49 protein-coding genes and 3 tRNA genes (1 of these 52 running past the window's edge) are annotated in these 57,671 nt (G+C 71.5%); 36 read left to right on the top strand and 16 right to left on the bottom strand.

The window, feature by feature from the left end; translation table 11 throughout:
* The 11 genes from dnaA to ACFVZH_RS23400 form a co-directional block, all read left to right on the top strand.
* On the top strand, positions 1 to 1,217 hold the 3' portion of the coding sequence (dnaA, locus tag ACFVZH_RS23450) for a chromosomal replication initiator protein DnaA (RefSeq protein ID WP_384899889.1). It extends 550 nt beyond the left edge of the window; the window shows 1,217 of its 1,767 coding nt (coding positions 551–1,767); the start codon falls outside the window, past its left edge; its stop codon occupies positions 1,215 to 1,217.
* 1,013 nt (positions 1,218 to 2,230) lie between these two features.
* Positions 2,231 to 3,361 (top strand): DNA polymerase III subunit beta, encoded by a 1,131-nt coding sequence (gene dnaN / locus ACFVZH_RS23445; RefSeq protein WP_384899887.1) that lies wholly within the window; start codon positions 2,231 to 2,233, stop codon positions 3,359 to 3,361.
* Between the two features lie 142 nt (positions 3,362 to 3,503).
* Positions 3,504 to 4,382, top strand: coding sequence for a phosphogluconate dehydrogenase (NAD(+)-dependent, decarboxylating) (gene gnd, locus ACFVZH_RS23440; RefSeq protein WP_026058396.1), 879 nt, complete (start codon positions 3,504 to 3,506; stop codon positions 4,380 to 4,382).
* 60 nt (positions 4,383 to 4,442) lie between these two features.
* On the top strand, positions 4,443 to 5,564 hold the full coding sequence (gene recF / locus ACFVZH_RS23435; RefSeq protein WP_384899884.1) for a DNA replication/repair protein RecF: 1,122 nt from the start codon (positions 4,443 to 4,445) through the stop codon (positions 5,562 to 5,564).
* Positions 5,561 to 6,139 (top strand): DUF721 domain-containing protein, encoded by a 579-nt coding sequence (locus tag ACFVZH_RS23430; RefSeq protein WP_384899882.1) that lies wholly within the window; start codon positions 5,561 to 5,563, stop codon positions 6,137 to 6,139. Before recF ends, ACFVZH_RS23430 begins: the two co-directional genes overlap by 4 nt.
* 483 nt (positions 6,140 to 6,622) lie before the next feature.
* On the top strand, positions 6,623 to 8,653 hold the full coding sequence (gyrB, locus tag ACFVZH_RS23425; RefSeq protein WP_384899880.1) for a DNA topoisomerase (ATP-hydrolyzing) subunit B: 2,031 nt from the start codon (positions 6,623 to 6,625) through the stop codon (positions 8,651 to 8,653).
* 41 nt (positions 8,654 to 8,694) lie between these two features.
* Positions 8,695 to 11,325 carry a DNA gyrase subunit A gene (gene gyrA, locus ACFVZH_RS23420; protein WP_384899878.1) on the top strand — a complete coding sequence of 877 codons (2,631 nt, stop codon included), beginning with the start codon at positions 8,695 to 8,697 and terminating at the stop codon, positions 11,323 to 11,325.
* Positions 11,326 to 11,431: 106 nt separating this feature from the next.
* Positions 11,432 to 12,001 carry a DUF3566 domain-containing protein gene (locus ACFVZH_RS23415; protein WP_384899876.1) on the top strand — a complete coding sequence of 190 codons (570 nt, stop codon included), beginning with the start codon at positions 11,432 to 11,434 and terminating at the stop codon, positions 11,999 to 12,001.
* A 99-nt stretch (positions 12,002 to 12,100) separates the two neighbouring features.
* Positions 12,101 to 12,174 (top strand) — tRNA-Ile (locus ACFVZH_RS23410).
* Between the two features lie 167 nt (positions 12,175 to 12,341).
* Positions 12,342 to 12,476, top strand: a complete 135-nt coding sequence (locus tag ACFVZH_RS23405; protein ID WP_003958712.1) for a DLW-39 family protein — start codon at positions 12,342 to 12,344, stop codon at positions 12,474 to 12,476.
* Between the two features lie 106 nt (positions 12,477 to 12,582).
* Positions 12,583 to 13,875, top strand: coding sequence for a hypothetical protein (locus tag ACFVZH_RS23400; RefSeq protein ID WP_384899875.1), 1,293 nt, complete (start codon positions 12,583 to 12,585; stop codon positions 13,873 to 13,875).
* Between the two features lie 51 nt (positions 13,876 to 13,926).
* Here ACFVZH_RS23400 and ACFVZH_RS23395 read toward each other — a convergent pair whose 3' ends face one another.
* Positions 13,927 to 15,348 (bottom strand): protein kinase, encoded by a 1,422-nt coding sequence (locus ACFVZH_RS23395; RefSeq protein ID WP_384899873.1) that lies wholly within the window; start codon positions 15,346 to 15,348, stop codon positions 13,927 to 13,929.
* Between the two features lie 64 nt (positions 15,349 to 15,412).
* Entirely contained in the window at positions 15,413 to 15,961 is a 549-nt protein-coding gene (locus ACFVZH_RS23390; RefSeq protein WP_384899871.1) for a helix-turn-helix domain-containing protein, read from the bottom strand.
* 129 nt (positions 15,962 to 16,090) lie between these two features.
* Here ACFVZH_RS23390 and ACFVZH_RS23385 point away from each other — a divergent pair.
* The 3 genes from ACFVZH_RS23385 (at position 16,091) to ACFVZH_RS23375 (ending at position 18,071) form a co-directional block, all read left to right on the top strand.
* A tRNA-Ala gene (locus ACFVZH_RS23385) sits at positions 16,091 to 16,163 on the top strand.
* Positions 16,164 to 16,376: 213 nt separating this feature from the next.
* Entirely contained in the window at positions 16,377 to 17,474 is a 1,098-nt protein-coding gene (locus ACFVZH_RS23380; RefSeq protein ID WP_384900068.1) for an acyltransferase family protein, read from the top strand.
* 213 nt (positions 17,475 to 17,687) lie between these two features.
* Positions 17,688 to 18,071, top strand: a complete 384-nt coding sequence (locus ACFVZH_RS23375; RefSeq protein WP_384899869.1) for a DUF6344 domain-containing protein — start codon at positions 17,688 to 17,690, stop codon at positions 18,069 to 18,071.
* A 130-nt stretch (positions 18,072 to 18,201) separates the two neighbouring features.
* On the opposite strand, the gene ACFVZH_RS23370 is transcribed toward ACFVZH_RS23375, so the two are convergent.
* Positions 18,202 to 18,915, bottom strand: coding sequence for a DUF5324 family protein (locus tag ACFVZH_RS23370; RefSeq protein WP_384899866.1), 714 nt, complete (start codon positions 18,913 to 18,915; stop codon positions 18,202 to 18,204).
* Positions 18,916 to 19,108: 193 nt separating this feature from the next.
* Between ACFVZH_RS23370 and ACFVZH_RS23365 the strand changes: the two genes are divergently transcribed.
* The gene (locus tag ACFVZH_RS23365) at positions 19,109 to 19,636 is read left to right on the top strand and encodes a peptidylprolyl isomerase (protein ID WP_384899864.1); all 528 of its coding nucleotides are present in this window, start codon (positions 19,109 to 19,111) and stop codon (positions 19,634 to 19,636) included.
* Positions 19,637 to 19,658: 22 nt separating this feature from the next.
* Entirely contained in the window at positions 19,659 to 20,543 is an 885-nt protein-coding gene (locus tag ACFVZH_RS23360; RefSeq protein WP_384899862.1) for a rhomboid family intramembrane serine protease, read from the top strand.
* 304 nt (positions 20,544 to 20,847) lie between these two features.
* On the opposite strand, the gene crgA is transcribed toward ACFVZH_RS23360, so the two are convergent.
* Positions 20,848 to 21,102, bottom strand: a complete 255-nt coding sequence (gene crgA, locus ACFVZH_RS23355) for a cell division protein CrgA (protein ID WP_367822183.1) — start codon at positions 21,100 to 21,102, stop codon at positions 20,848 to 20,850.
* Between the two features lie 140 nt (positions 21,103 to 21,242).
* Here crgA and ACFVZH_RS23350 point away from each other — a divergent pair, with 140 nt between their 5' ends.
* The 6 genes from ACFVZH_RS23350 (at position 21,243) to ACFVZH_RS23325 (ending at position 25,512) form a co-directional block, all read left to right on the top strand.
* Entirely contained in the window at positions 21,243 to 22,010 is a 768-nt protein-coding gene (locus ACFVZH_RS23350) for a DUF881 domain-containing protein (protein WP_384899859.1), read from the top strand.
* A gap of 22 nt (positions 22,011 to 22,032) precedes the next feature.
* Positions 22,033 to 22,716: a class E sortase gene (locus ACFVZH_RS23345; RefSeq protein ID WP_384899857.1), complete on the top strand. Its 684-nt coding sequence runs from the start codon at positions 22,033 to 22,035 to the stop codon at positions 22,714 to 22,716.
* A gap of 64 nt (positions 22,717 to 22,780) precedes the next feature.
* Positions 22,781 to 22,942, top strand: coding sequence for a hypothetical protein (locus ACFVZH_RS23340; RefSeq protein WP_017240377.1), 162 nt, complete (start codon positions 22,781 to 22,783; stop codon positions 22,940 to 22,942).
* Positions 22,939 to 23,577 carry an aminodeoxychorismate/anthranilate synthase component II gene (locus tag ACFVZH_RS23335; protein WP_384899855.1) on the top strand — a complete coding sequence of 213 codons (639 nt, stop codon included), beginning with the start codon at positions 22,939 to 22,941 and terminating at the stop codon, positions 23,575 to 23,577. The genes ACFVZH_RS23340 and ACFVZH_RS23335 overlap by 4 nt, the downstream gene beginning before the upstream one ends.
* Positions 23,574 to 24,797 (top strand): class E sortase, encoded by a 1,224-nt coding sequence (locus ACFVZH_RS23330; protein ID WP_384899852.1) that lies wholly within the window; start codon positions 23,574 to 23,576, stop codon positions 24,795 to 24,797. Before ACFVZH_RS23335 ends, ACFVZH_RS23330 begins: the two co-directional genes overlap by 4 nt.
* A 37-nt stretch (positions 24,798 to 24,834) precedes the next feature.
* Entirely contained in the window at positions 24,835 to 25,512 is a 678-nt protein-coding gene (locus tag ACFVZH_RS23325; protein WP_384899851.1) for a class E sortase, read from the top strand.
* 109 nt (positions 25,513 to 25,621) lie between these two features.
* On the opposite strand, the gene pknB is transcribed toward ACFVZH_RS23325, so the two are convergent.
* The 6 genes from pknB to ACFVZH_RS23295 form a co-directional block, all read right to left on the bottom strand.
* Entirely contained in the window at positions 25,622 to 27,631 is a 2,010-nt protein-coding gene (gene pknB / locus ACFVZH_RS23320) for a Stk1 family PASTA domain-containing Ser/Thr kinase (RefSeq protein ID WP_384899849.1), read from the bottom strand.
* Positions 27,632 to 27,786: 155 nt separating this feature from the next.
* Positions 27,787 to 29,253 carry a peptidoglycan D,D-transpeptidase FtsI family protein gene (locus ACFVZH_RS23315; RefSeq protein WP_384899847.1) on the bottom strand — a complete coding sequence of 489 codons (1,467 nt, stop codon included), beginning with the start codon at positions 29,251 to 29,253 and terminating at the stop codon, positions 27,787 to 27,789.
* Entirely contained in the window at positions 29,250 to 30,671 is a 1,422-nt protein-coding gene (locus ACFVZH_RS23310) for an FtsW/RodA/SpoVE family cell cycle protein (RefSeq protein WP_384899846.1), read from the bottom strand. Before ACFVZH_RS23310 ends, ACFVZH_RS23315 begins: the two co-directional genes overlap by 4 nt.
* Before the next feature lie 26 nt (positions 30,672 to 30,697).
* Positions 30,698 to 32,176, bottom strand: a complete 1,479-nt coding sequence (locus ACFVZH_RS23305; protein WP_384899844.1) for a Stp1/IreP family PP2C-type Ser/Thr phosphatase — start codon at positions 32,174 to 32,176, stop codon at positions 30,698 to 30,700.
* A 170-nt stretch (positions 32,177 to 32,346) separates the two neighbouring features.
* A complete protein-coding gene (locus tag ACFVZH_RS23300) occupies positions 32,347 to 32,865 on the bottom strand; it encodes an FHA domain-containing protein (protein WP_384899842.1) in 519 nt (172 codons plus the stop codon).
* A 10-nt stretch (positions 32,866 to 32,875) separates the two neighbouring features.
* Positions 32,876 to 33,745 carry an FhaA domain-containing protein gene (locus ACFVZH_RS23295; protein WP_384899840.1) on the bottom strand — a complete coding sequence of 290 codons (870 nt, stop codon included), beginning with the start codon at positions 33,743 to 33,745 and terminating at the stop codon, positions 32,876 to 32,878.
* Positions 33,746 to 34,188: 443 nt separating this feature from the next.
* On the opposite strand from ACFVZH_RS23295, the gene ACFVZH_RS23290 reads away from it, so the two are divergent.
* The 3 genes from ACFVZH_RS23290 to ACFVZH_RS23280 all read left to right on the top strand — a co-directional run bounded on the left by ACFVZH_RS23290 (position 34,189) and on the right by ACFVZH_RS23280 (position 35,839).
* Positions 34,189 to 34,275: transfer RNA gene (locus ACFVZH_RS23290), tRNA-Leu, on the top strand.
* Between the two features lie 262 nt (positions 34,276 to 34,537).
* Positions 34,538 to 35,098: a hypothetical protein gene (locus tag ACFVZH_RS23285; protein WP_384899838.1), complete on the top strand. Its 561-nt coding sequence runs from the start codon at positions 34,538 to 34,540 to the stop codon at positions 35,096 to 35,098.
* Between the two features lie 36 nt (positions 35,099 to 35,134).
* Positions 35,135 to 35,839: a 4'-phosphopantetheinyl transferase family protein gene (locus tag ACFVZH_RS23280; protein WP_384899836.1), complete on the top strand. Its 705-nt coding sequence runs from the start codon at positions 35,135 to 35,137 to the stop codon at positions 35,837 to 35,839.
* Here the strand turns inward: ACFVZH_RS23280 and ACFVZH_RS23275 are convergent.
* The 6 genes from ACFVZH_RS23275 to ACFVZH_RS23250 all read right to left on the bottom strand — a co-directional run bounded on the left by ACFVZH_RS23275 (position 35,805) and on the right by ACFVZH_RS23250 (position 39,271).
* Complete coding sequence (locus ACFVZH_RS23275) at positions 35,805 to 36,272, bottom strand: hypothetical protein (protein WP_384899834.1); 468 nt, start codon at positions 36,270 to 36,272, stop codon at positions 35,805 to 35,807. The two genes, ACFVZH_RS23280 and ACFVZH_RS23275, sit on opposite strands and share 35 nt — an antisense overlap.
* On the bottom strand, positions 36,265 to 36,720 hold the full coding sequence (locus ACFVZH_RS23270) for a GNAT family N-acetyltransferase (RefSeq protein WP_384899832.1): 456 nt from the start codon (positions 36,718 to 36,720) through the stop codon (positions 36,265 to 36,267). The genes ACFVZH_RS23275 and ACFVZH_RS23270 overlap by 8 nt, the downstream gene beginning before the upstream one ends.
* Positions 36,717 to 37,232, bottom strand: a complete 516-nt coding sequence (locus ACFVZH_RS23265; RefSeq protein ID WP_384899831.1) for a hypothetical protein — start codon at positions 37,230 to 37,232, stop codon at positions 36,717 to 36,719. The genes ACFVZH_RS23270 and ACFVZH_RS23265 overlap by 4 nt, the downstream gene beginning before the upstream one ends.
* A 49-nt stretch (positions 37,233 to 37,281) precedes the next feature.
* On the bottom strand, positions 37,282 to 38,400 hold the full coding sequence (locus ACFVZH_RS23260; protein WP_384899829.1) for an acyl-CoA dehydrogenase family protein: 1,119 nt from the start codon (positions 38,398 to 38,400) through the stop codon (positions 37,282 to 37,284).
* Positions 38,397 to 38,990 (bottom strand): acyl-CoA dehydrogenase family protein, encoded by a 594-nt coding sequence (locus tag ACFVZH_RS23255; RefSeq protein WP_384899827.1) that lies wholly within the window; start codon positions 38,988 to 38,990, stop codon positions 38,397 to 38,399. Before ACFVZH_RS23255 ends, ACFVZH_RS23260 begins: the two co-directional genes overlap by 4 nt.
* A 131-nt stretch (positions 38,991 to 39,121) precedes the next feature.
* Positions 39,122 to 39,271: a hypothetical protein gene (locus ACFVZH_RS23250; RefSeq protein ID WP_384899825.1), complete on the bottom strand. Its 150-nt coding sequence runs from the start codon at positions 39,269 to 39,271 to the stop codon at positions 39,122 to 39,124.
* A gap of 334 nt (positions 39,272 to 39,605) precedes the next feature.
* Between ACFVZH_RS23250 and ACFVZH_RS23245 the strand changes: the two genes are divergently transcribed.
* From ACFVZH_RS23245 to ACFVZH_RS23195, 11 genes are all read left to right on the top strand, one after another.
* Positions 39,606 to 41,240, top strand: coding sequence for a condensation domain-containing protein (locus ACFVZH_RS23245; protein ID WP_384899824.1), 1,635 nt, complete (start codon positions 39,606 to 39,608; stop codon positions 41,238 to 41,240).
* 309 nt (positions 41,241 to 41,549) lie between these two features.
* Positions 41,550 to 41,810, top strand: coding sequence for an acyl carrier protein (locus ACFVZH_RS23240; protein WP_384899822.1), 261 nt, complete (start codon positions 41,550 to 41,552; stop codon positions 41,808 to 41,810).
* 34 nt (positions 41,811 to 41,844) lie between these two features.
* A complete protein-coding gene (locus ACFVZH_RS23235) occupies positions 41,845 to 42,807 on the top strand; it encodes a 3-oxoacyl-[acyl-carrier-protein] synthase III C-terminal domain-containing protein (protein ID WP_384899819.1) in 963 nt (320 codons plus the stop codon).
* Positions 42,804 to 44,042: an acyl-CoA dehydrogenase family protein gene (locus tag ACFVZH_RS23230; protein WP_384899817.1), complete on the top strand. Its 1,239-nt coding sequence runs from the start codon at positions 42,804 to 42,806 to the stop codon at positions 44,040 to 44,042. The genes ACFVZH_RS23235 and ACFVZH_RS23230 overlap by 4 nt, the downstream gene beginning before the upstream one ends.
* Positions 44,039 to 44,824 carry a hypothetical protein gene (locus ACFVZH_RS23225; protein WP_384899815.1) on the top strand — a complete coding sequence of 262 codons (786 nt, stop codon included), beginning with the start codon at positions 44,039 to 44,041 and terminating at the stop codon, positions 44,822 to 44,824. The genes ACFVZH_RS23230 and ACFVZH_RS23225 overlap by 4 nt, the downstream gene beginning before the upstream one ends.
* Positions 44,824 to 45,408: a GNAT family N-acetyltransferase gene (locus tag ACFVZH_RS23220; RefSeq protein WP_384899813.1), complete on the top strand. Its 585-nt coding sequence runs from the start codon at positions 44,824 to 44,826 to the stop codon at positions 45,406 to 45,408. The genes ACFVZH_RS23225 and ACFVZH_RS23220 overlap by 1 nt, the downstream gene beginning before the upstream one ends.
* Positions 45,409 to 45,410: 2 nt before the next feature.
* Positions 45,411 to 45,812 carry a holo-ACP synthase gene (gene acpS / locus ACFVZH_RS23215; protein ID WP_384899811.1) on the top strand — a complete coding sequence of 134 codons (402 nt, stop codon included), beginning with the start codon at positions 45,411 to 45,413 and terminating at the stop codon, positions 45,810 to 45,812.
* A gap of 195 nt (positions 45,813 to 46,007) precedes the next feature.
* Positions 46,008 to 48,959 carry a BTAD domain-containing putative transcriptional regulator gene (locus ACFVZH_RS23210; RefSeq protein ID WP_384899809.1) on the top strand — a complete coding sequence of 984 codons (2,952 nt, stop codon included), beginning with the start codon at positions 46,008 to 46,010 and terminating at the stop codon, positions 48,957 to 48,959.
* Positions 48,960 to 49,074: 115 nt separating this feature from the next.
* Complete coding sequence (locus tag ACFVZH_RS23205) at positions 49,075 to 49,395, top strand: hydroxyisourate hydrolase (RefSeq protein WP_384899807.1); 321 nt, start codon at positions 49,075 to 49,077, stop codon at positions 49,393 to 49,395.
* 208 nt (positions 49,396 to 49,603) lie between these two features.
* On the top strand, positions 49,604 to 49,972 hold the full coding sequence (locus ACFVZH_RS23200; protein ID WP_384899806.1) for a hydroxyisourate hydrolase: 369 nt from the start codon (positions 49,604 to 49,606) through the stop codon (positions 49,970 to 49,972).
* Between the two features lie 152 nt (positions 49,973 to 50,124).
* Positions 50,125 to 57,671, top strand: a 7,547-nt coding sequence (locus ACFVZH_RS23195; protein ID WP_384899804.1) for a beta-ketoacyl synthase N-terminal-like domain-containing protein, incomplete at its 3' end; no start/stop codon positions are given.

Raw genomic sequence — 57,671 nt, 5'->3', positions numbered from 1 at the left:
GCCGCTACGACGAGCCCGTCCGCGGTTACGGGCAGCAGCGGCCCGAGCGCGCCGAGCTGCCCGACCCGCAGGGTCACGGCGCCCGCCCCGGCCCCCGGCCGGGCGGTGGCCCGGTCCCCGGGCCGCCCGGCGGTCACGGCTCGTCGTCCGGGCAGGGCGGCGGGGCCGGCGCTCCGGGCGAGCAGCACGCACGGCTCAACCCCAAGTACCTGTTCGACACCTTCGTCATCGGTTCCTCGAACCGCTTCGCGCACGCGGCCGCCGTCGCGGTGGCCGAGGCGCCGGCCAAGGCGTACAACCCGCTCTTCATCTACGGGGAGTCGGGACTCGGCAAGACCCACCTGCTGCACGCGATCGGGCACTACGCGCGGAGCCTCTACCCGGGCACGCGCGTGCGGTACGTGAGCTCCGAGGAGTTCACCAACGAGTTCATCAACTCGATCCGTGACGGCAAGGGCGACGCGTTCCGCAAGCGCTACCGCGATGTGGACATCCTGCTCGTCGACGACATCCAGTTCCTCGCGAGCAAGGAGTCGACGCAGGAGGAGTTCTTCCACACCTTCAACACCCTGCACAACGCGAACAAGCAGATCGTGCTCTCCTCGGACCGGCCGCCCAAGCAGCTGGTGACCCTGGAGGACCGGCTCCGCAACCGCTTCGAGTGGGGCCTCACCACCGATGTGCAGCCGCCCGAGCTGGAGACGCGCATCGCGATCCTCCGCAAGAAGGCGGTGCAGGAGCAGCTCAACGCCCCGCCGGAGGTGCTGGAGTTCATCGCCTCGCGGATCTCGCGGAACATCCGCGAGCTGGAGGGCGCGCTGATCCGGGTGACGGCCTTCGCGAGCCTCAACCGGCAGCCGGTGGACCTGGGACTCACCGAGATCGTCCTCAAGGACCTGATCCCCGGCGGCGAGGACAGCTCTCCGGAGATCACCGCGCCCGCGATCATGGCGGCCACGGCCGACTACTTCGGTCTGACGGTGGAGGACCTCTGCGGGTCCTCGCGCAGCCGCGTCCTGGTGACGGCCCGGCAGATCGCCATGTACCTGTGCCGCGAGCTCACGGACCTGTCGCTGCCGAAGATCGGCGCGCAGTTCGGCGGCCGCGACCATACGACGGTGATGCACGCGGACCGGAAGATCCGCGCTCTGATGGCGGAGCGCCGCTCCATCTACAACCAGGTCACCGAGCTCACCAACCGCATCAAGAACGGCTGACAGAGGGCCGGCACGGCCGGCGCGGCTCCACCGCGTCCACCGCGTCCACCGCCTTCGAAGGGCGCCCCCGGGACACCTCCCGGGGGCGCCCTTCGGCGTTCCCGAGGGCCCGCGAACGGGGCCCACAGGAGGGCCGCCGGGAGAGCCCGCAACGGGCCTCCGAAGGACCGGCGATGGGCCGCGGATGGGCCACGAGCGGGCCGCGAACGGGGGGCGGATGGGACGCGAACGGGGTGCGGACGGGGTGCGGACGGACCGGCCACAGGCTGGGGACGGGCCGGCGACGCGCGCCCGCTGTTCGATTACTCCGTTCCGGTGGCAGGTTCTCCACAGATTGGGGCATGATCTCCCGTCCACAGGGTGGGGACTGTCGAGTTATCCGGATCGTGTCCACAGGCCGACCTGTTGACAGATCATCACCCCAGGTCAGGCCCCTGTGGATTTGTTAGCAAACGATCTCCACAGCCTGTGGATGAATCTTTCGTCCACAGGGGGCCCGGAATGTTGTCCACCGGCTGCCCACAGGCAGGGGTCCGTTGCCCACAGCTTCTCCACACCTCTGTCCACTGTTCGGCAACGAAACAGCCCTCCTCACCACGTCGAGTGAAAGCGGTCACACCAAGGGAGGCGTTTGGGCTGTGGGGAACGTGGGGAAAGCTGGGGACAGCGCTGGGGAGAACTCCCCATGGCCTGTGTATGGGGTGTGCAGAACTTTCCTGTGTCCACAGATAGCCCTGGTTTTCCACGGGTGTCACCCACAGGGTCGGTGGACAAAAAACTGGGCCTGACCTGGGAAAACGACGTTATCCACCGTTTCCACAGGCCCTACTACTACTCCCACTTAGAGTTAGCTAGGAATCCGCTTCGAAGTGGGGCCTGTGCACAACTCGGCGCCGGAGCTCCGACGCGCTCTTGTCGCGACTTGACCCCGAGCAGCACCGAGTGTCGGCGGCGTACGTCAGACTGGTTCCCGCAGTCGACGAAGAGCCAGCAACAAGCAGGAGGCGGTTCCGGTGAAGATCCGGGTGGAGCGCGACGTACTTGCCGAGGCGGTGGCCTGGGTGGCCCGCAGCCTCCCGGCCCGTCCGCCGGCTCCGGTGCTCGCGGGCCTTCTGCTGAAGGCCGAGGACGGCGCGCTGAGCTTCTCGAGCTTCGACTACGAGGTCTCGGCCCGTGTCTCCGTCGAGGCGGAGGTCGAGGAGGACGGCACCGTCCTCGTCTCCGGCCGGCTGCTCGCCGACATCTGCCGCGCCCTCCCCAACCGTCCGGTGGAGATCTCCACAGACGGTGTACGGGCGACCGTGGTCTGCGGCTCCTCCCGCTTCACCCTCCACACCCTGCCTGTGGAGGAGTACCCGGCGCTGCCGGAGATGCCCACCGCGACCGGCACCGTCCCCGGTGAGGTCTTCGCCTCCGCCGCCGCCCAGGTGGCCATCGCCGCCGGCCGTGACGACACGCTGCCCGTCCTCACCGGTGTGCGCATCGAGATCGAGGGCGACACGGTCACCCTGGCCTCCACCGACCGCTACCGCTTCGCGGTCCGCGAGTTCCTGTGGAAGCCGGAGTCCCCCGACGCCTCCGCGGTCGCCCTGGTGCCCGCGAAGACCCTCCTGGACACCGCGAAGGCGCTCACCAGCGGCGACACGGTCACCCTGGCGCTCTCCGGCTCCGGCAAGGGCGAGGGCCTGATCGGCTTCGAGGGCGCCGGCCGCCGCACCACCACCCGGCTGCTCGAGGGCGACCTGCCGAAGTACCGGACGCTCTTCCCGACCGAGTTCAACTCCGTCGCGGTGATCGAGACCGCCCCCTTCGTCGAGGCCGTCAAGCGTGTGGCCCTGGTGGCCGAGCGCAACACCCCGGTCCGGCTGAGCTTCGAGCAGGGCGTGCTGATCCTGGAGGCCGGTTCCAGCGACGACGCACAGGCTGTGGAGCGTGTGGACGCGCAGCTGGAGGGCGACGACATCTCGATCGCCTTCAACCCGACCTTCCTGCTCGACGGCCTGAGCGCCATCGACTCCCCGGTCGCGCAGCTCTCCTTCACGACCTCCACCAAGCCGGCCCTCCTGAGCGGCAGGCCCGCCCTGGACGCCGAGGCGGACGAGGCGTACAAGTACCTGATCATGCCGGTGCGACTGTCCGGTTGATGCCGGCCGGGGTCCGGCCGGCGCCCCTTCGGGGAGGCGCGGCCGGGGCATCGCCTGAGCGGCTGACCCCACAGGTGTGCACCCGGGTCCGGGCGTAGGCTCGGACCCGGGTAAACCGCACACGACGCTTAAGGAATCTCTGATGGAGCTCGGTCTCGTCGGTCTCGGCAAGATGGGCGGCAACATGCGCGAGCGCATCCGCCGCGCAGGCCACACCGTCATCGGATACGACCGCAACCCGGACCTCGCCGATGTCCACAGCCTCGAAGAGCTTGTGGGCAAGCTCAAGGGTCCGCGCGTCGTGTGGGTGATGGTCCCGGCCGGTGCCGCGACCCAGTCCACCATCGACGAGCTGGCCGACCTGCTCTCCCCCGGCGACATCGTCGTGGACGGCGGGAACTCGCGCTGGACGGACGACGAGAAGCACGCCGAGGAGCTCGCCGCCAAGGGCATCGGGTTCGTCGACTGCGGCGTCTCCGGCGGCGTCTGGGGCCTGGAGAACGGCTACGCGCTGATGTACGGCGGCTCCGCCGAGGACGTGGCCAGGGTCCAGCCGATCTTCGACGCGCTCAAGCCCGAGGGCGAGTTCGGCTCGGTCCACGCCGGCAAGGTCGGCGCCGGCCACTTCGCGAAGATGGTCCACAACGGCATCGAGTACGCGATGATGCAGGCATACGCCGAGGGCTGGGAGCTCCTGGAGAAGGTCGACTCCGTCACCGACGTGCGCGAGGTCTTCCGCTCCTGGCAGGAGGGCACGGTCATCCGTTCCTGGCTGCTGGACCTCGCGGTGAACGCGCTGGACGAGGACGAGCACCTGGACAAGCTGCGCGGTTACGCGTCGGACTCCGGCGAGGGCCGGTGGACGGTCGAGGCCGCCATCGACAACGCCGTGCCGCTGCCGGCGATCACCGCCTCGCTGTTCGCGCGGTTCGCCTCCCGCCAGGACGACTCCCCGCAGATGAAGATGATCGCCGCGCTGCGCAACCAGTTCGGTGGCCACGCGGTCGAGACGAAGAAGTAATCCACAGGCTGTGCACCCCGCGGTGCACAGCCGCCGGGGGAAGAAGGTCGGCGCCCAACCATGCACGTCACGCATCTCTCGCTGGCCGACTTCCGCTCCTACGCCCGGGTCGAGGTCCCGCTCGACCCGGGCGTCACCGCTTTCGTGGGCGCCAACGGCCAGGGCAAGACCAACCTGGTCGAGGCCGTCGGCTATCTCGCCACCCTCGGCAGCCACCGCGTCGCCTCCGACGCCCCGCTCGTCAGGATGGGAGCCGAACGCGCGGTCATCCGCGCCGCCGTCACCCAGGGCGAGCGCTCCCAGCTGATCGAACTCGAGCTCAACCCGGGCCGGGCCAACCGCGCCCGCATCAACAGGTCCTCGCAGGTCAGACCGCGTGACGTGCTGGGCATCGTACGGACCGTGCTGTTCGCGCCCGAGGACCTCGCCCTGGTGAAGGGCGACCCCGGCGAGCGCCGGCGCTTCCTCGACGAGCTGATCACGGCCCGCACGCCGCGCATGGCGGGCGTGCGCTCCGACTACGAGCGCGTGCTCAAGCAGCGCAACACGCTCCTCAAGTCGGCGGCGATGGCCCGCCGGCACGGCGGCCGAGGCATGGACCTGTCCACCCTCGACGTCTGGGACCAGCACCTGGCCGCGGCCGGCGCCGAGGTGCTCGCCCAGCGGCTGGATCTCATCCACACCCTCCAGCCGCTCGCCGACAAGGCGTACGAGCAGCTCGCACCCGGCGGCGGACCGATTCTGCTGGAGTACCGCCCCTCCGCACCGGGCACCGGGCACACCCGCGAGGAGCTGTACGAGCAGCTGCTCGCCGCCCTCGCCGAGGTCCGCAAGCAGGAGATCGAGCGGGGCGTCACGCTCGTCGGACCCCACCGGGACGACCTGCTGCTCAAGCTCGGCGACCTCCCGGCGAAGGGGTACGCGAGCCACGGCGAGTCCTGGTCGTACGCGCTCGCGCTGCGGCTGGCCTCGTACGACCTGCTGCGCTCCGAGGGCAACGAGCCGGTCCTCGTCCTCGACGACGTCTTCGCCGAACTGGACGCGCGGCGGCGCGAGCGGCTCGCGGAACTGGTCGCCGGCGGCGAGCAGGTCCTCGTGACGGCCGCGGTCGACGACGACGTACCGGGCGTCCTCGCGGGCACGCGGTACCAGGTGGCCGACGGGGCGGTGGAACGGGTATGAGCGAGCAGCCGTCCCTCGGGGCCGGGACCCCGGACCCGGCCCGCGCCGCGGAGGCCCCCAAGGTTCCCGAGCACTCCGGTGTCGACCTCGCCCGGGTCGCGCTGCGCGCCGCCAAGGAACAGGCGAAGGCCCGGGGCGCGGCCGCACAGCAGAAGAAGCAGGCCCGGCGCGGAGGCGGACTGCGCTCCGGCGCGCGGGCCGACGGGCGCGACCCGATGGCGCTCGGCGCGGCGATCAACCGGCTGATCACCGAGCGCGGCTGGGAGACGCCGGCGGCGGTCGGCGGGGTCATGGGCCGCTGGCCGCAGATCGTCGGCGAGGACCTGGCGAAGCACTGCGTACCGCTGAAGTTCGACGACGAACCGGACGCGCGGGTGCTGACGGTGCAGTGCGACTCGACGGCGTGGGCGACGCAGCTGCGGCTGCTGGCGCCGCGGCTGGTCGCCCGGCTCAACGAGGACCTCGGGCACGGGACCGTGCGGGTCATCAAGGTGCTGGGGCCGGGGGCGCCGCGGCGGGGGTACGGGCCGCTGCGGGCGCCGGGGTCGGTGGGGCCCGGAGACACGTACGGCTAGAGCGCCGGGCGGCCGGGAGCGGGGTGCGCTGTCGTGCGCGGCTCCCCTGGTGGCCGGTCCCTTGAAGCGGGTCCCCTGAAGCGGGTCCCTGTGGTGCGGGTCCGGAGGAAGGGCGCCGCGCTGGTGGTGTTGTGCCCACCCGTTCCGCCCTGCGGAACGTATGCCCACAACGCGACGGCGGTCGTGCCCGCGACGCGGTAGCGGGCGTGTCCGGGGCGTGGTGGTGATCGTGCCTGCGACGGGGTGGGGCCGGGTGCCCACGCCGCGCTACGGGTCGAAGCGCTGGGTGGCCGTCAGAGGGCCCTGGAGCCCCTGTCTGGATATGGGGAGTCGTCTCGGTATCGCTCAGGGCGGCACATGCGGACTCAGGCACCGGCAAACCCCCATGAGTGTCCGCGCTACCGGTAGACTGGAAGACAATCCCGCCACCCTGCGGAACAAGTCGAACGACGCAGCCGCTCCCGTATGCCCGGAGAACGGCCTGTGCTGTGCCAGAAAGGGCGCTTCGTGGCCGATTCCGGCGACCCCAACGAGAACAACCAGTACACCGCCAGCAACATCCAGGTCCTCGAGGGCCTGGATGCCGTGCGCAAGCGCCCTGGCATGTACATCGGCTCGACCGGTGAGCGCGGTCTGCACCACATGGTGCAGGAGGTCGTCGACAACTCTGTCGACGAGGCCCTGGCCGGCCACGCGGACACCATCGACGTGACGATCCTGCCCGACGGCGCCGTACGCGTCGTCGACAACGGCCGTGGCATCCCGGTGGGCATCGTGGCCTCCGAGGGCAAGCCGGCCGTCGAGGTCGTGCTGACCGTGCTGCACGCGGGCGGCAAGTTCGGCGGCGGCGGCTACGCCGTCTCCGGCGGTCTGCACGGTGTCGGTGTGTCGGTCGTGAACGCCCTGTCCACCAAGATCTCCGTCGAGATCAGGACGGACGGCCACCGCTGGACCCAGGACTACAAGATGGGCGCCCCGACGGCGCCGCTCGCCCAGCACGAGGCGACCGACGAGACCGGCACGTCGGTGACCTTCTGGGCCGACCCAGACATCTTCGAGACGACCGAGTACTCCTTCGAGACGCTCTCGCGGCGCTTCCAGGAGATGGCCTTCCTCAACAAGGGCCTCACGATCACGCTCACCGACGAGCGCGAGTCCGCGAAGGCGACCGTCGGCGCCGACGACCCGGACGCCGAGGCGTCCGCCGAGCCGACCGCGCGCACGGTCAGGTACCACTACGAGGGCGGCATCGTCGACTTCGTGAAGTACCTCAACTCGCGCAAGGGCGAGCTGGTCCACGCCACCGTGATCGACCTCAACGCCGAGGACAAGGACAAGAGCCTGTCCCTCGAGGTCGCGATGCAGTGGAACAGCGGCTACAGCGAGGGCGTGTACTCCTTCGCCAACATCATCCACACCCACGAGGGCGGCACGCACGAGGAGGGCTTCCGTGCGGCGCTGACCTCGCTGATCAACAAGTACGCGCGCGACAAGAAGCTGCTCCGCGAGAAGGACGACAACCTCACGGGCGACGACATCCGCGAGGGTCTGACCGCGATCATCTCGGTCAAGCTGAGCGAGCCGCAGTTCGAGGGCCAGACCAAGACCAAGCTGGGCAACACGGAGGTCAAGACCTTCGTCCAGCGGGCGGTCTACGAGCACCTCAACGACTGGCTCGACCGCAACCCGATCGAGGCCGCGGACATCATCCGCAAGTCGATCCAGGCGGCCACCGCGCGCGTGGCCGCGCGCAAGGCGCGTGACCTGACCCGTCGCAAGGGCCTGCTGGAGTCGGCGTCGCTGCCGGGCAAGCTGTCCGACTGCCAGTCGAACGACCCGGCCAAGTGCGAGATCTTCATCGTCGAGGGTGACTCCGCCGGCGGCTCGGCCAAGTCCGGCCGCAACCCGATGTACCAGGCCATCCTGCCGATCCGCGGCAAGATCCTGAACGTCGAGAAGGCCCGGATCGACAAGATCCTGCAGAACACCGAGGTCCAGGCGCTCATCTCGGCCTTCGGCACCGGTGTGCACGAGGACTTCGACATCGAGAAGCTCCGCTATCACAAGATCATCCTGATGGCGGACGCCGACGTCGACGGCCAGCACATCAACACCCTGCTGCTGACCTTCCTCTTCCGCTTCATGCGGCCGCTGGTCGAGGCCGGTCACGTCTACCTCTCGCGCCCGCCGCTCTACAAGATCAAGTGGGGCCGGGACGACTTCGAGTACGCGTACTCGGACCGCGAGCGGGACGCGCTCGTCGAGCTGGGCAAGCAGAGCGGCAAGCGGATCAGGGAAGACTCGATCCAGCGCTTCAAGGGTCTCGGCGAGATGAACGCCGAGGAGCTGCGCGTCACCACCATGGACGTCGAGCACCGCGTACTCGGCCAGGTCACCCTGGACGACGCCGCGCAGGCCGACGACCTGTTCTCGGTGCTGATGGGCGAGGACGTCGAGGCGCGGCGCTCGTTCATCCAGCGCAACGCCAAGGACGTTCGCTTCCTCGACATCTGAGTCGGTCTCAGCTGACCGTACGAAAGGACTGACGACCAGCAATGGCCGACGAAACCACCCCGACCGGGACCACCGAAGAAGAGCCCGTGCTGCGGATCGAGCCCGTCGGGCTCGAGACCGAGATGCAGCGTTCGTACCTCGACTACGCGATGTCCGTCATCGTGTCCCGCGCGCTGCCCGACGTACGGGACGGCCTCAAGCCCGTCCACCGTCGCGTGCTGTACGCGATGTACGACGGCGGCTACCGGCCCGAGAAGGGCTTCTACAAGTGCGCCCGCGTCGTCGGCGACGTCATGGGCACGTACCACCCGCACGGCGACTCCTCGATCTACGACGCGCTCGTCCGCCTCGCCCAGCCCTGGTCGATGCGCATGCCGCTCGTCGACTCCAACGGCAACTTCGGCTCCCCGGGCAACGACCCGGCCGCCGCCATGCGTTACACCGAGTGCAAGCTCATGACGCTGTCGATGGAGATGCTCCGGGACATCGACGAGGAGACCGTCGACTTCCAGGACAACTACGACGGCCGCAACCAGGAGCCGACGGTCCTGCCGGCCCGCTTCCCGAACCTGCTGATCAACGGCAGCGCCGGTATCGCGGTCGGCATGGCGACCAACATCCCGCCGCACAACCTCCGCGAGGTCGCGGCCGGTGCGCAGTGGGCGCTGGAGCACCCCGACGCCAGCCACGAGGAGCTCCTCGACGCGCTGATCGAGCGGATCAAGGGCCCGGACTTCCCGACCGGCGCGCTCGTCGTCGGCCGCAAGGGCATCGAGGAGGCGTACCGCACCGGCCGTGGCTCGATCACGATGCGCGCGGTCGTCGAGGTCGAGGAGATCCACAACCGCCAGTGCCTGGTGGTCACGGAACTTCCGTACCAGACCAACCCCGACAACCTCGCGCAGAAGATCGCCGACCTGGTGAAGGACGGCAAGGTCGGCGGCATCGCCGACGTCCGCGACGAGACCTCGTCCCGTACCGGCCAGCGCCTCGTCATCGTGCTCAAGCGCGACGCCGTCGCCAAGGTCGTCCTGAACAACCTGTACAAGCACACCGACCTGCAGACGAACTTCGGCGCGAACATGCTGGCGCTCGTCGACGGCGTGCCGCGCACCCTCTCGCTCGACGCGTTCATCCGCCACTGGGTGACGCACCAGATCGAGGTCATCGTCCGCCGGACGAAGTTCCGGCTGCGCAAGGCCGAGGAGCGCGCCCACATCCTGCGCGGCCTCCTCAAGGCGCTCGACGCCATCGACGAGGTCATCGCCCTCATCCGGCGCAGCGACACGGTCGAGGTCGCCCGCGGCGGCCTGATGGACCTGCTCCAGATCGACGAGATCCAGGCCAACGCGATCCTGGAGATGCAGCTCCGCCGGCTCGCCGCCCTGGAGCGCCAGAAGATCGTCGCCGAGCACGACGAGCTCCAGGCGAAGATCAACGAGTACAACGCCATCCTGGCCTCCCCGGAGCGCCAGCGGTCGATCGTCAGCGAGGAACTCGCCGCTCTCGTCGAGCGGTTCGGCGACGACCGCCGGTCCAAGCTGGTGCCCTTCGACGGTGACATGTCCATCGAGGACCTGATCGCCGAGGAGGACATCGTCGTCACGATCTCGCGCGGCGGGTACGTGAAGCGGACGAAGACCGAGGACTACCGCTCGCAGAAGCGCGGCGGCAAGGGCGTGCGGGGCACGAAGCTGAAGCAGGACGACATCGTCGACCACTTCTTCGTCTCCACCACCCACCACTGGCTGCTCTTCTTCACCAACAAGGGCCGGGTCTACCGGGCCAAGGCGTACGAGCTGCCGGACGCCGGCCGGGACGCGCGCGGCCAGCACGTGGCCAACCTGCTCGCCTTCCAGCCGGACGAGCAGATCGCCCAGATCCTGGCGATCCGCGACTACGACGCCGCGCCGTACCTGGTGCTCGCCACCAAGGCCGGTCTGGTGAAGAAGACCGCGCTGAAGGACTACGACTCGCCCCGCTCCGGCGGCGTCATCGCCATCAACCTGCGCGAGCGGGAGGACGGCAGCGACGACGAGCTGATCGGCGCCGAGCTGGTCTCGGCCGAGGACGATCTGCTGCTGGTCAGCAGGAAGGCGCAGTCCATCCGCTTCACCGCCACGGACGACGCGCTGCGTCCGATGGGACGCGCCACCTCGGGTGTCAAGGGGATGAGTTTCCGCGAGGACGACGAGCTGCTCTCGATGAATGTCGTCCGGCCCGGTACTTTCGTCTTCACCGCGACCGACGGCGGGTACGCGAAGCGCACCCCCGTCGACGAGTACCGCGTCCAGGGCCGTGGCGGCCTCGGTATCAAGGCCGCCAAGATCGTGGAGGACCGCGGCTCGCTCGTGGGCGCGCTGGTGGTCGAGGAGACGGATGAGATCCTCGCCATCACGCTGTCCGGCGGTGTGATTCGTACGCGAGTCAACGAAGTCAGGGAGACCGGCCGTGACACCATGGGCGTCCAGCTGATCAACCTGGGCAAGCGCGATGCCGTCGTCGGCATCGCACGGAACGCCGAGGCCGGCGGTGACGACGAATTCGTCGACACCGCCGACGATGCCGAGGGCGCCGCAGAGGCGACCGAGGCCGCGGCGGTCGAGGCCGAAGTGGCCGAGACCGAGGCAGTCGAGGGCACCGAGCCCTCGGCCGGGGAGCACGAGGAGTAAGAGCGTGAGTGGAGCCACGGGCGCCGGATCGGCGGCTGCCGGAGCTTCTGCTGGTGCTGGAGCGAACGGCGCCCGTGGCCCCGCCACGGACTCCCAGGGGGTTGCGGTGACGGACACTCGGGGGCAGCAGCCCTCGTCGTACGAGACGTACAACGGGCCGCTGCCCGGCGAACGCGCGGGAGCGCAGCAGCCGGCCGGCCCCTATCACCCGCCGCAGGCGTACGGCGCTCCGGCGCCGGGCGGCACGGCGGGCGGTCAGACCGGTGCCGTGCGCCGGCCGCGGACGGGGGCACGCACCACGCCCCGGACGCGCAAGGCGCGGCTGCGGGTGGCGAAGGCCGATCCGTGGTCGGTGATGAAGGTGAGCTTCCTGCTCTCCATCGCACTGGGCGTCTGCACGGTCGTGGCCGCGTCGGTGCTGTGGATGGTCATGGACGCCATGGGCGTCTTCTCGACGGTCGGCGGCACGATCAGCGAGGCCACGGGCTCCAACGAGTCCAACGGCTTCGACCTGCAGTCGTTCCTGTCGCTGCCGCGGGTGCTGATGTTCACCTCGGTGATCGCGGTGATCGACGTGGTCCTGATGACCGCCCTGGCGACGCTGGGCGCGTTCATCTACAACCTGTCGGCCGGGTTCGTGGGCGGCGTCGAGCTGACGCTGGCCGAGGACGAGTAGGCGGCGGGGGGCCGTCCCGGGATACGGATTTTGGGACTGGCCCCCACGTGCGCTAATCTTCAGGAGTCAGCGCGCGGGACACACACCGCAAAGCGCGGCGGGGCTATAGCTCAGTTGGTTAGAGCGCATCCCTGATAAGGATGAGGCCACAGGTTCAAATCCTGTTAGCCCCACAGAACGATCGACCCGGACGGTTCCTCCGTCCGGGTCGATTTGTTTGTCCGGGCGCATAGGGGGCTTGCCGGAGGTTTGAAGTTCGCACAGGTCACCGATCGGTATCGGTCGATGTGTAGAGTGGGCGTCAGAAGTCTCCTACGTCAACGAAAGACGAGGTCGCGCGGTGAAGAAGCTTCTCCTGGTCGCACTGGCCGCCATCGGCGGGCTCCTCGTGTACCGCCAGATCCAGGCGGATCGCGCCGAGCAGGATCTGTGGACGGAGGCGACCGACTCCGTGCCCGCAGGTTCGGGTGTGTGAGACGAAGACCGTCTGTGGGTGAAGCCCCGGCCGCGCGTGAGCGGGCCGGGGCTTTGCTTTGCCTGAGCAAACTGATCACTTGCTTACGTGAAGAGGAGGAGCTCGCGTGAAGACGCAGGCCGGCATCGGCCGGAGGGCGGGGGCCCTGATCACGGCGGCGGCCGCGGTGGGCGCCGTGGCCGCACTGCCCGGCCAGGCGCGGGCGGCCGACGGGGCCGCGCTCCCGCCCTACACCTTCGACAGCACCGCCCAGCGGGTCCAGGGAGCCGTGTCGAGCTCGGACGCGGCCCGCCTGACGACCGGGCAGACCTATCGCGGCACCCTCAAGAAGGACGGCAAGGTCTACTACCGGGTCGACCTCGACGACCGGCGGAACGCGTACGTCTCCGTCGTCGCCGTCCCGAAGCCCGGCGGCAAGGTCGAGTACGGCGACGGCCTCAAGGTGAGCATGCAGGACGGCAACGGCACCGAGTGCGGCTACCAGCAGGTGACCTTCTCGTCGGCCGCCTACCCGCGCCCCCTCGCCGCGTACGCCCGCCGGATCGTCGACGCGGACAGCTCGACCTGCCAGAAGGCGGGTGCCTTCTTCGTGCTCGTCGAGCGGGAGTCCAAGCCGACCTCCTCCTCGGACGACTGGGAGCTGGAGATCCGGCACCTGACCGAACCGCCCCTCAAGAAGGCCGGGCCGACCGCGCTCCCCGAGACCTGGCCGTCCGGCACGCCCGCGCCGCCGACGGGCGGCCCCCAGCCGCGCCAGGGCGGCTCCGGCGTCCACGACGCCACCTCGCTGACACAGGGCGAGTGGCGGTCCGACATCCGGCCCGGCCAGACGCTCTTCTACCGCGTGCCCGTCGACTGGGGGCAGCAGCTCTACGCCACCGCCGAGCTCGGCAGCAGCGCCGCCGCAGACGAGTACGTCGGCCACGCCCTGGCGCTCTCCCTGGAGAACCCGGCGCTCGGGCACGTCGACGAGAACACCGGGAGCTACGACGGGAAGCCCGCGACGGTCGCCCTGGGCCCGCAGCGGCCGGTCGCCCACGAGAACCGCACCTCGTACGACGAGGGCACGAGCGGCATGCGCTTCGCCGGCTGGTACTACCTGTCCGCCACGCTCAGCCCGGAGATCGCCAAGGAGTACGGGGACAAGCCGGTGCCGCTGACGCTCCGGGTGAACCTCGTCGGCACCCGGAAGACCGGTCCCGGGTACGACGGCGACCCCGGCCCGTTCGCGGTGACCGCCGACGACCGGGACGCGGCCGCGAGCGGGGCGAGCGGGGCACGGGCCGCGGACCGCAGCGGCGCCATGCGGGTCGTCGCGGCGGCCGGGATCGGCGGCGGGACCGTCCTGCTGCTCGGGCTCGGCGCGTGGACGCTGCTGGCGCGGCGGCGGGCGGCGTAACGGCGGCGCCGGGGCGGGCCCCGGCGGGCCCGGGGGCCGACTCGGGCGGGTTCAGATCCGGGTGAGGGCCCAGAAGCCGACCGCGAAGCAGACCAGCGCGAGCAGGAGCACCGGGACCGTCACCTTCGGGGGCGGTCCCGGTCGGCGTGCGGGGGTGACAGGCGCGGCGGGGTGATCGGGAACCTGAACGGGTCGAGCGGTGTATGGATGAGTAGGGGCTTGTCCGTACGGCGCCGAGGCCGTGGGGGCCCGGTCGAAGGAGGGGGCCGGATGCGGGACCGGCGGGGGAAGGTGGAAGCTGCCCGTCTCGGAGGCGCTCGGCAGCGGCTGCCGAGGCTGGGGATGGAGAGGGGCGTGGGCCTGGGGCTGGTGGCCCGGCTGGTGGTGGGGCTGTGCCTGCGGCTGGGTGGGCGGCTGCGGGGGCGCCACGGGGACGGGGGCCGGCCCGGGCGTCGATACGGGAGCCGGTACCGGAGTGGGTACGGAAGTGGGCACGGGAGCCGCTACGGGGGTGGGTGCGGCGTCGGACGCGGCGGCCTGCGTGGCGGATTGCGCGGTGGGGCCCGCGGCGGGAGCTGCCGGGCCGGCGGGGCCTTCGGGGCCCTGGGGGCCGAAGCCGGGGGGCAGCGGGCCGAGTTGGTCGCGGATGTCGACCCGCGCCTCGCCGGGGACGGGATCGGGAAGCATCTCGACGGCGGCGCTCAGCGCCTTGCGCGCGCCGGTGGCCGTCCGGAAACGGGCCTGCGGATCGGGCTGGAGCAGCCCGGCGAGCACCTGCCAGAGCGGCTCCGGGAGGCCCTCGGGGGCACCGGGGGTGCCGTGCGCGAGGAAATGCTCGACCAGGGCCCGGGAGTCCGGCCTGCGGCCCTGGAGCAGATAGAGCGCGACCAGCCCGACGGCGAAGAGGTCGGCGGTGAAGTCCGGCTCGGCGCCCATGAGTTGCTCGGGCGCGAAATAACCGGGCGTTCCCACCACGTAGTCGGTCTCGGTGAGCCGGGGCTCGCCCTTCCGCATGGAGATGCCGAAGTCGGACAGCCGCAGGTGCGGACGCCCGGTGCCGGTGACCTCCATGAGGATGTTGGCGGGCTTGATGTCGCGGTGCACGACCCCCTCGGCGTGCACCGTGGCCAGGCCCGACAGCAGCTGGTCGAGCAGGGCGCAGACGAACCGGGGCGGCAGCGGACCGCAGTCGGCGATCACGTGCGCCAGGGAGCCGCCGGCCACCAGGTCCATGGTGAAGAGGACCTTGTCGTCGTCGGCGGCCCAGCTGGCCGGGGCGAGGACGTGCGGATGGTCGATCCGCAGTGCCTGCTCGCGGACGAAGCGCAGCAGCGTGTGCGCGTCGCTCTGGAGGAGCACCTTGGCCGCCACATAGCGGCGGCGCCGGTGGTCCCAGGCCCGCCACACCGCGCCCGCGCCACCCCGTCCGATCGGGTCGATCAGCTCGTACCGACCAGCGAAGACCTCACCCATCGCGATGCGCCCGCTCCCCGTGCGTCGTCTCTCGGCGGTGCCGGCCCGGCCGGCCGGGACCGCGTCAGTTCTGGTGCGACTCGTAGTGGGCGACCGCGTCCCCGGTCCGCCCGGCGCCGTACACCCGGAGGAACTCTGCCAGTTCCGGGTGGGCGGGGGCGAGGGAGTCGGCCGCGTCGATGATGTCGCCCGCGGCGGCTACGGAGCGCAGCAGCGACTGGATCTCACGGACCACCCGGCGCACGGTCGGAGCGCCCGAGCCGGCGGTGGGCTGAGCCGCGCTGGTGAGGACGGAGCCGCCCTGCGACTTCTTGACCTCGTCCATCCGGTCGGTGGCCTCGGCGGCGCTGACGCTGCCGTCGGCGACCTGGACGGCGAGCTCCTGGAGGGCCTGGACACGCTGGACGACCGCGGGATTGCCGATCTTGGCCCGCTGGCCGCTCATCAGCTGGGACAGCATGGGCGCGGAGAGCCCGAGCACGGCCGCGAGCCTGGCCTGGTTGAGGCCCAGGTCGTCGATCAGTCGGCGGAAGAGCGCCCCCAGCGGCTCCCCGTACCAACTGCGCTGAAGCTCTCTGGCTCTTGCCGTGGCTTCCTGCTGCGCTGTGTCCATCACTTCTCCCCATCCCTGCGGTTCGCCACTGCGAACCTCGATCAGCATCTTACGGAGAGTGGTCGCCCACCGGGAGACCCAATCCTTTTGCCGGACATGGGGGGTGAGCGGGTACGCTGTCCTCGTTCCGGGGCCTTAGCTCAGTTGGTAGAGCGCTGTCTTTGCATGGCAGATGTCAGGGGTTCGACTCCCCTAGGCTCCACTCCTCGAACGGCTCTCCTGCACTGCGGAAACGCGGAGCGGGAGGGCTGTTTCGCGTTGCGGCCCCTACTCGATGAGTGGCGCATCACGCAAATCGAAAGTTGTAAGGAACCTGTGAGCCACTTATGCTCTCTCCGCCGAGCCGACACCCCTTGCGACCCAGGGGCGGACTCCGGTCGCATACCTAGGTGGGGATCTTCGAGTGTTGAATCAGATGCAGCCCGTGCTGCCGTCGGACCGAATACGGACCGAGACCCGACTCGCCCCGGACCTCGGCGCCAAGCGCCCCGGGCGGCTCCACGCGCTGGACGGGCTGCGGCTGGGTGCGGCGCTGATGGTGGTCATCTACCACTTCACGGCTCGCGGTGGGGGCTGGCCGACTCCGGTCAAGGAGATCTTCCCGGACACGTTCCGGATATCGCAGTACTTCTATCTCGGCGTCGAGCTCTTCTTCATCATCAGCGGCTTCGTCGTCTGCATGAGCGCCTGGGACCGCCCGGTGAAGGCGTTCTTCGTCTCCCGCGTGATCCGGCTCTATCCCGCGTACTGGTTCGGGATCATCGCCACGAGCGTCACCGTCGCCGTGATCCCCGGGGGGCGCAAGCACCTCCCGTGGAACGACATCCTCACCAACCTGACGATGCTCCAGCAGCCGCTCAAGGTGCCGAGCGTCGACACCGTCTACTGGACGCTCTTCACCGAGCTCCGGTTCTACCTGCTCTTCGCCCTGGTCGCCTGGTTCGGTCTCACCTACAAGCGCGTGCTGCTGTTCTGCTGCGTCTGGGGCGCGGCCACGATTCTGGTCTACCGGACCGAGCCCGGCCCGCTGCGGATGCTGCTGATCCCCGAGTACAGCTGGTTCTTCATCGCCGGCATGGCGTTCTACCTGATGTACCGGTTCCGGCCGAACATGATGCTCTTCGGCGTCGTCGGCTTCTCCTTCTGCGCGTCGCTCGCCCACACCGTCGACGAGTGGCAGAGCCTCACCTGGCTCGGCCCCGGCCCGGCGTGGCCCGTGGTCGCGATGGTGGCCTCGTTCTTCGGGGTCATGACCCTGATCGCCACCGGGAAGCTCTCGGGCATCCAGTGGAAGTGGCTGCCCGTCGCGGGCGCCCTGACCTACCCGCTGTACCTGCTGCACCAGTACATCGGCTGGGAGATCTTCACCTACCTCGCGCCGCGTGAGGTCATGTCGCCGTGGGCGCTGCTCGGCCTGGTCGTCGGCGGCATGCTGGTGCTGTCCTACCTGGTCAACAAGCTCGTCGAGAAGCCGCTCAGCCGCTATCTCAAGCGGCATCTCGCCCGGCTCTGAGCCGTTCCGGCAGCCCCGGGAACTCGACAGGCCACGTCCCCGCCGGGGGGCGTGGCCTGTTCTTTTGATCCGTACGGGTGGTGTTCATCGGAAGGACTGCGCGGCGGTGGCGTCGGTCCCCGGATACCGGGTGCGCATCCACATCATGAGGAAGGTACGAAAAGCGCGCAATCCGAAATGAACCATCCGAGAACATCACGAAAGTGAGGGGTCATGGCCACCGCCAAGGTCAAGCAGTTCTGGACCGCCTTCATCTCCGTCCTCTTCGCCCTGCTCGCCTCCGTCGGCCTGGCGAACACCGCCGCCGCGGCCCAGCAGCCCTCCGTGCAGCAGCCCGAGGAGCCGGCCGGCCCCGTCGCCGCCGCTCCCGCGTCCGCCGCCACGGGTGAGCGCGCCCAGGTCTCCGTACCGGCACAGCGGGCCCACCGCTGGCCGCTCGCCGGCGACCGTTCGCTGCCGCCCACCATCAAGCAGCGCATCGCGGCCGAGGCCCACGGTTCCTCTCCCGCCGCCCGCCGGCCTTCGTCCTCGACCGCCGCGGCCGAGAGCGACCCGGCCGCGCTGACCGAGCTCGCGCTCGCCGCAGCGGCGGTCTAGGGCGCGGGGAGACGACACGCGTACTCCCCGCACCCGCACACCGCACGACCACGATGAGCTCCACCCGGCAGAACCAGCTCCCTCCGCGGTACCCAGCAGGATCAGCTCCACCCAGCAGGACCCCGGCCGGTCAGCGACGCTTGTCGCGCTCGGCGGCTTCGGCTTCGGCTTCGGCCGCGGCCTCGGCTTCGGTCTGCTTGGCCTCCACCTCAGGGTCGAGGGACTTCCCGTTGCCGTCGACGGACGTCAGCACGGTCTCCTCGTCCACGTCGGTGGGAGCGGGCGGCTCGACCAGCCAGTCGGGATTGGCCTGCCTGTCCCACCACTTCCAGGCGACGAACGCGCCGCCGACCACAACGCCGAGGACGACGAGTACCTTGGCGAGGCGTCCGGCCCTGGCCCGACGTTCGTGCTTCTTCACGATCTTCCGGATTTCCTTCGGCGTCACCTGACCGCGCAGCGCGGCCCAGGCGGCGGTGGAACGCGACCCGGCCTCCTCGAGGACGGGACCGGTCGCGGCGACCGCGTGCTCGACACGCGGAACGGTGTAGTCGGCCGCCTGACGGGCGGCCTGGCGGGTCTTGACCGCCGCACGCTGTGCGGCCGCGTCGACCCGCGGCGGTACGTGCGGTGCGACATACGAGTCGTACTGCGCACGGGCCTGTGTACGGGCCTGTCGAGCCGCCTTCGAGACCTTCGGCACGATGATCACACGTGCCTCGTGCGCGTAGTGCGTGGCCTGGTCCTTGGCCGTGTCGGCGTACGGCGCCACCACTTCCGCGGCGTGCAGGACGCTCTCCTTCGCCGAATCTTTGGCGGCGCGCACGCTGTCCATGCGGGTCACGGGATTCCTCCTCCTCGGGTGGCGATGTCGGTTTTTCACCTTTCCATCCTTTTCGGAATCATGCCCCCCGGGACGAGGTCCGGCATGCGGGGCGGGCATCCGGGGCATGGTGGCCCGGCGACCGGGGCATGCGAGGATCGGACTCGCCAGACAGACGTGACATCACGCGACACGACGTGGACGGAAGGCGACCGTGGCCGAGCAGCTGTACGCGATCCTCAAGACGAGCCTGGGCGACATCGAGGTCCGGCTGATGCCGTTCCACGCCCCGAAGACGGTCCGGAACTTCGTCGAACTCGCCTCCGGCGAGCGCGAGTGGACGCACCCCGCCACCGGCAAGGTCTCCTCGGACCCGCTGTACGACGGGACGGGCTTCCACCGGGTGATCAAGGGCTTCATGATCCAGGCCGGCGACCCGCTGGGGAACGGCACGGGCGGTCCGGGCTACGAGTTCGCCGACGAGTTCCACCCGGAGCTCTTCTTCGACCGCCCGTACCTGCTGGCCATGGCCAACGCCGGCCCGGGCACCAACGGCTCGCAGTTCTTCGTCACCGTCGCGCCCGCGACCTGGCTGAACCGCAAGCACACCATCTTCGGCGAGGTCGTGAAGGGCGAGAGCCGCAAGGTGGTGGACGCGATCGCGGCCGTCGGGACCGACCCGCACACCGAGCGTCCGCTCCAGGACGTGGTCATCGAGTCCGTGGTGATCGAGAAGCGCTGAGGCGGAAGGGACGGCACCTCCCATGGACCCGCGACCTTCCGGGACCCCGCACGCCGGTCTCCCGCACTGCTACCGGCACCCGGAGACCGAGACCGGCATCCGCTGCACGCGCTGCGAGAAGCCGATCTGCCCGCAGTGCATGGTCTCCGCCTCCGTCGGCTTCCAGTGCCCCGACTGCGTACGCAGCGGTTCGGGGACCGGCCACGCCGCCGACGCCAACCAGCCCCGGACGCTCGCGGGCGGCCGGGTGGCGGCGGACGACCGTCTCGTCACCAAGATCCTGATCGGGATCAACCTCGCCGTGTACCTCGCGGTCCTGGTGTTCGGGGACCGGTTCGTCGACGAGCTGGTGCTCATCGGCTACGCGTACAACCCGTTCCTGGGCGAGGTGGTCGGGGTCGCGGACGGCGAGTGGTACCGGCTGCTGACCTCGACCGTCCTCCACCAGGAGGTCTGGCACATCCTCTTCAACGTGATCGGCCTGTGGGTGATCGGCGGGATCGTCGAACCCGAGCTGGGCCGGGTCCGGTACGCGGCGCTGTGCCTGCTCTCCGGGCTCTCGGGCTCCGCGCTCGCCTATCTCGTCGCCGCGCCCAACCAGCCCTCGCTGGGGGCCTCCGGCATCGTCTACGGCCTCATCGGCGCCTGGGTCGTCCTGGCCCGCCGGCGCCGTCACGACATGCGCCCGGTGGTCCTCTTCGTGGCGCTGTCGCTGCTGATGACCTTCACCCGTCCGGGGATCTCGTGGGAGGCGCACGTCGGCGGTCTGGTCGGGGGAATCCTGGTGACGTACGGGCTGGTGCACGCGCCCCGGGCCCGCCGGGACCTCGTGCAGTACGCGGCCTGCGGTGCGGTGCTGCTGATCGACCTGGGCATCGTGTTCGCCCGCTCGGCCTCGCTCACCTGAGCGCAGGGGGCTGTGGAAGAGCTCTTCTGTGAGCTTTCCCCAGAGTTATCCACAGCGTGGGGCGGATTCTGGCCCTGATGTGGGGAAAGGCTGCACCCCTCGCCTCTGACCTGGTGTTTCTCCAGGGAGGCGAGGGGTGCGCTGTGTGGCGACAAGGGTGATTCCGGTCATACCGGCGTCAACCTCGTGTGAGTTATCCACAGATCTTCGTAAGTTATCCAGTGCTGTGCACAACGCTGTGGATAAGTTCAGGGGAGAGCTTGACGAGCAACCGGTGAGGCCGCTACACCGCCCGCTGTCTCCCCTACTTCCACTGCGTGGAGACGCCGAAGCCGGCCGCGATGAAGCCGAAGCCCACCACGATGTTCCAGTTCCGGATCGACTCGACCGGCAAGGAGCCGTCGGTGACGTAGAAGACCACGATCCACACCAGCCCGATGGCGAACAGCGCCAACATCACGGGAGCCACCCAGCTGCGGTTCGTCAGCTTGATATTGGTGGCCTGCTTGGCGGGCGGGGGCGTGAAGTCGGCCTTCTTGCGGATCCGTGACTTCGGCACGAGGGACTCTCCTGTCGATGCGCTGCGTGACCGCGCAGGGAACTGTGGCTGGCGCCGGGATGTGACGAAGGAGGACGACTGCGTCCCCCGGGCGTCCGTTAGCGTAGTGGTTCCGCGGCACCGAAGGGGATCAGGGTACGTTGAGCAATTCCGCCGGCACTCCCGAAGGGCCGGGCCGCACCGCGAGGTGGCGCCCCGTCCGGGTGCTCACCCTTGCCGTTTTCGCCCTCGCCGGACTGATCTTCTTCACCAGCTTCAACACCGCCAAGGGCACCAATCTCCGCACGGACGCCTCGCTGCTCAGGCTCTCCGACCTGATCGAGGAACGCAGCCACAAGAACGCCGAGCTCGACGAGTCCACCGCCGCCCTCCGCACCCGGGTCGACTCCCTCGCGGCACGCGACGACGGATCCACCCGCGCGGAGGACGCGAAGCTCGCCGCGCTGGAGGCCATGGCGGGGACCACCGAGGTCGCCGGCTCCGGTCTCACCGTGACCCTCGACGACGCCCCGCCGAACGCCCAGGCCGCCCCCGGCTACCCCGAGCCGCAGGCCAACGACCTGGTCATCCACCAGCAGGACCTCCAGGCCGTCGTCAACGCGCTGTGGCAGGGCGGCGCCAAGGGCATCCGCGTCATGGACCAGCGGCTCATCTCCACCAGCGCCGTGCGCTGCGTCGGCAACACGCTGATCCTCCAGGGCCGGGTCTACTCGCCCCCGTACAAGATCACGGCCGTCGGCGACCGGGGGAAGCTGAACAAGGCCCTCGCGGACTCCCCGGCGATCCAGAACTACCAGCTGTACGTGAAGGCGTACGGGCTCGGCTGGAAAGTCGACGAGCACCGGCGGGTGACTCTTCCCGGGTACTCCGGCACAGTGGACCTCCACTACGCGAAGCCGGTGAACTGACAGCGGGAGAGCGGAGGGCCGCTTGCGTCTCGTCGTGCGGACCTTCAGCGAGCTGTGCCTCACCGTCGGCACCCTGATCGTCCTCTTCGTCGTCTACGTCCTCTACTGGACCGGCGTCCAGGCCGACCTCGCCGGAGCCGCGCAGATCGACACCCTCCAGCGCGCGTGGGCGAGCACCCCCGTCCCCACGGCGCCCGGACCCGCGTCCGCCCCCGCGCGCGTGGAGCCGCCGTACGTCCCCGGCAAGGGCATCGCCGTCATGTACGTCCCGCGGCTCGGCAGGGACTGGAAGTGGCCGGTCCTCGAAGGCACCGGCACCGGCGTCCTCAAGAAGGGCCTCGGGCACTACGCGGCCACCGCCCGGCTCGGGGCGACCGGGAACTTCGCCGTCGCCGGCCACCGCCGCACCTACGGCGACCCCTTCAAGGACTTCCCCCGGCTGCGCGCCGGGGACGCGGTCGTCCTCACCGACGGGACGACCTGGTTCACCTACCGCGTCGACCGCGGCCCCTACCGGACCGTTCCGGGCGACGTCGCCGTCGTCGACCCGGTGCCCCGCAGATCCGGCTTCGCCGGGCCGGGGCGCTACCTCACCCTCACCACCTGCGACCCCGAGTGGGGCAGCAGCCACCGGCTGGTCGTCTGGGCGCACCTCGACGCCACGCAGCCGGTGACCGACGGTCGTCCACAGGCTTTGGACAGCTGACCCTGCACGGCCCCGTCGACCCGTACTCTGGTCCCCGTAACGAACGGAAGGGGCGGTCGACGTCATGTACGGCTGGATCTGGCGGCATCTGCCGGGCAACGCGTGGGTACGTGCGCTGCTCTCGATCGTGCTGGTCCTCGCGGTCGTCTACGTCCTGTTCCAGTACGTGTTCCCCTGGGCGGAGCCGCTGCTTCCGTTCAACGATGTGACGGTGGACGGCCAGTGAGCGCGCGCATTCTCGTCGTCGACAACTACGACAGCTTCGTCTTCAACCTCGTGCAGTACCTCTACCAGCTCGGTGCCGAGTGCGAGGTCCGCCGCAACGACGAGGTCGAGCTGAGCCACGCCCAGGACGGCTTCGACGGCGTCCTGCTCTCGCCCGGCCCCGGCGCACCCGAACAGGCCGGGGTCTGCATCGACATGGTCCGGCACTGCGCCGCCACCGGCGTGCCCGTCTTCGGCGTCTGCCTCGGCATGCAGTCGATGGCCGTGGCGTACGGCGGCGTCGTCGACCGGGCGCCCGAGCTGCTGCACGGCAAGACCTCGCCCGTCACGCACGAGGGCCAGGGCGTCTTCGCGGGGCTGCCCTCGCCGTTCACCGCGACCCGCTACCACTCGCTGGCCGCCGAGCCCGCCGCCCTGCCGGCCGAGCTCGAGGTCACCGCGCGGACCGAGGACGGCATCATCATGGGCCTGCGCCACCGTGAACTGCCCGTCGAAGGCGTTCAGTTCCACCCCGAGTCGGTCCTCACCGAGCACGGGCACCTGATGCTCGCCAACTGGCTGGAGCAGTGCGGCGACAAGGGGGCCGTCGGCAGGTCGGCGGGGCTCGCGCCGGTGGTGGGCAAGGCCGTCGCGTGACGACGGGCTCGCCGTGGTTCCGGGCGTCGAACGCACCGGAACCCGAGCCGATACCCGCGGACCCGTACGGGTACGCGCAGCCGTCCCCGTACGAGCCGGAGCAGCCCTACGCACCGGGTCCGGAGACGGGGTACGCGCCCCAGCCGGAGCAGCCTTACGCACCGGGGCCACAGGCGGCTTACCCGCCCCAGCCGACACCCGCGTACGAGCCCGAGCCCGTGCCCGCATACGAGCCTCAGACCACACCCGCGTACGAGCCCGAGCCCGTGGCCCCGTACGAGCCTGCCCACGAGGCCCCGTACGGGGCCGTGGAGGAGCCGTACGAGGCGGAAGGGGCCCCGGAGTCCCCGCGGGACGAGACGATGGCCCTGCGGGCCGTGGAGGCCCCTCAGGGCCCCGGGCGGGCCGAGCGGCGCCGCGCCGCCAAGGGCGGCCGGGGCAAGAGCCGGGGCGCCGCCCCCGCGACCTCCGCACGAACCCCCGCCGAGGACCGGCCGCTCTCGCGCGTCGAGGCCCGGCGCGCCGCCCGCGCCGCCAAGGACAGCGTCGGCGTCATCGCCAGCCGGGCCGTCGGCGAGGTCTTCATCTCCCTCGGCGTCGTCATGCTGCTCTTCGTCACCTACCAGCTGTGGTGGACCAACGTCCTGGCCGGGCAGGAGACCGACCGGGCGAAGGAGCAGATCGAGGACACCTGGGCCAAGGGCGAGGACGACGGCGACAAGCCCGACGCCTTCGAGCCCGGGCAGGGCTTCGCCATCATGTACATCCCCAAACTGGACGTCGTCGTCCCCATCGCCGAGGGCATCAGCAAGAGCAAGGTCCTCGACAAGGGCATGGTCGGCCACTACGGCGAGGGCACGCTCAAGACGGCCATGCCCGCCGACAAGCAGGGCAACTTCGCCGTCGCCGGCCACCGCAACACCCACGGCGAACCGTTCCGCTACATCAACCGGCTCACGCCCGGCGACCCCATCGTGGTCGAGACGCAGAACGCGTACTACACGTACGAGATGGCTAGCATCCTGCCCCAGACCTCGCCGTCGAACGTCTCGGTCATCCAACCCGTCCCGAAGGGCTCGGGTTTCACCGAGCCCGGCCGGTTCATCACGCTGACCACCTGCACACCCGAGTTCACCAGCACCTACCGCATGATCGTGTGGGGCAGGCTGGTCGAGGAACGCCCGCGCAGCAAGGGAAAGCCGCAAGCGCTCGTAGGCTGAGACCCCACACCTCCGGACGGGACGACGGGACGACCTAGTGGCACGCGCGCGCAACCGGATCGCCGGGATCATCAGCGTCTTCGGCGAACTCCTCATCACAGCGGGCCTGGTGCTCGGACTCTTCGTCGTCTACTCGCTGTGGTGGACCAACGTCCTCGCCGACCGCGCCGCCGACAAGGACGGCGCCCAGGTCCGCGACCAGTGGGCCGACCAGGGCCCCGGCGCGCTCGACACCAAGGACGGCATCGGCTTCCTCCACGTCCCCGCCATGAGGAACGGCGAGGTCCTGGTGAAGCGGGGCACCGGCACCGACGTCCTCAACCACGGCGTCGCCGGCTACTACACCGACCCGGTCAAGTCCGCGCTCCCGCAGGACAAGCAGGGCAACTTCACCCTGGCCGCGCACCGGGACGGCCACGGCGCCAAGTTCCACAACATCCACAAGCTGAAGACCGGGGACTCCATCGTCTTCGAGACCAAGGACACCTGGTACGTCTACAAGGTCTACAAGACCCTGCCGGAGACCACGAAGTACAACGTGGACGTCCTCCAGCCCGTCCCCGAGGAGTCGGGCAGGACCAAGCCCGGCCGCTACATCACGCTGACCACCTGCACCCCGATGTACACCTCGGACTACCGCTACATCGTCTGGGGCGAGCTGGAGCGCGCGGAGAAGGTCGACCGCGACCGCACGCCCCCGGCGGAACTGCGCTGAGCGTGCGCTGAGCGAGCGGCCGAGCACTCGCTCGACGGGAGAGCCCCGGCATCCGTCCTGGATGCCGGGGCTCTCCCACAGGTGCTGTCGTGGTGCTCGGGGACGAGCGTCAGCCGAAGAAGCCGCCGCCGCGGTTGTCCCCGTTGTTGTTGTCCCCGCCGCCCATCGTGACGACGGTGATGGTGTCGGTCGAGTTGACCGGCGTCCCTTCCGGCGGGTTCGTGCCGAGGACCATGGCGTCCTCCTTGTCGGAGCCCTGCTGGACCACCGTCAGGCCGAGGCCCTGGAGCTGGTCCCGGACCTCCTTGAACTTCCTGCCGGTCAGGCCCGTGGGGATCTGGACCTGGGTCTGCTGCGGGCCCTTGGAGACCTTCAGCCTGACCTCGGAACCCTCGGGCGCCTTGGCGTTGCCGTCCGGGTTCTGCTCCAGGACCTGGTCCTTGGGCTGCTCGGAGTCGACGTACTCGACGAGGACCACGAACTTCAGCGACTCGAGCTGCTGCTTGGCCTGCGCGAGCTGGTTGCCGACGACCGGCGGAACCGTGGTCTGGTTCTGCTTCGCGACGGTGATCGTCACCTCGGTGTTCTTCTCCGCCTTGGTGTTGCTCTGCGGGTTCTGGCTGAGGACCGTACCGGGGTCCTCCTCCGACTCCTGCTGCTCGACCTTGACCTTGAAGCCCTTGCTCTCCAGGCTCTCCCTGGCGCGCTCCTCGGACTGCTCGACGACGTCCGGGACCTCCACGAGGGGGGCGCCCTCGGAGAGGTACACCTGGACGGTGCCGCCGACGTCCATCTTGGCCACGTTGTCGGCGACCGGGGTCTGCCGGCAGATCAGGCCCTTGGGCTGGTCGCAGCGCTCGGTGCCGGCCTGCGCGGCCTTCACCTGGGCGTTGCCCGCCAGACTGGTCGCCGCCTTCATGTCCTGGCCGACCAGCTGCGGCACGGTGACCTGCTGCGGGGCGTCGTTCTTGTCGAAGATCGAGACGCCGATGAAGATCGCGCCGACGAGCACCAGGATGCCCGCCAGGACCAGCAGGATCGTCGAGGTGTTCGACTTCTTCTGGCCACCGCCGCGACGGCGGTCCGGACGGTCGTCGTAGCCGTAGCCGCCGTCGTCCGGGTTGATCGGGGGCAGCATGGACGTCTGGCCGCCCGGGTCCGCCTGGCGCAGGGCCGTGGTCGGCTGGTCCTCCGGCGGGTAACCGCCGTAGCCCCCGCCGTACGCCGGCGCGCCCGCCATGCCCATCCCCATGCCCATCGCGGCCGCCGCGGCGACCGGCTGGCCGTCGAGGCACGCCTCGATGTCCGCGCGCATCTCGTCGGCGGACTGGTAGCGGTAGTCGGGGTCCTTGACCAGCGCCTTGAGGACGATGGCGTCCATCTCCGGCGTGATCTCGGCGTCGAAGTTGCTCGGCTGCTGCGGCTCCTCGCGCACGTGCTGGTACGCGACCGCGACCGGGGAGTCGCCGATGAAGGGGGGCCGGACCGTGAGCAGCTCGTAGAGCAGGCAGCCCGTGGAGTACAGGTCGGAGCGGGCGTCGACCTGCTCGCCCTTGGCCTGCTCGGGGGAGAGGTACTGGGCCGTGCCGATCACCGCGGCGGTCTGCGTCATGGTCATGCCCGCGTCGCCCATGGCGCGCGCGATGCCGAAGTCCATGACCTTGACCTGGCCGGTGCGCGTCAGCATGACGTTCGCCGGCTTGATGTCACGGTGCACGATGCCGGCGCGGTGCGAGTACTCCAGCGCCTGGAGGATGCCGACCGTCATCTCGAGGGTGCGCTCGGGCAGCAGCTTGCGCCCGGAGTGCAGCAGCTCACGCAGGGTCGACCCGTCGACGTACTCCATCACGATGTACGGGATGGAGACCCCGTCGACGTAGTCCTCACCGGTGTCGTACACCGCGACGATCGCCGGGTGGTTCAGCGAGGCGGCGGACTGTGCCTCACGGCGGAACCGGGCCTGGAAGGACGGATCACGGGCCAGGTCGGCCCGCAGCGTCTTCACGGCGACGGTGCGGCCGAGCCGGGTGTCCTGGGCGAGGTACACCTCGGCCATGCCGCCACGGCCGAGCACCGAGCCCAGCTCGTACCGGCCGCCGAGGCGACGCGGCTCTTCCATAGCTAATCCAGCCCTCTCCGTCTGTCCCGACCGCACCCATGGGTGGTCCGGCGGTGTGTGCTGTTCGCGCATACGCTACCGGCCCCGGGAACGCGATCCGCCCGGGGCCGGTAGCTGATACCTGACCGGTACCTGGTGCGTACCGGGTCCGGAGATCAGCCCCGGCTCTTCATGACGGCCTTCATGACGGCCTTCGCGATCGGGGCCGCCAGGCCGCCACCGCTGATGTCCTCACGGTCCGTGCCGGCCGAGTCCTCGACGACCACGGCGACCGCGACCGGGGAGCCCTCGGCGGTCTTCGCGTACGAGATGAACCACGCGTACGGCCGCTTGGCGTTCTTCTCGCCGTGCTGGGCCGTACCCGTCTTGCCGCCGACCTTCACGCCGTCCATGTTCAGGTCGGCGTTGCCGCCGGTGCCGTCGGTGACGACGTTCTCCATCATCTGCTGGAGCAGCTGGGCGTTCGCCGGCGAGACCGGGCGGCTCATCTCCTCCGGCTCGTTCTGCTTGAGGATGTCGAGGTTCGGGGCCCGCAGCTGGTCGATCATGTACGGCTTCATCAGCTTGCCGTCGTTGGCGATCGCCGCTGTGACCATCGCCATCTGGAGCGGGGTGGTCGCCGTGTTGAACTGGCCGATGGACGACTGGGCGTTACCGCCGCGGTCCATCTTCTTGTCGTAGACGGAGGCGGCCGCGCGCACCGGGACGAACTGCTCGGCGTTGAAGCCGAACTTCTCCGCCATCTCCACCATCTTGTCCCGGCCGACCTCGTCGCCGAGCTTGGCGAAGACCGAGTTGCACGAGACTTCCAGCGCCTGGTTCAAGGAAGCGTTCTTGCAGCCGCGCGCGTGGTTCTTCATCGGCACGGTGGAGAGCGGCAGGATGTACGGCTCAGGGGTGTCCGTCGGCGCGTTGATGTCGGTGATCTTGCCGTTCTCCAGCGCCGCGGCCGCGGTCACGACCTTGAAGACGGAGCCGGGCGGGTAGATCTCGCGGATCGCGCGGTTCAGCTTGGGCTTGTTCTTGTCCTTCTCCAGCGCGACCCACGCCTTCTCGTCCTTGCCGGAGTAGCCGGCGAAGGAGGAGGGGTCGTACGAGGGCGTGGAGGCCATCGCCAGGATCTTGCCAGTCTTCGGCTCGATGGCGACGACGGCGCCCGTCTTGTTGCCGAGGCCCTCGAAGGCGGCCTTCTGCGCCGCGCCGTTCAGGGTGGTGATGACATCGCCACCCTTCTTCTTCTCGCCGGTGAACATGGCGAGCGTGCGGTCGAAGAAGAGCCGGTCGTCGTTGCCGGTGAGGATGCCGTCCTCGATCTTCTCGATCTGGTTGGCGTCGTACGCCTGCGAGGCGTAGCCGGTGACCGGGGCCCACATGGGGCCGTCGGTGTAGGTGCGCTTGTACTTGTAGAACGTGTCCTGGGAGTCGACGGAGCCGGTGATCGGCTTGCCGTCGACGATGATGTTGCCGCGGACGTTGGCGTACCGCTCGATCTGCACGCGCTTGTTGCGCGAGTGCGCGTTCAGTTCGTCGGCGCGGACGAACTGCAGCCAGTTGTCCCGTAGGAGCAGGGCGAGGACGAGCAGGCCGCAGAAGATCGCGACCCGCCGCAGCGGCTTGTTCACGGACGGACCACCTGGGTCATCTCGGCGTCGGGTGACGGGGCGGGTGCGGGCGCGGGACGGCGCGCGGTGTCGCTGATCCGGATCAGGATGCCGATCAGGGCCCAGTTGGCGATCACGGAGGAACCGCCGTACGCCAGGAAGGGCATCGTCATACCGGTGAGCGGGATGAGGCCCATCACACCGCCGGCGACGACGAAGATCTGGAGTGCGAAGGCGCCGGAGAGGCCCATCGCGAGCAGCTTGCCGAAGGGGTCGCGGGCGGCGAGGGCGGTGCGGGCACCGCGCTCGACGATCAGCCCGTAGATGAGCAGGAAGACCATGACGCCGGCCAGTCCGAGCTCCTCGCCGACGGTGGCGAAGATGAAGTCGGAGTTGGCGGCGAAGCCGATGAGGTCCGAGTTGCCCTGGCCGAGGCCGGTGCCGAGGATGCCGCCGGAGCCGAAGGACATCAGCACCTGGGTCATCTGGTCACAGGCCGGAACGGTCTCCGCGCAGGCGAAGGGGTCGGCCCAGGCGTCCACACGGGCCTGGACGTGGCTCGCGAACGAGGCCACGCCGACGGCGCCGGCGACCGACATCAGCAGACCCATGACGATCCAGCTGGTCCGCTCCGTCGCCACGTACAGCATGATCACGAACATGCCGAAGAAGAGCAGCGAGGTGCCGAGGTCGTTCTCGAAGATCAGGATGAGGAGGCTGACCGCCCAGATCGTCAGGATCGGGCCGAGGTCGCGGCCGCGCGGCAGGTAGAGCCCCATGAAGCGGCGGCTGGCCAGGGCCAGGGCGTCCCGCTTCACCATGAGGTAGCCGGAGAAGAAGACCGCCAGCACGATCTTGGCGAACTCGCCGGGCTGGATCGAGAAGCCCGCGATGTTGATCCAGATCTTGGCGCCGTAGACGGGGGTGCCAAGGCCCGGGACGAGCGGCAGCAGCAGCAGGACGAGGGAGACCGCCATGGAGATGTACGTGTAGCGCTGGAGGACGCGGTGGTCCTTCAGCAGCAGCAGTACACCCACGAACATGGCGATGCCGATCGCCGAGTACAGCATCTGCTTCGGGGCGTCGGGGCTGAAACTGCCGAAGTCCCGGATGGACTTGGCGATCAGCCGCGGTGACTGGTCCAGCCGCCAGATCAGCACCAGGCCCATGCCGTTGAGCAGGGTCGCGAGGGGCAGCAGCAGGGGGTCGGCGTACGGGGCCCACTTGCGCACCACGAGGTGGGCGACGCCCGCGAGCAGGGCGAGACCGAGCCCGTACCCGGCCATGCCGGCCGGGACCTTGCCGTCGATGGCCAGGCCCACGTTGAGGTACGCGAACACCGGGATGACGACGGCGAACGCCAGCAGCGCCAGCTCGGTGTTGCGGCGGCTCGGCGCCTCGATCGCGCCGATGGTGGTCGTGTTGGTGACAACGCTCATGGTGGTGAAAGGCCCCCTACGGGTGCTTACTGCTTGCCGCAGTTCGAGGCCAGCTTCTGCTCCTCCGCGGTGAGGGTGGGACCCGGGGTCGGAGCGGCTGTGGTGGGCTTGGAGTCGGGGGTGGCGGTGCCGGCGGGCTTCTGGGCCGGCGGGGCGGCCTTCTCGGCGGCCTCGCGGCGCTGCTCGGTCTTCTTGCAGGCCGACGCCTGCACGGACAGCTCGGAGATCTTCGTCTCGGCCTTGCCGAGGCTGCCGCCCGCGATCGTGTCCTCGACCTGCTTCCGCTGGTAGGCGGGGAGGTACTTGAGTTCGATCTCGGGGTGGTCCTTCTCGACCTTCGACAGAGAGATCCACGCCAGGTCCTGGCTGATGCCCTGGTACAGGGCGACGTGCTGGTCCTTGGAGCCCACGAAGTACTGGGTCTGGGTCCAGCGCCAGCCGCCGTACAGACCGCCGCCGACGAGCGCGAGGACCAGGACGAGGAAGAAGGAGCGCTTGAGCCACTTGCGGCCGGTGCGCGGCTTCTCGAAGTCGTCGTCCGCGTACGACTCGAAGGAGCCCTGCGGCGGCATTCCGCCGTACCCGTGGTCGTCGCCGCTGCCGGGCGGGCCGAAGCCGCCGGCGGGCGGCTGGTGGTGCGGTGCGGGCCGGCCGAGGCCGGAGGCGCGGCCGGCCGGGGTCTGCATGGCCCCGCCGTCGTTCAGCTGGGCGGCCTGGTTCTCGGCGACGGCGCCCACGATGACCGGGGTGTCGCTGAGGTGACCGGCGAGGGTGTCGCCGCCGTCGACGTCGAGGACGTCGGCGACGATCACCGTGATGTTGTCGGGGCCGCCGCCGCGCAGCGCGAGCTGGATCAGCTCCTGCACGGTCTCCTGCGGGCCCTGGTAGCTGGCGAGGGTGTCCTCGAGGGTCTGGTGGGAGACCACGCCGGACAGGCCGTCGGAGCAGATCAGGTAGCGGTCGCCGGCCCGGACCTCGCGGATGGAGAGGTCGGGTTCGACGTGGTCACCGCTGCCGAGCGCGCGCATGAGGAGCGAGCGCTGCGGGTGGGTGGTGGCCTCTTCCTCGGTGATCCGGCCCTCGTCGACGAGGCGCTGGACCCAGGTGTGGTCCTGGGTGATCTGGGTGAGGACGCCGTCGCGGAGCAGGTAGGCGCGCGAGTCGCCGACGTGCACGAGGCCGAGCCGCTGGCCCGTCCACAGCAGGGCGGTGAGCGTGGTGCCCATGCCCTCCAGCTGCGGGTCCTCCTCGACCATCATCCGGAGCTGGTCGTTGGCGCGCTGCACCGCCGTACCGAGCGAGGTGAGGATGTCGGAGCCGGGGACGTCGTCGTCGAGCGTCACGAGGGTGGAGATCACCTCGGAGGAGGCGACCTCGCCGGCCGCCTGGCCGCCCATGCCGTCGGCGATGGCGAGCAGGCGGGGCCCGGCGTAGCCGGAGTCCTCGTTCCCCTCGCGGATCATGCCCTTGTGCGAGCCCGCGGCGAATCGCAGGGACAGAGTCATGCGCACCTGCCCTGTCGACGCTGCATCGGGGTACAGCCGGTCTCGACCCACACTGCCCACCCTCCGGTCGCTCCGGTCGCTTCAGTCGCTCCGGTCGGGAGCGCGGCACGGCCCGCTGCGGGGACCGTCCCGGCTCGCTCGCTCCGCTCGCGCCTATTCATGATGTCGCACTACTTCCGCAGCTCGATGACGGTCTTGCCGATGCGGATCGGCGAGCCCAGCGGAATCGGCGTGGCGGTGGTGAGGCGGGTCCGGTCGAGGTAGGTGCCGTTCGTGGACCCGAGATCCTCGACGATCCACTGGCCGTCCCGGTCCGGATAGATCCTGGCGTGCCGGCTGGACGCGTAGTCGTCGTCCAGCACGATCGTCGAGTCGTGCGCCCGGCCCAGCGTGATCGTCTGGCCCTGGAGGGCGACGGTCGTGCCGGTGAGGGTGCCCTCGGAGACGACGAGTTTGGTCGGGGCGCCGCGGCGCTGGCGGCCCCCGGTGTTCTGCTGGCCGCGCTGCTGCGGCGGCGCGGCGGCCTGGCGGGCGGCCTGCTGGGGCCGCGCCTCCTGGCGCCGCGAACCGCGCTGGGTGACCCGCGTACCGAAAAGGTCGCTGCGGATGACCTGGACGGCCACGATGACGAACAGCCACAGAACGGCCAGGAAACCCAACCGCATGACCGTCAGGGTCAGCTCTGACATTGCCCCCGCTTCACCCTTCGGCTTGCCGGTAAACGATGGTGGTGCTGCCCACGACGATCCGCGAGCCGTCGCGGAGCGTAGCGCGGGTGGTGTGCTGCCCGTCCACCACGATGCCGTTGGTGGATCCGAGATCCTGGATCGTCGAGGGCGTTCCGGTCCGGATCTCGCAGTGCCGGCGGGAGACGCCGGGATCGTCGATCCTCACGTCCGCGTCGGTGCTGCGGCCGAGGACCAGGGTCGGGCGGGAGATCTGGTGGCGGTTGCCGTTGATCTCGATCCAGTGCCGCACCCGGGTGCCCGCACCGCCGTGCGTGCCGGGGCCGGGCATGGCTCCGGCACCGCCCGCGGCGGCCGTCGGCCGGTGGCCGGGAGCGCCGGGAGGCGGGGCGGCGGGCATGGGCGGGGCGCCGGCCGGGGGGTACCCGTAACCGCCGCGACCCTGTCCCGGGCCCTGCTGCTGCTGGTGGTGCTGCTGGCCGCCCGCGGGCGGCTGCGGCTGTGACGTACTCGACGCGAGCGTGCGGCTGCGGACGCGGTACAGGCCGGTGTCGAGGTCGTCGGCCTTCTCCAGGTGGACCTTGATCGGGCCCATGAAGGTGTACCGCTGCTGCTTCGCGTAGTCCCGGACCAGGCCGGCGAGCTCGTCGCCGAGCTGGCCCGAGTAGGGGCTGAGACGCTCGTAGTCCGGCGTGCTCAGCTCCACGATGAAGTCGTTGGGGACGACGGTCCGCTCGCGGTTCCAGATCTGCGCGTTGTTGTCGCACTCGCGCTGGAGCGCGCCGGCGATCTCGACAGGCTGGACCTCGGACTTGAAGACCTTGGCGAAGGTGCCGTTGACCAGACCTTCGAGTCGCTGCTCGAATCGCTTCAGGACTCCCATGGGGCACCTCCTCCGTCGTTGTCGTCCTGGTACTGCTTACTGATCGTATCCACGCGTCGGGAAATCGGCTGGTTCCCCTTCTCTGCCCTGTGGACGAGTGTCACCTCTCACAGGCTTTCCCCACGGATCGTAGAGGTGGCCTGTGGACAGTGTCCCGCACCCGGCTGTGGGACCGGGGGCCGCGGTCCGGAAGCCGTGGCGGTCCGTCCCCTTCCTCCCCGCTCCTCCCTCTCCTCGATCCCTTCCGGCTTCCTCCTCCCCCGCCTGCTCCCGCGTACCCCTCCTCCCCCTTCCGCATCGTCCCGGCCGGCGCCTCCCCTCACCTTGTTCTCCGGGAGTGGGGCCGAAACAACGGATGTGAATCCACGGTCTGCGGCGTGCTAATCTTCAGATGTCGCCAGGCGCTCCCACCGACAGGTGAGAGAGTCCGGAGCACACCCAATGCGCGGGTGGCGGAATAGGCAGACGCGCTGGATTCAGGTTCCAGTGCCCGAAAGGGCGTGGGGGTTCAACTCCCCCCTCGCGCACCAGTCGAGAAGGTCGGCATCGTGAAAACGATGCCGACCTTCTTGCGTTCCCCCTCCGGCCAGGCCGACCGCGGACCGGCGACGGCGCCGGGGGTGTGAGGTAACCCACGGGTGCCCCGTGGCGGAAGGTCGGGGCCGCCCTCTCGTGTGCTCGCCCGGGGCGTGGGACGCTCGGATGCCTCTGGGGGAGGGGGCGCGGGATGAGGCATATGCCTTTCTTCCGTTGGGTGCTGACGTCGGGCTTCCTGGTCTTCGCGTGCGCGGTGTGGGAACGCCGCTCATCGCCCTGGGGCTGATCGGCGGGAACCTCCGCGCGCTCCCCCGGGTTCTGGGCGTGGAGGCACGGCTCGTGCGCCGTGCGGCCCGGCTGTCCGAGGCCGCCGCGTGGGCGGCCGGGGATTACGAACGGGCCGTCGCGGAGGTGCGGGAGGCGGGCCCGCAGGCACGCGGGACAGCGGAGCTCGGCCGGAGGCTCACGGCACGGCTGGACCGGCTGCTGGACGACGCGATCCCCGCCGCCGGATTGCGGGACAGGCTGCGGGCCGGCCCTGAGGCCCGACAGGACGCCGCGCGGGCGGTGGCCGAGCTGCGCCGGCTGTTGGCGGACGCCCGGCGGGACGGTCTGGCCGAGCGGTTCACGCAGACCTCGGTCGAACTGCTCCGGGGGCAGGACGCCGACCGGGCGGCCCTCGCGGCCGCGGCCGACTTCGAGCGGGACCCCGCCGCGTACCAACGCCTGTGGGAGCGGTTGACGGGGCCCGAGCTCACGGCCTCTCCGCGGACCCCGCCTCCCGGCCGGGGACGGCGGGGGCATCGCGGCCGGTGACGCCGACGGCGTCCGGGCAGGAAATAGGGTGGGCGCATGATCGTGCGGATGTGGGTCGTGGAAGCGGAGCGGGCCGAGGGGGAGGCCAGGGGGCTGCTGACTCCGGCGGAACTGGCCCGTGCCGACGAGCTGGGCCGGGAGCAGGTGCGGAGGACGTTCGTCACGTCGCGCGCGGTGCAGCGGGCCCTGGGGGCGCGGTATCTGGGGGTGCCGGCCACCGAGGTCGGGATCAGCCGGGCGTGCTCGCACTGTGCGGACGACGGCCACGGGAAGCCGCACTTCACGGCGGCGCCGGAGCTCGACTTCTCCGTCTCGCACACCGGGGATCTCGTCGTGATCGCGGCCGCGACCGGCACCAGGGTCGGGCTGGACGTGGAGCTGGGAAGCCGCACCATCGAGATCGAGGAGATGGTCCGCATGCTCGCCTCGGAGAGCGAGCAGCGGAGTCTCGACGGGCACAGCGGGGAATCGCTGCGGACCGCGCTGTTCCGGATCTGGGCGCGCAAGGAGGCGACGGTCAAGCTCACCGGGCACGGACTGCTCCAGGTGCCCTTCCCCGCGCTGTCGGTGGACGGCCCGGTCGTCCGGGTCGACGGTTCGCCGGACGGCTGGCCGGAGGAGGCCATCCACCTCACCGATCTGTCGATCGGTCATGGCACGGTCGCGGCCCTGGCCACCACCGTGCCGTCGCCGGAGATCGACGTCGTCACCCTGCCGCGGGTCGCCGATCTGTCGCTGTGACCCCGTGCGTGCCGTGCAGCACACGGACGTCGTGGTAGCGGCCCGCCGCGTACCGGTGCTCGCGGAGCAGGCCGACCGGGGCGAAGCCGAGCGCCGTGTAGCCGGAGACGTCTAGGGCGTCGGGCACCAGGGCGACGAAGGACTCGCACCGCTGGTAGGTGTGCAGGAAGTCCAGCAGGGCGCCGAGCGCGACCGGGTCGGCCGTGGTGCTCGCCACCTCGCTCTGCCGGGGCTGGTCGGGATTGACCCGGCAGCCGAGGACGGTGTCCCCGTACCGGAAGACGGCGGCGTCCGCGCGGGACAACTCCCGGGCGAGCAGCGCCTCGTTCTGCGTGACCGGGTCGAGTCCCAGGAATCCGCGCGCGGTGTCGTCGGCGGCGGCGGCCAGCGCGGCCGCGGCGGCCGCCGGGGCCAGCAGCTCCAGCTCAGGCATCGAGAACGCTCCAGACGTGCCGGTCGACGGGGCGGCCGGCGAACCACAGGGCCTGCGGCACCGTCGCCTCCCGGTGGAAACCGCACGACTCCAGTACGGGGTCGACGGTGTGGGCGGCCGGGGTGACCCAGCCGTGGATCCGGTGCAGACCGAGCACGGCGAAACCGTGCCGGACCGCGGCCTCCAGCAGCGGCTTCGGGTCCTCGGCCGTGTCCCGCAGACCGATCTCCAGGCGGGCGTGCCGGTGGATCCAGTCCACGCCCGTGAAGCGCACGAAACCGAGACCGGGGGCGACGCACAGTTCGGTGGTGTCGTCCACGGGCGGCTCGACCGTGACCGGTTCGGCCAGCGGCGGACGGTCGGCGACCGGCAGCCCGAGCAGCTCGCCGGGCAGCCAGTGCCCGGTCAGCAGGGTCCGGTCGGCCTCGCGGAAGCCTCTCAACCTCATGACCGGGGGTCCCAAATCTGTGAGAAGAAGACGGTGCCGCACGGCACTCCGTCGTGCAGCGTGACCTTCGCGAGCGTGCCCTCCTCGGTGAGCCCGGCGGCACGGGCCGCGGCGATGCCGCGGTGGTCGTGCTCCGGGATCCGCACCGTCACGCGGACGAGTTCGCGGCGCCACAGCAGGGCGTCCCGTACGGCCGCGTAGGCCGCCGGCCACCAGTGCTCCGGGGCGGCGGCGCGCAGGCGCAGGTCGACCTGGACGTGCGAGCCGTGCTCGCTGCCCTGGTCCTCCACGCCGTACAGGCCGACCGGTTCCCCGTCGGCGCACAGGAGCCGGACGGTGTCGTCGAGGACCTCGTCGATCTCCCACTCGGCCCGGGTGTCGGGCTGGGCGACGCGGAAGTGGAAGTCCGGTTCGGTGAAGAACGCCAGCGCCGCCGCGCGGTCCGCCGCGTCCGACGCGTCGTACGCGCGGGCGGACCAGCGGGGCGGTGTGGTGTCCGCGGGTGTGCTCATGGGTCCTTCCTCGGCCGTCCGGCGGCTGCGGGGATCGGGGGCGCCGGGCTCACAGGTCCCGGGCGATCTGGAGGCGCTGGATGTTGCTCGTGCCGTCCATGAACTCGAAGGCGTAGACATCGCGGCACCACTTCTCCAGCAGCGGATGCCCGAGCAGGGACGCGGGGCCCAGCGCCGTGGCGGCCCAGTGGGCGACGGTCACGGCGAGGCCGGTGGCGTGCAGCTTGGCGACCGACGGCGGCCGCTGGTCGTCCGGGTCGTGGTCGACCGACGCCGCGGCGTCGTACACCACCTGGCGGGCCGCGAGCAGCCGGGCGGTCATCACGTCCGCCGGGGCGAACCCGGGCCGGTGCCGCTGCACGTACTCGGTGATGGCCATCGCGGTGCCCAGGGCCAGCGCGCCGATGTGGACGCGCATGTAGTTGAAGGTGCGCACGGCGCCCCAGACGCCCCGCTGCGAGAGCCGCAGATGGCTGCCGAGGACCATGTCCTCACGGACCGGCGTGCCGTCGAACTCCAGCTCGCTGATCCGCGCGCCGCGCAGCCCCGTCATGTCCAGGGGGCGGGCCGTGAAGCCGTCGGCGGGGCACTCGACGAGGACCGCGCGGATCGACAGCGGCGACGGGCCCGTGCGGGCGAAGACGGCGCCGACGGCGCCGCGGGTGCCGTTGCTGATGTAGCGCTTGGTGCCGGTCAGGCGGTAGCCGCCGTCGGGGTCCCGGTCGAGGCGGGTGCCCATCATCGTCGCGTCGCTGCCCAGACCGGGCTCCGTCATGGCGAAGAACGTCCACGTCGCACCGTCGCCGATGGCGTCGTAGAAGTACTCCTTCTGCGCCTCGCTGCCGAGCGCGTCGACGACCGCGCCGGCCAGCGAGGGGCCGGGGCTCGCGGTGAGCATCGCGGCGTCCCCACGGGCGAGTTCGACGGTGCCGACCACGCGGGCCAGGCAGGAGTCCGTGTCGTGGGCCCGGATCCAGTCGGGCGCCGAGGACCCCAGGTACCGCCGGGGGGTCGTGGCGCCGCGGACGATCTCCAGGCCGGGGGCGTCCAGATGGGCGCCGATGGTGGTCGGATCGGCGTCCACGGACAGCGCCCGGGAGCGGAGGTCCGGGACGGCCTCCGCGAAGAGCGCGCGCATCGCGATCAGCGCGGGGTCCAGGCCGGTCATCGGACGCCGTCCCGGACGACCCAGCAGTTGGCGACGAGTTGGGAGACATGGGCGCTGCGGGCGGGGCTCTCCACGAGGAAACCGCTCGCGCCGAGCAGCTTGGCCGCCTCCCAGTCCAGGGCGGTGATCCGGTCGTGCACGTCGCCGATCGTCGCCACGGTGGGGGGCACCACGTGCAGTTGGGCCCGGATGGCCTCCACCGCGGTGAGCAGATCGGCGAGGGTGCCGAGGACCAGCTGCTTGCGGATGGTGGGCTCGCCGCCCGAGGTGCGGTGGGTCAGGTGCTCGACGGCGTGTCCCGTGAGCCGGCGGGTGGCGCCCAGGCGGACCGCGGCGAGGCCGGCGGCGAGGGCGACGAGCTCGGGCTCGGGGGCCGCGGTGCGGTCGCCGCACCGGATGAAGGAGACGCCCTCCGCGGCGGCCACGTGGTGGGGAAGCACTTCGGCGTCGGTGGTGACCCAGGCGGACGGTACGGCGGCGACCGGGCCCGGGGCGGCGGTCGTGTCGAATCCGTCGAGCGCCACGGCCAGTCCTGCGGCGAGTCCGTCCGCGTGTGCGGCCTGCTCGCATGCGGCGATCATGTCCGTCATTCGGTCCCTCCGGGACCCTCGGATGCCGTCCCGTCGTGGCCGAAGCCGGCGGGGGACCCGGGTGGTTGCTCGGTCTGACAACGACGTGGCGGCATGGCGCCGCCCGGTACGGGCGGCGCCATGCCGGGGTGTCACGCGGCCTTGGTGGCGGCCTTCGTGGCGGCCTTGGTCGCAGCCTTGGTCGCAGCCTTCGTGGCGGCCTTGGTCGCAGCCTTGGTCGCGGCCTTGGTGGCAGCCTTCGTGGCAGCCTTGGTCGCGGCCTTCGTCGCAGCCTTCGTCATGGTGTTCACCTCCGTTGAATTACTTCATGAAATAGCCACCCGGCTTTTTCCGTCCGATGAGAACCCGCCCGGAAAGACGGGGTCGAATATCGGGGGAAGCGCCGGCACGGCTTAACTGTGTTACCGCCACCGGATGTTTCGTCCGGCGGCCGATGCATTGAAGGCTGGCGAATCCCGGAGGGTGCTGTCAAGGAATTCACGGGCCGCGGTCCACCCGGCCCGCTGACAGCTTTTCGCCGTCCTTTTGGTGACAGCGGACCTCGGTATGTCGGAACAGCGCGGTCGACCATCATCGACGGTGGTGTCCCGCGCGAGTACGGAGGATCGAAGGCCAATGGCGAAGAGCGCGCGGCTGGGCCGCGGACAGCGGTACTTCTGGCTGCACCACCATCAGCTTCCGCCCGGCAGCCGCCACGACACGCACATCGTGCTCGATCCGCCGCTGCCCGAGGGCATCGCGCCGGTCCGGATCAAGGCGGCCCTGAACTACCTGGTCCGCCGCCACGAGGCGCTGCGGACCACCTTCCCGATCGGCGCCGACGGCCTGCCCGAGCAGCGGATCCACCCGCCGGCCGCCCTGCCCGTGCGCCAGGCGACGGTCGAGGCCGACGGGACGCCGTCGCCCGCCGAGGCCGTCCGGCAGTGCACGCAGGAGGACTTCGACCTGGCCGCCGACTGGCCGGTCCGGGCCTGCCTCGTCACGGCGGCCGGGGTGCCGAGGCGGCTCGTCCTGGTCCTCAACCACGTGGCCTTCGACGACTGGAGCATCGACACGTTCCTCACCGAACTGGCGGCGCTGCTCGCCGGAGCCGTCGCGGGCCGGCCCGCGCAGCTGCCCGCCGTGCTCACCCAGCCCGCCGAGCTGGCCGCCGCCGAAGGGGCCGCCACCGGTCCGGCCCACGCGGACCGGACCGGGCCCTGGCGGGAGGAGATCGCGCGGCTCCCCGCGGACCTCTTCGCCGCCCGCCGCGAGCCGGCCGCCGCACCCCCCGCCGCCGGCAGCGCGGCCCTCACCTCGCCCCGGCTGCTGCCCGCCTCCCGCGCGGTCGCGGCCCGCTGCAGGGTGTGGCCCTCGGCGGTCCACCTCGCGGCGTTCGCGGCGACGGCCGCCGCCTGGACCGGCGGCCGCCGCGTCCCGTTCTGGCTGTTCACCAGCCACCGCGACGGCGACGCCAGCATGGACGTCCTGACCTGCATGTTCGCCCCGCTGCTCACGGCCGTCGACCTCGCGGACGACCCCGCCTTCTCCGAGATCGTCCGGCGCACCGCCGACGCCCTGGAGCGGGCGAAGGGCCTGCCGGGGACGGCGTACGACGAGACCCTGGAGCTGCTCGCCGAGGAGGGGGCCCGGCGGGGCGCCGAGGTCCGTGTCGAGACCGAACTCAACTTCCTCAACTACGCGCCCCGTTCCTGCGGCACCACCCGGACGCGACTGGTCCGCAACCCCGAGCCGGAGGCGTGGGCCCGGTCCGGCTCCGACGCCTACTTCCGTATCCACGAGTGGGCCGACGGGGTCACCGTCGCCCTGCGGGCGGCCGGTTCGGTGCTGCCTGCCGACGACGTCGAGCGCTTCCTGCGCGGCTACGAGGAGCTGATCGTGGCGCACGCGGACGAGGCGGTGGACCGCCCGCTGAGCGAGATCACGCGGGTACTGGACTTCCCCGCGCCCGCCCCGGCACCCGCCTCCGCGCCCGCACCCCACGGCGCGGCCCCGGCCACGTCCCCCGGCGCCCCGGAGCCCGCGGTCCGTCCCGCGGCCGCGGCGGCGCTCGTCGCGGCCGTCGGCCGGGTCAACGGCCTGGACACCGTCGACCCGACGGCCGGCTACGTCGCCGCCGGTGGCCGGCTGCTGCGCGCGCCCCGCGTCCTGGAGGTCCTCCACGACGGCGGATGGACGGGCCTCGGCGTACGCGACCTCGGCGGCGTCAGGCCGCTGGCGGCGCTGGCCGGGCGGCTGACGGAGGTGTGAGTGCCGGGACCCCGGGCCGCTTTGGCAGGGAACGGACGGGAAGAAGCTGTCACCGGCGGACCGGGGGAACAAGAGGGCGGGAAGACTAATGTGACGGGTGCGGGTCTCTCTGTCGCCGCGGCTCGGTGAGTGTTCTTCCCGTGGCCCGGGCGATCGTAATTCCGGCCCGCCTATGAATTCTTCTTCGCCCTCTCCGGAGGGGAATCGCCTCGGGTGTGTCCCTGATTCGCGGGGAATGCGCCGGGCGGTTCACTCCGCGCGTGCAGCGCCCCCATTCCACCATCATCCCAGCCATGCGGAGGACGTGCCATGGACGAGCAGAAGGTCGCCGAGCACATCAGGATCTCGCTGGAAGCGGTGCTCAACCGCGAGGTCGGCGAACTGCTTCCCGAGACCCGGCTGTTCGAGGATCTCGCGTTGGACTCGACGAGCGTCCTGGAGCTGCTGATGAGCCTTGAGGACACGATCGGTCTGGAGATCGACCCGGACGAGCTGGACGCCGATGTGTTCCGGTCGTTCGGAAGCCTGTCGGAGTACGTGATGAACCAGCAGCGGAAAGCGGCGGCGTGACCGCCGGACGCGCACCGCAGGCGGGAGCCCGAGCGTGACGATCACGATGTCCCGGGTGGCCGCGCGTGTGCCGGACCGGCGGGACTCGGTCGACGAGATCCTGGCGCGGTACGACCGCCCACGGGCCGAACGGCGCCTGTTCACGCGGATCTTCGGTCTGCGGACGAGCCCGTCGCTCGCCGAGGGCGAGAGCCTGTTGGAGCTGCTGCTCGACGCGGGGCGCGAGGCGCTCGGCGGCCGGCGGGCGGATCTCGTGCTCTACGGGCACACGCTGCTGGTGCAGCCCTTCGGCCACCACGACGAGTTCGTCTCCCGCGTACGGGAGCGGCTGGAGCTGCCGGGCGTGCCGGTCTACGGGATCTCCCGGATCAACTGCGCCTCGGTGCTGCGCGGCGCCGACCTGGCCGAGCGGTTTCTGCGGCGGCCGGAGGCCGGACCGGCGGAGACCGTGCTCGTGTTGGGCGGCGACCAGGGAAGCATGGGGGACATGTCCCGCATCATCCCCGGGTTCGTGGTGTGCGGGGACGCGGCGGCGGCCGTCGTCATGGGCCGCGAGGGCGGCCCGCACCAGGGCCGCTACCGCTACCTGAGCGGCGCCGCGGTGCGCGACGCGAGGTTCCACCGCAATCTGCGGATGAGCACCGAGGAGACCCGCGAGTTCGGGACGGCCTGTGTCGAGGGCATGGTGCGCGTGATCGACGAGGCCCTGGAGCGGGCCGGCCTGGGCCGCGACGACGTGGACTGGATCATGCCGCACATGTCGAACGCGTTCGTCTGGCGCGCGGTCAGCGGCGGTCTCGGCATCCCGATGGAGCGGGTGTACCTGGACCTGCTGCCCGACCAGGGCCACACCTTCGGGGTGGACGCCCTGACGGCGCTCGACCACGCCGACCGGACCGGTCGGCTGAAGCCCGGCATGCGGTGCGTGCTGGCCGCCCAGGGCATGGGCGCGTACTTCCAGGCGGCCGTCGTCGAGGTGACGGAGGACGCATCGTGACGGCGGCGGGGGCGGACGCCCCGGGACGGGGCGTACGGATGGACGGCGGTTTCGGCGGGACGGCAGGCGGGCGCGGCCCGGGGCTGGTCGACTCGGACGCGCGGCTGAGTGCCCTGCGGGCCGGTGTGGCCGAGGTGGCCGTGGAGCTGCGGGAGCACGCGCTGGCCGTCGACGCCGACCCGGAGGGCGTCGCGCTGCCGGCGGGATCGGCCGCCGCGGCGCTCATCAGGGCGGCGGCGGAGCCCGAGGACCGGCGCGGTGCCGGTGAGGTGCCGGAGCTCCTGAAGGGGTACGGCGGTACGTGCCTGGAGCGGGTCGTGGCCACGCTGGAGCTGGCGCGCGGGGACGCGGGCACGCTGCTGGGCGCCCCGGGCCCGGCGCTGGCCGGGATCGTCGTGGACGCCCTGGGCAGCGCGGAGCAGCGCGACCTCTTCCACGCCCGGGTCGCCGACGGCCGGACGAGGACGTTCTTCGCCATGACGGAGGAGGCGCACGGCAGTGACGCCACGGCCATGGAGAGCAGGCTGGAGCGGCGCCCGGACGGTCTGGCGCTGACCGGCCGGAAGCGGTACATCGGCAACGCGGCCCGGGCCGGGATCGGTGTGGTCTTCGCCCGGACCGGGCCTTCCCCCCTGTCGATCCGCGCGGTGCTGGTGGAACGGCCGGCCGAGGGCTGGAACGGCCGGCGGCTCGACACCCTCGGGCTGCGCGGGGCGTATCTGAGCGAGATCGCGTTCGACGGGGTCCCGCTCTCCGAGGACCACGTGCTCGGGCAGCACCTTCCGGTGTCCCGGCGTGGTCTGTGGGGGGCTCTGCAGACTTTCAACAACGTGCGGATCCAGGTCGGCGCGATGGCGGTCGGCACGGCGCTGGCCATGCTCGACCGGGTGCGCGAGCTGGCTCCGGAGGCCCCGGGCGGCGAGGTGCTGCGGGCGCGGGCCGAGGCGGCCAGGGAGGTGGCGTACCGGGCGGCGGCCGAGGTGGACCGCGATCCCGATCCGCGGGCGCTGCCGTCGATGGCCAAGCTCACCGGCAGCCGGCTGCCGGTGGCGGTCGCGCACTGGGCGGCCGCGGTCCTGGGCCCCGGCGGCCTGGTGGCGGACCCGTTCCTGGAGAAGTGGGCGAGGGACGCGTACGGCTTCGAGTTCATGGAGGGCACCGGCAACATGCAGCGCGTGCACATCGCCGACGGCCATCTGCGGCGTACGGCCCAGCGGGCGGGGGCCGCCTCGTGAACCCCGGCGCACCGGTGCTGTCGATCGACGCCCTCGCGGTCGCCGTGGAGGATTCCCCCCGCTACTGCGACGCCGGGGGGTCGCAGGCCGCCGACGGCATGGCCGGGATGTTCGGCGGATGGGACGCGGCGGACGGGGAGGCGGACGGCGGGCTGCTCGCCGGGTACCTCTCGTCGGTGGCCGAGCACAGCGGCATGCCGGTGGACGACCTGCGCATGCTCACCGCGCGGGCGGACGGCGAGGACATCGTCGAGACCGCGCTGAGGGCGCTGGGGCCGCCGCCGGGGCCGCAGCCCCTTGTCCTGGTGCACTCCGGCGCCGACCGGGACACGCTCAGCGCGGCGCTGCCCCGGCTCGTCCACGAGCGGGGCTGGGAGGTCACCGAGGACATGGGGATCACCCATCTCGGCGACCTGGGCGGCGCCGCCGTCGTGGACCTCGTGTCCTGGTGGGCCGCCGACGGGGCGACGGCCGTGGTCCTCGACCAGCCGCTGTTCGCCCTGGCCGGCGCGCTGCCCGAGCGGCTGACCGCCGTCGCGCTCCGCTTCGGCACCGGGGACGGCCCGCTGCGGGTCCTCGGCCGGGGCGAGGGCGGGCCGGTCCCCGACAGCGACCACGTCTTCTCCGGTCCGGGCGCCTGCGGCGGCTGGCCGGAGCTGCACAGGGCACTTCGGCACGACGAACCGCGGCCGGACGACCGGATCCTCGTACGGTGCGGTGTGCGCGAGCACCACGCCTGGGTCCTGCTGAGCCGTACCGCCGGCACTTTCAGGGAGCTGTGATGATCACACCCACGATTCGGCATTTCACCGAAGCGGACATTCCCGAACGTACCGCCCTGCTGCGCGAGCAGCGCTTCCAGGCGAACCTGACGGACTTTGCGGTGGTGTCGAGTGACGCTGCTCTCGTCGTCAACCAGACCCGGACGATCGAGGGGGAGCACCGCGTCAAGCGGATGTACGCGATGTGCCATCCCGACGGCAGGACGCTGGGTTTCGCCTGGATCACCTCGATCGACTGGCGGTCCCGGAGCTGTGAGCTGTCGTTCGGCGTGCTGCCGCGCTACCGCGGCGGTTACGGAGCGGCAGCCGTCGGGGCCATGCACCGGTACATCCGGGAGGAGCTCAACATGCGGACGGTGATCAACCAGGTCCTGGTGCACAACACCATGCTGGTGTCCGCCGAGGGGCTCGCGGAGCAGGCCCAAGTCCGCTGCTCGCACGACTCCTTCACCGCCGGCGAGTGGCGCAGCTCCTGTTACTGGACGCAGGACGCCGACGAGTACGAGCGGTCGATGGCGGAGCACGAGGAGCGGCGCAGGGCGATCGCCGCCCGTATCCGCGCAGGTGCGGGGGGTGCGTCGTGAGGGTGGGCGTCGACCTGCTGAGCATCGAGCGCTTCTCGCGTGTGGCGCGGCACGAGCGCTACCGCACGCTGGTCTTCACGGAATCCGAACTGGCGGAGGCCGACGCGCTGTCGGGCCCGCGGGTCGTCGAGCGGCTCGCCGGGCGGTTCTGTGCGAAGGAGGCGACGGCGAAGGTCCTCGGGCGCGGTCTCGGTCAGGGGCTGGGCTGGCGTGACATCGAGGTCGTCGGCGACCGCTGGGGCGCGCCGAAAGTGACCCTGCGTGGCCGGGCCCGGAGCATCGCCGACGAGGCGGACATCGACCGGGTGGAGATGTCGCTCTCGCACCATGGGGATTTCGTCGTCTGCGTCGCCGCTTCGGTTCCTCGCGACGTGGGGACATATCCAGCCATGAATGGGGGATGAACTCCCGTTACACAGGGAGGGCAGTTCGGTAATAACGGACCACTTCCCCCTCGGAAATCGATGCTGACCAGCAGTAACTCAGGAATCTTTGCCATGGCTTAGTTCAGATGATCATGGCCGAGACGTACTGTGGTGGAGCGTTCGCGCAGGGCCTGGCGGCGCATCCGAATGCCGTTCCCATGGGGGGGAGGGGGCATGCGATTTCGCATGCTCGGGCCGCTGGAAGTCGTCGGTCCGGAAGGCTCCGTGCTCATCACCGCCGAGCGCCAGCGCATCATGCTGGCGCTCCTGCTGATGGAGGCCAACCGCGTCGTACCGACCGAGCGGCTGGTGGACGCCGTGTGGGGTGACGCCCCGCCGTCCACCGCGCGCGGCCAGATCCAGATCTGCGTCTCCATGGTGCGGGCCAACCTGGCGAAGGTCGGGCTGACGGACGTCATCCACACCCGCCCGCCCGGGTACGTCGCCGAGATCGCCGACGACGACCTCGACCTGCGCGTCTTCGACCGTCTCGCACTGGCCGGACGCGCCGCCGCGGAGGCCGGCCGGTACGCGGAGGCCGATGCCGTCTTCGCCGAGGCACTGTCCCTGTGGCGCGGCGACATCCACATCGACAACGGCGCCCTGCGGACCGCGCTCCAGGCGCCCGCCGCCCGGCTCAACGAGCAGCGCCTCGCCGTGGTCGAGCAGTGGGTGGACGTCCAGCTCGCGCTGGGCCAGCACCAGCAGCTCGTCGAGCAGCTGATCGACCTGGTCATGCAGAACCCGCTGCGCGAGCACCTGCGGGCCCAGCTCATGACGGCCCTGTACCGGTCGGGCCGGCAGGCCGAGGCGCTGGAGGCGTACCGCGCCGGACGCCAGGTCCTGGTCGACGAACTCGGCATCGAGCCGGGCGAGGAGCTGCGCCGGCTGGAGGAGGCGATCCTCTCCGGGGAGCTGGACACCACGCTCCCGCCGCCGCCCGCGCCCGCGCCGCCGCCCGCGCCCGCCCCCGCCGCCGAGGGGTCCGGGGTGCCCCGCCTGCTGCCGGGCGCCATCGCCGACTTCACCGGCCGGGACGCCATGGTCGCCCGGCTCCGCGAGGTCCTGGAGACCGACGCGGGCGACTCGTACGGTCTGCGGATCCTCTCCGTCACGGGAAAGGGCGGCGTCGGCAAGACGACCCTCGCCGTGCACCTGGGGCACCTGCTGGCCGACCGCTATCCCGACGGGCAGCTGTTCGCGAAACTGCGGGGCCCGTCCGCCCAGCCCGTACCGCCCACCCAGATCCTCGAACGCTTCCTGCGCAGCCTCGGCGTGCCCGGCACGGCCATCCCGGACAGCGTCGAGGAGCGCGCGGAACTCTTCCGCAACCACATCGCCGACCGGCGCGTCCTCATCGTCCTCGACGACGCGATCGACGAGGCGCAGGTGCGCTGGCTGCTGCCCGGCTCCTGCTCCTGCCCGGTCCTGGTGACCAGCCGGTCCCGCCTCACCGGCCTGGAGGGCACCCACGCCGTCCAGCTGAACGTCTTCACCACCGACCAGGCGCTCCAGCTGCTCTCCCGCATCCTCGGCGCCGAGCGGGTCGAGGCCGACCTCCCGCACGCCCTGGAGCTGATCGAGCTGTGCGGCGGCCTCGCGCTGGCCCTGCGGGTGGTGGCCGCCCGGCTGGCCGCCCGGCAGCACTGGACCCTCGGCCACATGGTGGCGCGCCTGCACGACGAGCAGCGGCGCCTCAACGAGCTCACGCACGGCGGGGTCGGCGTCCGCGCCAGCCTCGCCCTCGCCTACCAGGGGCTGCCCGCCGAGGCGCAGTGTCTCTTCCGCAGGCTCTCCATGCTGGAGGCCACGGACTTCTCCTCGTGGGTCGCGGCGCCGCTGCTCGACCTCGACGTGGCGACGGCCGAGGACACCCTGGAGCTCCTGGTCGACGCGCAGCTCGTCGACGTCGAGCTGATCGACGGCCTGCGGGCCCGCTACCGGCTGCACGACCTGGTCCGGGTCTACTCGCAGGAGTGCCTCGCGGAGAAGGAGAGCACCGTCCAGCGCGCGGCCGTGCTCTCCCGGGTGCTCAGCACCTGGCTGCACCTCCTGGAGGAGGCCCACCGCCGGGTGTACGGAGGGGAGCACGCCATCCACGGCGACGCCCCGCGGCGCCCGCTCGACCGGTGGGTCGTCGACCGGGAGGTCGCCGATCCGGTGGCCTGGTTCGACGCCGAGCGCGGCAGCCTCATCACGGTGGTCCGGCAGGCCGCCGCCGCCGGTCTGGACGAACTCTGCTGGGATCTCGCGCTGACGTCGGTCGCGATGTTCGAGAACCGGAACTACTTCGACGACTGGCGCACCACGCACGAGATCGCCCTGGCGATCACCCAGCGCAACGGCAACCGGCGCGGCCGGGCGGCGATGCTGTACTCGCTGGGCTCGCTGCACATGTTCCAGTACCGGCTGGACGAGGCCGCCGGCCGGCTGACCGTGGCGCGGGACCTGTTCCGGGAGGTCGGCGACCCGCACGGGGAGGCGCTGGCACGGCGCAACCTCGCCTTCGTCGACCAGGTCCGGGGGCATCACGACGCGGCGATGGAGGGGTACGAGGAGGCGCTGGCCCTGCTCGTCCAGGCCGACGACCCGACGGCCGAGGCACACGTCCTCAACAACATGGCGAAGATCCGCCTGGAGCGCGGTCTGGTGCGCGAGGCGAAGCAGACGCTGGAGGCCGCGCTCGCGGCGGTGGAGCGCTCCGGCGGCCTTCGTATACGCGCGCAGATTCTGTGCCGGCTGGGCGAGGCGCACCTGGAGACGGGCGATGTCGCCGAGGCCGAACACGCCTTCAGCGAGGCCATGGAGAGCATCCGGGCGGCCGGTGACCAGGTGGGCGAGGCGTACGCCCTGCGGGGTCTGGCGACGGCCCGGCACCGGCAGGGGGCGCACGACGACGCGATCGAGATGCTGGAGCGCGCCATGGTGATCGCGGACCGGGCCGACGAGCGGATGGCCGTCGGACGGATACGGCTCGCGCTGGGCGAGGTGACCGCCGACCAGCGGTATTACGGCCGGGCGCGGGAGCACCTCGCCGCGGCCCTGGAGGTGTTCGAGCGGATGGACGCCGTCGGCTGGCGGGACCGGGCCCTGCGGGTGCTCGACGGCATCGCGGCGGTGGGGTGAAAGCGCGGAGATAGCGGCCCGGTAGAGAGACGGGCGACGGTGGGCCCCCGGGTCCGCCCGAGGGGCCGTGGCGTCCGCAACCCAGGGAAGAGGCCGGTGCAAGGTGAATGTCGACGTGTCCGTCACCGACGGGACGAACGGACAGCCCGTCGACGGGTTGCCGATCCGGCTCGAACGGTTCGACCTGGACCGCTGGCAGCCGGTGTGGAACGGGATCACCGGTGCGGACGGGCGCGCCGACTGCGCGGTGGACCCCCGGGACGTGCCCGGGGCGTTCCTGCTGACGCTGGAGACCGCCCGGTACTTCACGACGCTCGGCCTGCGGCCCTTCTACAGCCACATCACCATCGCGTTCTCCGGCGAGGAGATCCTCGAACGGCAGGAACTTCCGGTGGTGGTCACTCCCCGCGGATACACGGTCTGCGCCGTCGGATGACCCCGTCCGGCGCGTGATAGCGATCTGGTAGGACGTTGAGAAGGGGACCTCGTAGAACTGGATGCGTCGACTCGGAACATCCGGTTTCCAGGTCCTCGGAAAAGAGGAGTTCAACATGTTTTCGTACTTCGCTTCGATGTTCGGTTTCATTGGCGCCACCCCGAACAACGAAATCATCTGGAGCTGACGCACGCGAAGCTGAGATGCCATGAGTATCTCGGTCCGTGTGTTCGACTCCACCACCGGTCGGCCCGTACCGGATCTGGCGATCTCCCTGTGCGCCCAGGAACACGGCGTCTGGCCCTGCGTGGCGCGAGCCCGGACGGACGGTGAGGGGAGAGCCGGCTGGTCCGGACCCCGCCGCCTGCCCCGGGGGGTCTACCGGCTCGTCTTCGCCACCGCGGAGTACTTCCGCGAGCAGGGCACCGAGGCCCTTCACACCGAGGTCATCCTCTCCGTGCGGTACGCGGGGGACTCCTCGGACCTGCACATCCCGCTGTTCCTGAGCGCCTGCTCGTACTCCACCCACAGCGGTTCTCCCACCATCACCGCCGGCGCGGCGGCGCATCGGAACTGACCGGAAGAACCCGGCCGCCCTCCCCGGAGCGGCACCGCGGTGTCTTCCGCCTTTCCGGCATTCCTCCTTCCCGTACTCCCGATGAAACAGACGGCGGCGACATCGCCCTTTCGTGGCGTTTTCGCGTGGTTGAGCCCGAGGTGACGCTGTAAATGGACGCATCGATGAACCCCCTCCAGGACCGGTCCGCGGCGGACGAGCCGATAGCCATCGTCGGCATCGCCTGCCGGCTCCCCGGCGCCGCCGACCCCCACGCCTACTGGCGGCTGCTGAGCGAGGGCCGTGAGGCCGTCACCGAGGCCCCGGAGAGCCGCTGGCCCGCCGGTACGGCCGCCGGCCACCGGCGAGCGGGCTTCATCGACGAGGTCGACGCCTTCGACGCCGCGTTCTTCGACGTCTCGCCCTTCGAGGCGGCCGCGATGGACCCGCAGCAGCGCCTCACCCTCGAACTCGCCTGGCAGGCCCTGGAGGACGCCAGGATCGTCCCCTCCCGGCTGCGCGACAGCGCCACCGGCGTCTTCGTCGGCGCCATCAACGGCGACTACGCCACCCTGCACGACCGCCAGGGCGAAGAGGCCGCCAGCGCCTACACCCTGACGGGCATTCAGCGCGGCATCCTCGCCAACCGCGTCTCCTACGCGCTCGGTCTGCGCGGCCCCAGCATGACCGTCGACTCCGGCCAGTCGTCCTCGCTCGTCGCCGTCCAGGCGGCCTGCGAGAGCCTGCGCCGCGGCGAGACGACCGTCGCGCTCGCCGCCGGCGTCAACCTCAACCTGCTGCCCGAGACCACCGACACCATCGGCCGCTTCGGCGCCCTCTCCCCCGACGGACGCTGCTACGCCTTCGACAGCCGGGCCAACGGCTACGTCCGCGGCGAGGGCGGCGCCGTCGTCGTCCTCAAGCCGCTCTCCGCGGCCCTCGCCGACGGCGACCGCGTCCACAGCGTCATCCTCGGCGGCGCCGTCAACAACGACGGCGGCGGCGACGGCCTGACCGTGCCCAGCCCCCGCGCGCAGGAGGACGTCATCCGCGCCGCGTGCGAGCGCGCCGGACTGCGCCCCGAGGACATCCAGTACGTCGAACTGCACGGCCCCGGCACCCCCGTCGGCGACCCCGTCGAGGCCGCCGCGCTCGGCGCCGCCCTGGGCGGCGGCCGCGCCGGCGACACCCGGCTCGTCGTCGGCTCGGCGAAGACGAACATCGGCCACCTCGAAGGCGCGGCCGGCATCGCCGGACTCCTCAAGGTCGTCCTCAGCATCAGCCACCGCAGGGTCGCCCCCAGCCTCAACTTCCGGGAGCCGCACCCGCGCATCCCCCTCGACGAGCTCGGCCTGCGCGTGGCCGTCGAGAACCAGGACTGGCCCCGATCCCAGGACCGGCTGGTGGCCGGCGTGAGCTCCTTCGGCATGGGCGGCACCAACTGCCACCTCGTGCTCGCCGAGCCCCCCGCCGAAGCCGCCGCGCACGCGCCCGTCGACGCCCCGTCGGCCGACGCCGCGCCCGCCGACGCCACCGCCCCCTGGGTGCTGTCCGCCCGCTCCGCCCCGGCCCTCCGCGGCCAGGCCGAGGCACTCGCCCGCCACCTGGCGGACCACCCCGGCACCGACCCGGCCGACATCGCGCGGTCCCTGGTCGACACCCGCGAGGAGTTCGAGCACCGGGCCGTCGTCCTCGGCACCGACCAGGACACCCGGCTCGCCGCGCTCCACGCCCTCGCCGGGAGCCGCGCCGAAGCGGGCCTCGTCGAAGGCGTCGCCGTGCCCGGCCGCACCGCCCTCGTCTTCCCCGGCCAGGGCTCCGAATGGCCCGAGATGGCCGCCGCCCTGCTCGACGAGTCCCCGGTCTTCGCCGCGCGGATCGCCGAGTGCGCCCAGGCCCTCGCCCCGTACGTCGACTACGACCTGCTCGACGTGGTGCGCCGGACCCCCGGCGCCCCCGGCCTCGACCGCCTCGACGTCGTCCAGCCCGCCCTGTGGGCCGTGATGGTCGCCCTCGCCGAGCAGTGGCGCGCCCAGGGCCTCGTACCGCACGCGGTCATCGGCCACTCGCAGGGCGAGATCGCCGCCGCCACCGTCGCCGGCGCCCTGTCCCTCGCCGACGCCGCCCGCGTCGTCGCGCTGCGGGCCCGGGCCATCGTCCGTCTGGGCGGCCGCGGCGGCGGCATGATGTCCGTCGCCGCACCGCTCGACGAGGTCACCCGCACGCTGGCCGCGCACACCCCCGACGTGTCGGTCGCCGTCGTCAACGGCCCCCGCTCGGTGGTCGTCTCCGGCCCCGCCGCGTCGCTCGCCACCGCCGCCGGCGCCTTCGAGGAGGCCGGACTCCGCACCAAGCTCCTCCCGATCGACTACGCCTCCCACTCGGCGGCCGTCGAGGAGCTCCGCGAGGAGATCCTCCGCGAACTGGCCCCCGTCCGCCCCGTCTCCACCGACACCGTCTTCGTCTCCACCGTCACCGGCGAGCCGATCGACACCGCCGGCCTCGACGCCGAGTACTGGTTCCGCAACCTGCGCCGGACCGTGCTCTTCGCCCAGGCCACGCGCACCGCCCTGGACCTGGGCTGCCGCACCTTCGTCGAGTGCAGCCCGCACCCGGTGCTCGTGGGCGGCATCGAGGAGTCCGCCGAGGAGGCCGGCCTGACCGCCGCCGCCGTCGGCACGCTGCGGCGCGGCGACGGCGGCGCCGAACGGCTGCGCGCCGCGCTCGCGGAGGCGTACGTCCACGGCGCGGGCGTCGACCGCACCACCCTGGGCCGGGTCGCCGGGGCGCTCCCCACCGACCTGCCGACCTACGCCTTCCAGCGCGAGCGGTACTGGCTCGCCGGCCACGGAGAGCCGTCCGCCGGCGCCGTGGAGGCCGCGCCGGTGGCCGTCCGGTCCGCCCGGGAGCTCCTCCGCCTGATCGTCGACACCACCGCCGTCATCCTCGGCGAGTCCGGCGGCCACGGGATCGACGCCGCCCTCACGTTCAAGGAACTCGGCCTCGACTCGCTCGGCACGGTCGAGCTGCGCGGCCGGCTCTCCGCCGCGACCGGTCTCCCCCTGGGCACCACCCTCGTCTTCGACCACCCGACGCCGCGGCGGCTCGCCGACCACCTGCACGAGCGGCTGCGGACCGCCGCCCTGCCGGCGACCGCCGCCACCACGCAGCCTGCCGCGGGACCCGCGTCCGACGACGACGCCGTCGCGATCGTCGCGATGGGCTGCCGCTACCCCGGCGGGGTGACCTCCCCCGAGGAGCTGTGGCGCCTCGTCATGGACGGCACCGACGCCACCAGCGAGTTCCCCACCAACCGCGGCTGGGACCTGGACGCCCTCTTCGGCCCCGACAACTCCGGCACCACCTACGTCCGCCGCGGCGGATTCCTGCACGACGCCGACGAGTTCGACGCCGGCTTCTTCGGCATCAGCCCCCGCGAGGCGCTGGCCATGGACCCGCAGCAGCGGCTCCTCCTGGAGACCAGCTGGGAGACCGTCGAGCGGGCCGGGATCGACCCGGCCGCCCTGCGCGGCTCCGACACCGGCGTCTTCGTCGGCGTGATGGCGAGCGACTACGGCCCCCGCCTCGACCAGCCGGTCGGCGGCACCGACGGACACCTCCTCACCGGCTTCCAGACCAGCGTGGCGTCCGGCCGCATCGCCTACACGTTCGGCTTCAACGGGCCCGCGCTGTCCGTCGACACCGCCTGCTCGTCGTCGCTGGTCGCCCTGCACCTCGCCGTGCAGGCCCTGCGCCGCGGCGAGTGCTCGCTCGCCCTGGCCGGCGGCGTCACCATGATGTCCCGCCCCGGCACCATCGTGGAGTTCAGCCGCCAGAACGGCCTCGCCGTCGACGGCCGCTGCAAGCCCTTCTCCGCCGCCGCCAACGGAACGGCCTTCGCCGAGGGCGTGGGCATGCTGCTCCTGGAGCGGCTGTCGGACGCCCGGCGCAACGGGCACCGGGTGCTGGCCGTGGTCCGGGGCAGCGCGGTGAACCAGGACGGTGCGAGCAACGGTCTGACCGCGCCCAACGGTCCGGCGCAGGAGCGGGTCATCCGCCAGGCTCTGTCGGGTGCGGGTCTCTCGCCCGACGCGGTCGACGCCGTCGAGGCGCACGGCACCGGCACGGCGCTCGGCGACCCGATCGAGGCCGAGGCCCTCCTCGCGACCTACGGCACCGGGCACTCCCCGGAGCAGCCGCTGTGGCTCGGCTCGGTGAAGTCCAACATCGGGCACACGCAGGCCGCCGCCGGTGTCGCCGGCGTCATCAAGATGGTCATCGCGATGCACCAGGGCGTCCTGCCGGGCATCCTCCACCTCGACGCCCCGTCCCCGCACGTCGACTGGTCCTCCGGGACCGTCTGCCCGCTGGACCGGACCACCCCGTGGCCCGAGGTCGACCGGCCGCGCCGGGCCGCCGTGTCGTCCTTCGGCATCAGCGGCACCAACGCCCACGTCATCCTCGAAGGACTGCCGGGGACCCCCGACGCGGAGCCCGCGGACCGCCCGGCGGAACCGGCCGAGCCCGCCGGGGAACGACTGCTCCCCTGGGTGCTCAGCGCACACGGCGAGACGTCCCTGCGCGCCCAGGCGGCCCGCCTGCACGAGCGCGCCGAGGGCGACGCCTCCCTGCGCCCCGCCGACGTGTCGTACTCGCTGGCCCGCACCCGGTCCCTGTTCCAGCACCGCGCGGTCGTCACCGGCCGCGGCCGCGACGAACTGCTCGCCGGACTCGCGGCACTCCGCGACGGCACCGCCGCCGCCCCCGTGGTGACCGGCCGCGCCCGCTCCGTCGCCCAGACCGCCTTCCTGTTCACCGGACAGGGCGGCCAGCGCACCGGAATGGGCCAGGAGCTGTACGCCGCCTTCCCCGTCTTCGCCGAGGCGTTCGACGAGGTGTGCGCCGCACTCGACGCGCACCTGGAACGGCCCCTGCGCGAGGTCATGTGGGCCGCGCCGGACAGCGCCGACGCGGCGCTCCTCAACGAGACCTGCTACACCCAGCCCGCGCTCTTCGCCTACCAGGTCGCCGCCTTCGCCCTGCTCGGCTCCCTGGGCGTCCACCCGGACGAGATCGCCGGGCACTCCGTCGGCGAGATCGCCGCCGCCCACGTGGCCGGCGTCTGGTCGACGGCCGACGCGGCGCGCATGGTCACCGCCCGGGGACGGCTGATGCAGGCCCTGGAGGCCCGCGGCGCGATGGTCGCGATCGCCGCCTCCCTCGACGAGGTCCTGCCCACCGTCGCGGGCAAGGAGGACCTGGTCGGCATCGCGGCCGTCAACGGCCCGGAGAGCGTGGTCGTCTCCGGCGACGAGGACACCTGCCTCGCCGTCGCCGCCCACTGGCAGGACCTCGGCCGGCGCACCAAGCGGCTCACCGTCAGCCACGCCTTCCACTCGCCGCTCATGGAGCCGATGCTCGCCGAGTTCGCCGACGAGCTCGCCGCGCTGACCTTCCACGAGCCGCGCCTCTCCCACGTCACGGACCTGATCGGCACCGGCGTCACCGCCGGCTGGGCGGAGCCCGCGTACTGGCTGGAGCAGATCCGCAAGCCGGTCATGTTCCACACGGCCGTACGCGAACTCCACGACCGCCAGATGTCGGTGTACGTGGAGGTCGGCCCGAGGGCCGTCCTGTCCGCGATGGCGAAGCAGAGCCTCGACGGCGAGGCCGCCACCGTGGCCGCCCTGTACAGCCGCGACCGCGCCGAGGACGAGGCGCTGCTCGGCTGCCTGGCCGAGACGTTCACGGCCGGCGTGCCCGTCGACTGGGCCGCCCTGGCGGGCGACGGCACCTCCGTCGACCTGCCCACCTACGCCTTCGACCGCCGCCGCAGCTGGCTCGCCGGCGGCCAGGAGGCCGACGTCGCCTCCGCCGGTCTGCGCCCGACGGCCCACCCGATGCTCCGCGCGGTCCTCGACGTCGCGGGCGACGACGGCGCCGTCGCGACCGGACGCCTGTCGGTGAACGACCTGCCCTGGCTGGCCGACCACCGCATGGGCGGCCGCCTGATCGTGCCCGGCACCGCACTGCTCGACCTCGTGCTCGACGTGGCCGACCAGATCGGCTGCGACCACGTCGACGAGCTGACCTTCGAGTCTCCCGTCGTCCTGCCCGACGCGGGCGACCTGCAGATCCAGGTCGTCGTCACCGGCGCCGAACCGGCCCGTACGGTCAAGGTGTTCTCCCGTACGGACGCCACCGCCGAATGGGTCCGCCACGCCTCCGGCGCCGTCGGCGTCACCTCGCGGGCGCCCGCCGCGGGCCAGGACTGGGCGACCGCCTGGCCGCCCGCCGGCGCGACCCCGGTCCCCTTCGACACGGCCTACGACGAGCTGGCGGACGCCGGCTACGAGTACGGCCCCTCCTTCCGTGCCGTGCGGGCGGTGTGGCGCCGCGACGACACGGTCTTCGCGGAGATCGCGCTCGCCGACGGCACCGGTGCCGAGGGCTACGGGCTGCACCCGGTGCTGCTCGACGCCGCCCTCCACCCCTACGTCGCGGGCTCCGGCTCCGGCGAACTGCGCCTGCCGTTCGCCTTCCAGGACGTGTCCCTGACCGCGACCGGCGCCACCTCCCTGCGCGTCCGGCTGACTCCGGACGGCCCCGACGCCCTCGCCCTCGACGCGGCGGACGGCGCCGGACAGCCCGTCCTCTCGGTCGCCCGGCTCGACGTGCGGGCCGTGCCCGCGGCCTTCCTCGCGGAGACGGCCGACACGGCCACCCACCTCTACCGGGTCGGCTGGGAGAACCTCCCGGCCGGCGACGGGAACACCGCCACGGCGGTCACCGTCGGCACACCCGTCACCGGGCTCACCGGCCACCACGACCTCGGCGCCCTCGCCGCGGCGGTGGACACCGCGGGCCGCCCCGACCACGTGGTCCTGACCGTCCCGGTCGGCGGCGACGTGCGCACCACCACGGCCACCGCCCTGACCTCGGTCAAGGAGTGGCTGGCCGAGGACGCCTTCGCGGGTGCCCGGCTGGTGCTCGTGACGCGCGGTGCTGTGCGGACGGGTCCGGCGGAGCCGGTGGATCCGGCGCAGGCCGCGGTGTGGGGTCTGGTGCGCTCGGCGCAGTCGGAGAACCCCGACCGGTTCGTCCTCGTCGACCTCGACACCGCCGTCGGCGAAGCGGCCGACGCGCTCACGGCCGCACTGGCCTCCGGCGAGCCGCAGCTCGCCGTCAGGGACGGAGCACTGCGCGTCCCGCGCCTGGCGCGTGCGGCCGAGGACGGCGTCCTGGTGGCGCCGGCGGGCGAGCCGGCCTGGCGTCTGGAGGCGAGCGGCGACGGCACCCTGGACGGACTGGCGCTCGCGCCCCGGCCGGAGGCGCTGCGCCCGCTGGAGGCGGGCGAGGTCCGGATCGGCATCCGTGCCGCGGGCCTGAACTTCCGTGACGTCGTCGTCGCCCTCGGCATGGTCGAGAGCCTCGCCGGACTCGGCTGGGAAGCCGCCGGTGTGGTCCTCGAAGTGGGCCCCGACGTCACCGGACTCACCGTCGGCGACCGGGTCATGGGCCTGGTGACCGGTGCCTACGCGCCCGTCGCCGTCGCCGACCGCCGCACCCTGGTGCGGATGCCGGACGCGTGGTCCTTCACCGAGGCCGCCTCCGTACCGCTGGTCTTCCTCACGGCGTACTACGGGCTGGTGGAGCTGGCGGATCTGCGGTCGGGCGAGTCGGTGCTGGTGCATGCCGCGACGGGTGGTGTGGGCATGGC

This window comes from Streptomyces sp. NPDC059534, from assembly GCF_042743475.1.
Taxonomy (GTDB): domain Bacteria; phylum Actinomycetota; class Actinomycetes; order Streptomycetales; family Streptomycetaceae; genus Streptomyces.
The sequence above is the reverse complement of the archived record's forward strand: the minus strand, read 5'-3'. Positions and strand labels throughout refer to the sequence as shown.

Excerpts from the sequence above, each read along its gene's own strand:
- pknB (WP_384899849.1), bottom strand. The coding sequence starts at position 27,631 with ATGGAAGAGCCGCGTCGCCTCGGCGGCCGGTACGAGCTGGGCTCGGTG.
- ACFVZH_RS23305 (WP_384899844.1), bottom strand. The coding sequence starts at position 32,176 with ATGACTCTGTCCCTGCGATTCGCCGCGGGCTCGCACAAGGGCATGATC.
- ACFVZH_RS23280 (WP_384899836.1), top strand. The coding sequence starts at position 35,135 with ATGATCGTGCGGATGTGGGTCGTGGAAGCGGAGCGGGCCGAGGGGGAG.
- ACFVZH_RS23240 (WP_384899822.1), top strand. The coding sequence starts at position 41,550 with ATGGACGAGCAGAAGGTCGCCGAGCACATCAGGATCTCGCTGGAAGCG.
- ACFVZH_RS23265 (WP_384899831.1), bottom strand. The coding sequence starts at position 37,232 with ATGAGCACACCCGCGGACACCACACCGCCCCGCTGGTCCGCCCGCGCG.
- ACFVZH_RS23250 (WP_384899825.1), bottom strand. The coding sequence starts at position 39,271 with ATGACGAAGGCTGCGACGAAGGCCGCGACCAAGGCTGCCACGAAGGCT.
- ACFVZH_RS23255 (WP_384899827.1), bottom strand. The coding sequence starts at position 38,990 with ATGACGGACATGATCGCCGCATGCGAGCAGGCCGCACACGCGGACGGA.
- ACFVZH_RS23245 (WP_384899824.1), top strand. The coding sequence starts at position 39,606 with ATGGCGAAGAGCGCGCGGCTGGGCCGCGGACAGCGGTACTTCTGGCTG.
- ACFVZH_RS23200 (WP_384899806.1), top strand. The coding sequence starts at position 49,604 with ATGAGTATCTCGGTCCGTGTGTTCGACTCCACCACCGGTCGGCCCGTA.
- ACFVZH_RS23275 (WP_384899834.1), bottom strand. The coding sequence starts at position 36,272 with ATGCCTGAGCTGGAGCTGCTGGCCCCGGCGGCCGCCGCGGCCGCGCTG.
- ACFVZH_RS23430 (WP_384899882.1), top strand. The coding sequence starts at position 5,561 with ATGAGCGAGCAGCCGTCCCTCGGGGCCGGGACCCCGGACCCGGCCCGC.
- ACFVZH_RS23375 (WP_384899869.1), top strand. The coding sequence starts at position 17,688 with ATGGCCACCGCCAAGGTCAAGCAGTTCTGGACCGCCTTCATCTCCGTC.
- ACFVZH_RS23310 (WP_384899846.1), bottom strand. The coding sequence starts at position 30,671 with ATGAGCGTTGTCACCAACACGACCACCATCGGCGCGATCGAGGCGCCG.
- ACFVZH_RS23295 (WP_384899840.1), bottom strand. The coding sequence starts at position 33,745 with ATGGGAGTCCTGAAGCGATTCGAGCAGCGACTCGAAGGTCTGGTCAAC.
- ACFVZH_RS23270 (WP_384899832.1), bottom strand. The coding sequence starts at position 36,720 with ATGAGGTTGAGAGGCTTCCGCGAGGCCGACCGGACCCTGCTGACCGGG.
- ACFVZH_RS23360 (WP_384899862.1), top strand. The coding sequence starts at position 19,659 with ATGGACCCGCGACCTTCCGGGACCCCGCACGCCGGTCTCCCGCACTGC.
- gnd (WP_026058396.1), top strand. The coding sequence starts at position 3,504 with ATGGAGCTCGGTCTCGTCGGTCTCGGCAAGATGGGCGGCAACATGCGC.
- ACFVZH_RS23380 (WP_384900068.1), top strand. The coding sequence starts at position 16,377 with ATGCAGCCCGTGCTGCCGTCGGACCGAATACGGACCGAGACCCGACTC.
- ACFVZH_RS23260 (WP_384899829.1), bottom strand. The coding sequence starts at position 38,400 with ATGACCGGCCTGGACCCCGCGCTGATCGCGATGCGCGCGCTCTTCGCG.
- ACFVZH_RS23300 (WP_384899842.1), bottom strand. The coding sequence starts at position 32,865 with ATGTCAGAGCTGACCCTGACGGTCATGCGGTTGGGTTTCCTGGCCGTT.
- recF (WP_384899884.1), top strand. The coding sequence starts at position 4,443 with ATGCACGTCACGCATCTCTCGCTGGCCGACTTCCGCTCCTACGCCCGG.
- ACFVZH_RS23340 (WP_017240377.1), top strand. The coding sequence starts at position 22,781 with ATGTACGGCTGGATCTGGCGGCATCTGCCGGGCAACGCGTGGGTACGT.
- ACFVZH_RS23390 (WP_384899871.1), bottom strand. The coding sequence starts at position 15,961 with ATGGACACAGCGCAGCAGGAAGCCACGGCAAGAGCCAGAGAGCTTCAG.
- ACFVZH_RS23210 (WP_384899809.1), top strand. The coding sequence starts at position 46,008 with ATGCGATTTCGCATGCTCGGGCCGCTGGAAGTCGTCGGTCCGGAAGGC.
- ACFVZH_RS23395 (WP_384899873.1), bottom strand. The coding sequence starts at position 15,348 with ATGGGTGAGGTCTTCGCTGGTCGGTACGAGCTGATCGACCCGATCGGA.
- gyrA (WP_384899878.1), top strand. The coding sequence starts at position 8,695 with ATGGCCGACGAAACCACCCCGACCGGGACCACCGAAGAAGAGCCCGTG.
- ACFVZH_RS23220 (WP_384899813.1), top strand. The coding sequence starts at position 44,824 with ATGATCACACCCACGATTCGGCATTTCACCGAAGCGGACATTCCCGAA.